41 protein-coding genes, 5 pseudogenes and 1 CRISPR repeat array (1 of these 47 only partly in view) are annotated in these 48,389 nt (G+C 38.3%); of the genes and pseudogenes, 17 read left to right on the top strand and 29 right to left on the bottom strand.

The features are described 5' to 3' along the window. Window positions 1-159: 159 nt before the first annotated feature. The 6 genes and pseudogenes from C0975_RS09940 to C0975_RS09920 all read left to right on the top strand — a co-directional run bounded on the left by C0975_RS09940 (window position 160) and on the right by C0975_RS09920 (window position 5,624). Window positions 160-438, top strand: a complete 279-nt coding sequence (locus C0975_RS09940) for a hypothetical protein (protein WP_101776235.1) — start codon at window positions 160-162, stop codon at window positions 436-438. Between the two features lie 622 nt (window positions 439-1,060). Continuing rightward, window positions 1,061-3,250: pseudogene (locus tag C0975_RS09935) on the top strand (hemagglutinin repeat-containing protein); the annotation flags it as partial. 381 nt (window positions 3,251-3,631) lie between these two features. Then, window positions 3,632-4,450, top strand: coding sequence for an EndoU domain-containing protein (locus C0975_RS11700; RefSeq protein WP_281255525.1), 819 nt, complete (start codon window positions 3,632-3,634; stop codon window positions 4,448-4,450). 14 nt (window positions 4,451-4,464) lie between these two features. Further along, a complete protein-coding gene (locus C0975_RS09930; RefSeq protein WP_101776234.1) occupies window positions 4,465-4,890 on the top strand; it encodes a DUF5376 domain-containing protein in 426 nt (141 codons plus the stop codon). Continuing rightward, window positions 4,887-5,237, top strand: a complete 351-nt coding sequence (locus C0975_RS09925; RefSeq protein ID WP_101776233.1) for an EndoU domain-containing protein — start codon at window positions 4,887-4,889, stop codon at window positions 5,235-5,237. Before C0975_RS09930 ends, C0975_RS09925 begins: the two co-directional genes overlap by 4 nt. A gap of 3 nt (window positions 5,238-5,240) precedes the next feature. Then, the gene (locus C0975_RS09920; RefSeq protein WP_101776232.1) at window positions 5,241-5,624 is read left to right on the top strand and encodes a DUF5376 family protein; all 384 of its coding nucleotides are present in this window, start codon (window positions 5,241-5,243) and stop codon (window positions 5,622-5,624) included. A gap of 223 nt (window positions 5,625-5,847) precedes the next feature. Here the strand turns inward: C0975_RS09920 and C0975_RS09915 are convergent, their stop codons facing one another. The 7 genes from C0975_RS09915 to C0975_RS09885 form a co-directional block, all read right to left on the bottom strand. Further along, window positions 5,848-7,236 (bottom strand): DHA2 family efflux MFS transporter permease subunit, encoded by a 1,389-nt coding sequence (locus C0975_RS09915; RefSeq protein WP_101776231.1) that lies wholly within the window; start codon window positions 7,234-7,236, stop codon window positions 5,848-5,850. A gap of 9 nt (window positions 7,237-7,245) precedes the next feature. Then, window positions 7,246-7,755: a molybdopterin-guanine dinucleotide biosynthesis protein MobB gene (gene mobB, locus C0975_RS09910; protein WP_101776230.1), complete on the bottom strand. Its 510-nt coding sequence runs from the start codon at window positions 7,753-7,755 to the stop codon at window positions 7,246-7,248. 55 nt (window positions 7,756-7,810) lie between these two features. Further along, complete coding sequence (locus C0975_RS09905) at window positions 7,811-8,242, bottom strand: SoxR reducing system RseC family protein (RefSeq protein WP_101776229.1); 432 nt, start codon at window positions 8,240-8,242, stop codon at window positions 7,811-7,813. A gap of 10 nt (window positions 8,243-8,252) precedes the next feature. Next, on the bottom strand, window positions 8,253-9,206 hold the full coding sequence (gene rseB, locus C0975_RS09900) for a sigma-E factor regulatory protein RseB (protein ID WP_101776228.1): 954 nt from the start codon (window positions 9,204-9,206) through the stop codon (window positions 8,253-8,255). Between the two features lie 63 nt (window positions 9,207-9,269). Continuing rightward, window positions 9,270-9,857 (bottom strand): sigma-E factor negative regulatory protein, encoded by a 588-nt coding sequence (locus tag C0975_RS09895; RefSeq protein WP_101776227.1) that lies wholly within the window; start codon window positions 9,855-9,857, stop codon window positions 9,270-9,272. 45 nt (window positions 9,858-9,902) lie between these two features. Next, window positions 9,903-10,478 carry an RNA polymerase sigma factor RpoE gene (gene rpoE, locus C0975_RS09890; RefSeq protein ID WP_101776226.1) on the bottom strand — a complete coding sequence of 192 codons (576 nt, stop codon included), beginning with the start codon at window positions 10,476-10,478 and terminating at the stop codon, window positions 9,903-9,905. A gap of 120 nt (window positions 10,479-10,598) precedes the next feature. Further along, window positions 10,599-10,853: an FAD assembly factor SdhE gene (locus C0975_RS09885; RefSeq protein ID WP_101776225.1), complete on the bottom strand. Its 255-nt coding sequence runs from the start codon at window positions 10,851-10,853 to the stop codon at window positions 10,599-10,601. Window positions 10,854-11,130: 277 nt separating this feature from the next. On the opposite strand from C0975_RS09885, the gene C0975_RS09880 reads away from it, so the two are divergent. After that, complete coding sequence (locus C0975_RS09880; RefSeq protein WP_101776224.1) at window positions 11,131-13,137, top strand: BCCT family transporter; 2,007 nt, start codon at window positions 11,131-11,133, stop codon at window positions 13,135-13,137. A gap of 230 nt (window positions 13,138-13,367) precedes the next feature. Here C0975_RS09880 and C0975_RS11640 read toward each other — a convergent pair. The 8 genes and pseudogenes from C0975_RS11640 to mobA form a co-directional block, all read right to left on the bottom strand. Continuing rightward, window positions 13,368-13,670 (bottom strand): annotated as a pseudogene (locus C0975_RS11640) (PTS fructose transporter subunit IIB); the annotation flags it as partial. Between the two features lie 72 nt (window positions 13,671-13,742). Further along, window positions 13,743-14,060: pseudogene (locus C0975_RS11755) on the bottom strand (fructose PTS transporter subunit IIB); the annotation flags it as partial. A 138-nt stretch (window positions 14,061-14,198) separates the two neighbouring features. Next, window positions 14,199-14,396 (bottom strand): annotated as a pseudogene (locus C0975_RS11750) (PTS fructose transporter subunit IIB); the annotation flags it as partial. A gap of 49 nt (window positions 14,397-14,445) precedes the next feature. Then, window positions 14,446-14,760 carry a hypothetical protein gene (locus C0975_RS11410; protein ID WP_167383058.1) on the bottom strand — a complete coding sequence of 105 codons (315 nt, stop codon included), beginning with the start codon at window positions 14,758-14,760 and terminating at the stop codon, window positions 14,446-14,448. Between the two features lie 10 nt (window positions 14,761-14,770). Beyond that, window positions 14,771-15,703: a 1-phosphofructokinase gene (gene fruK / locus C0975_RS09865; RefSeq protein WP_101776223.1), complete on the bottom strand. Its 933-nt coding sequence runs from the start codon at window positions 15,701-15,703 to the stop codon at window positions 14,771-14,773. Continuing rightward, window positions 15,700-16,851 (bottom strand): fused PTS fructose transporter subunit IIA/HPr protein, encoded by a 1,152-nt coding sequence (gene fruB / locus C0975_RS09860; protein WP_101776222.1) that lies wholly within the window; start codon window positions 16,849-16,851, stop codon window positions 15,700-15,702. Before fruB ends, fruK begins: the two co-directional genes overlap by 4 nt. 102 nt (window positions 16,852-16,953) lie before the next feature. Continuing rightward, window positions 16,954-17,469: a hypothetical protein gene (locus tag C0975_RS09855; protein ID WP_101776221.1), complete on the bottom strand. Its 516-nt coding sequence runs from the start codon at window positions 17,467-17,469 to the stop codon at window positions 16,954-16,956. Window positions 17,470-17,565: 96 nt separating this feature from the next. Further along, entirely contained in the window at window positions 17,566-18,144 is a 579-nt protein-coding gene (mobA, locus tag C0975_RS09850) for a molybdenum cofactor guanylyltransferase MobA (RefSeq protein ID WP_101776220.1), read from the bottom strand. Window positions 18,145-18,209: 65 nt separating this feature from the next. Between mobA and C0975_RS09845 the strand changes: the two genes are divergently transcribed. From C0975_RS09845 to C0975_RS09825, 5 genes are all read left to right on the top strand, one after another. Further along, window positions 18,210-18,476 (top strand): YihD family protein, encoded by a 267-nt coding sequence (locus tag C0975_RS09845; RefSeq protein WP_101776219.1) that lies wholly within the window; start codon window positions 18,210-18,212, stop codon window positions 18,474-18,476. A gap of 13 nt (window positions 18,477-18,489) precedes the next feature. Beyond that, window positions 18,490-19,107: a thiol:disulfide interchange protein DsbA gene (gene dsbA / locus C0975_RS09840; RefSeq protein ID WP_101776218.1), complete on the top strand. Its 618-nt coding sequence runs from the start codon at window positions 18,490-18,492 to the stop codon at window positions 19,105-19,107. Window positions 19,108-19,164: 57 nt separating this feature from the next. Further along, window positions 19,165-19,494 carry a MaoP family protein gene (locus C0975_RS09835; RefSeq protein ID WP_101776217.1) on the top strand — a complete coding sequence of 110 codons (330 nt, stop codon included), beginning with the start codon at window positions 19,165-19,167 and terminating at the stop codon, window positions 19,492-19,494. A gap of 89 nt (window positions 19,495-19,583) precedes the next feature. Then, window positions 19,584-20,681, top strand: a complete 1,098-nt coding sequence (trmA, locus tag C0975_RS09830) for a tRNA (uridine(54)-C5)-methyltransferase TrmA (RefSeq protein WP_101776216.1) — start codon at window positions 19,584-19,586, stop codon at window positions 20,679-20,681. Window positions 20,682-20,684: 3 nt separating this feature from the next. After that, complete coding sequence (locus C0975_RS09825) at window positions 20,685-21,455, top strand: class I SAM-dependent methyltransferase (protein WP_101776215.1); 771 nt, start codon at window positions 20,685-20,687, stop codon at window positions 21,453-21,455. 53 nt (window positions 21,456-21,508) lie between these two features. On the opposite strand, the gene C0975_RS09820 is transcribed toward C0975_RS09825, so the two are convergent. From C0975_RS09820 to rapA, 7 genes are all read right to left on the bottom strand, one after another. Next, window positions 21,509-22,627 (bottom strand): anhydro-N-acetylmuramic acid kinase, encoded by a 1,119-nt coding sequence (locus C0975_RS09820; RefSeq protein WP_101776214.1) that lies wholly within the window; start codon window positions 22,625-22,627, stop codon window positions 21,509-21,511. 141 nt (window positions 22,628-22,768) lie between these two features. Next, entirely contained in the window at window positions 22,769-23,437 is a 669-nt protein-coding gene (locus C0975_RS09815; RefSeq protein ID WP_101776213.1) for an NAD(P)H-dependent oxidoreductase, read from the bottom strand. 241 nt (window positions 23,438-23,678) lie between these two features. Then, the gene (gene hemN / locus C0975_RS09810) at window positions 23,679-25,046 is read right to left on the bottom strand and encodes an oxygen-independent coproporphyrinogen III oxidase (protein WP_101776212.1); all 1,368 of its coding nucleotides are present in this window, start codon (window positions 25,044-25,046) and stop codon (window positions 23,679-23,681) included. Between the two features lie 16 nt (window positions 25,047-25,062). Beyond that, on the bottom strand, window positions 25,063-25,497 hold the full coding sequence (locus C0975_RS09805; protein ID WP_101776211.1) for a DUF2489 domain-containing protein: 435 nt from the start codon (window positions 25,495-25,497) through the stop codon (window positions 25,063-25,065). 5 nt (window positions 25,498-25,502) lie between these two features. After that, complete coding sequence (gene yihI, locus C0975_RS09800; protein WP_101776210.1) at window positions 25,503-26,072, bottom strand: Der GTPase-activating protein YihI; 570 nt, start codon at window positions 26,070-26,072, stop codon at window positions 25,503-25,505. A gap of 62 nt (window positions 26,073-26,134) precedes the next feature. Then, window positions 26,135-26,794 (bottom strand): bifunctional tRNA pseudouridine(32) synthase/23S rRNA pseudouridine(746) synthase RluA, encoded by a 660-nt coding sequence (rluA, locus tag C0975_RS09795; RefSeq protein WP_101776209.1) that lies wholly within the window; start codon window positions 26,792-26,794, stop codon window positions 26,135-26,137. Between the two features lie 240 nt (window positions 26,795-27,034). Next, window positions 27,035-29,938, bottom strand: coding sequence for an RNA polymerase-associated protein RapA (gene rapA, locus C0975_RS09790; RefSeq protein WP_101776208.1), 2,904 nt, complete (start codon window positions 29,936-29,938; stop codon window positions 27,035-27,037). Window positions 29,939-30,236: 298 nt separating this feature from the next. Here rapA and pnuC point away from each other — a divergent pair, with 298 nt between their 5' ends. Beyond that, the gene (pnuC, locus tag C0975_RS09785) at window positions 30,237-30,938 is read left to right on the top strand and encodes a nicotinamide riboside transporter PnuC (RefSeq protein ID WP_245853370.1); all 702 of its coding nucleotides are present in this window, start codon (window positions 30,237-30,239) and stop codon (window positions 30,936-30,938) included. A 26-nt stretch (window positions 30,939-30,964) separates the two neighbouring features. Beyond that, on the top strand, window positions 30,965-31,486 hold the full coding sequence (locus tag C0975_RS09780) for a rhodanese family protein (RefSeq protein ID WP_101776206.1): 522 nt from the start codon (window positions 30,965-30,967) through the stop codon (window positions 31,484-31,486). Window positions 31,487-31,718: 232 nt separating this feature from the next. On the opposite strand, the gene glmU is transcribed toward C0975_RS09780, so the two are convergent. Beyond that, window positions 31,719-33,095 (bottom strand): bifunctional UDP-N-acetylglucosamine diphosphorylase/glucosamine-1-phosphate N-acetyltransferase GlmU, encoded by a 1,377-nt coding sequence (glmU, locus tag C0975_RS09775; RefSeq protein ID WP_101776205.1) that lies wholly within the window; start codon window positions 33,093-33,095, stop codon window positions 31,719-31,721. Between the two features lie 162 nt (window positions 33,096-33,257). Between glmU and C0975_RS09770 the strand changes: the two genes are divergently transcribed. After that, window positions 33,258-33,785 carry a hypothetical protein gene (locus tag C0975_RS09770; protein WP_101776204.1) on the top strand — a complete coding sequence of 176 codons (528 nt, stop codon included), beginning with the start codon at window positions 33,258-33,260 and terminating at the stop codon, window positions 33,783-33,785. A 187-nt stretch (window positions 33,786-33,972) separates the two neighbouring features. Further along, a CRISPR array of direct repeats spans window positions 33,973-34,361; the repeat unit is 29 nt; unit sequence TTTCTAAGCTGCCTATACGGCAGTGACCT. A 146-nt stretch (window positions 34,362-34,507) separates the two neighbouring features. On the opposite strand, the gene srmB is transcribed toward C0975_RS09770, so the two are convergent. Then, window positions 34,508-35,833: an ATP-dependent RNA helicase SrmB gene (gene srmB / locus C0975_RS09765; RefSeq protein ID WP_101776203.1), complete on the bottom strand. Its 1,326-nt coding sequence runs from the start codon at window positions 35,831-35,833 to the stop codon at window positions 34,508-34,510. Between the two features lie 111 nt (window positions 35,834-35,944). Between srmB and C0975_RS09760 the strand changes: the two are divergent. Continuing rightward, window positions 35,945-36,657, top strand: a pseudogene (locus C0975_RS09760) (tRNA1(Val) (adenine(37)-N6)-methyltransferase). Window positions 36,658-36,944: 287 nt separating this feature from the next. On the opposite strand, the gene ppx reads toward C0975_RS09760, so the two are convergent. The 5 genes from ppx to C0975_RS09735 all read right to left on the bottom strand — a co-directional run bounded on the left by ppx (window position 36,945) and on the right by C0975_RS09735 (window position 47,522). After that, window positions 36,945-38,495: an exopolyphosphatase gene (gene ppx, locus C0975_RS09755; RefSeq protein WP_101776202.1), complete on the bottom strand. Its 1,551-nt coding sequence runs from the start codon at window positions 38,493-38,495 to the stop codon at window positions 36,945-36,947. An 8-nt stretch (window positions 38,496-38,503) separates the two neighbouring features. Beyond that, window positions 38,504-42,406, bottom strand: a complete 3,903-nt coding sequence (gene tamB / locus C0975_RS09750) for an autotransporter assembly complex protein TamB (RefSeq protein ID WP_101776201.1) — start codon at window positions 42,404-42,406, stop codon at window positions 38,504-38,506. Between the two features lie 40 nt (window positions 42,407-42,446). After that, window positions 42,447-44,204 carry an autotransporter assembly complex protein TamA gene (tamA, locus tag C0975_RS09745; protein ID WP_101776200.1) on the bottom strand — a complete coding sequence of 586 codons (1,758 nt, stop codon included), beginning with the start codon at window positions 44,202-44,204 and terminating at the stop codon, window positions 42,447-42,449. 153 nt (window positions 44,205-44,357) lie between these two features. Beyond that, window positions 44,358-44,987, bottom strand: coding sequence for a response regulator (locus C0975_RS09740; protein ID WP_101776199.1), 630 nt, complete (start codon window positions 44,985-44,987; stop codon window positions 44,358-44,360). Window positions 44,988-45,005: 18 nt separating this feature from the next. Next, window positions 45,006-47,522 carry a class I adenylate cyclase gene (locus C0975_RS09735; RefSeq protein WP_101776198.1) on the bottom strand — a complete coding sequence of 839 codons (2,517 nt, stop codon included), beginning with the start codon at window positions 47,520-47,522 and terminating at the stop codon, window positions 45,006-45,008. Between the two features lie 152 nt (window positions 47,523-47,674). Here C0975_RS09735 and hemC point away from each other — a divergent pair, with 152 nt between their 5' ends. Next, window positions 47,675-48,389: the 5' portion of a hydroxymethylbilane synthase gene (gene hemC / locus C0975_RS09730; protein WP_101776238.1), read on the top strand. It continues 215 nt past the right edge of the window; 715 of the gene's 930 nt are visible here — the first part of the coding sequence; the start codon lies at window positions 47,675-47,677; its stop codon lies off the right edge, out of view.

The following is a 48,389-nucleotide window of genomic DNA, read 5'->3' as shown; positions in this document are numbered from 1 at the left end:
TGCCTGATAAAACAATGATTGATTCACACGGCAATGTAATTGAAAATCCAGCATATAAAGATTTTGCAGAAAAGTGGGGGGAAGTGGATATCAAAAATCCTGTTAATCCTTCATTACCTAAGTTGGTTAGACCTGCAAATAGTGATGGAGGTGTTTTAAATGACAAAGCTTTTTGAAAAAATTTCCCTGTTGTTTTTTACATTCTTACAATTTGGGTGTAGCGGTTTTCTAAATCCTTCTAATGATTGCTTCTTAGATTGGAATATGAATTGTATAGAGAAAGAAAAACAGACATTATCGAAAGCTGGATATGTATATACCTATCCAGGTAATAGTGAAGATGCAAAAATTATTTTTAATAGATGTATGCTAGAAAATAAAAATAATGCTTCAACTAAAGAGGAATGTCTCTTAAGAAATGGTTTTAAAAAACTTTAATATTTATTTTAATGATGCTTTACTTTAAATCATATTCATGTGCATAAAGCAGATGCTATTGGTAATAAATGGAATTTAGGTTTAATGGGCTTTAATGAAAGCACGGGGCTTGTTGGATTTGTTATTCGTATAGTAGTTATTATGCGGAAGTACCTGATCCAATATTATATAAGAAGTCATATAAAGAGTTTGAGTATATTTGGGGAAAATATGACGGGTATAATCCATTGGCTCCGCGATTAGTGAATCCTATAAATACAAACAAAAAGATCGTTATGATAAAAATGCATTCTAATATAGTCCTGATGATATTAATTTTTCTACTCACAGGTTGTTATCCTTGTAAATTTTTAGATTGTAATTGTGTTACTGAAACAGCATGGTATAAAGCATCTGAAAAATGTGATAATGAGCAAATAAGTGTTGCGAAGGAAAATGTAAAAGAGAAATCCATATTCATATAATCAATCAGTATCTTGATAACGCTAATTATAAATTTAACTTAGATCCTAAATATTCAAACAGTAAATGACTTGCCACATCAGAAACCGAGCGTTTCTTTGGTTATCATCGTGAGCGTCATAATCAAGAAGGGGATACCTTAACGCATCAAGGCAGTCAAGTGGTGAGCTTAAATGACAGTGTGACGATTCAAGCAGGGCAAGATTATCGCCAAGTCAGTAGCACCTTACTTGCCAAAGATACCCTAGATATCACCGCACAAAATCTGTATTTCGATGCTACTCATAATGTGCAACAACATCAACAAAGTCAAAGTGATTTGAAGATTGGGCAGTTTAGCCGAGTGAAATCCCCTATCATTGATATAATTCAAACGGCAGAGCGCTTAGTGAAAAATAAAGATGCCTCAGACCGCCTGAAAGCAGCGAATGCAATGGGCTTAGCTGCGCAGGGATATTCCTTATACGACAACATCAATAAAATGGCGAATCAGCGCTATTCCTCTGCTTATCTATTACGGGTGGAATCCGGAATGGGTGTGGCACATAGCCGTCAAAAACAAGAAGTAGAAACGCGTATTAGCCAAGGTAACTTATTAAATGCAGCACATCTTCGCTTACATGCAGTGAGTGATAAGACGGCATCTAGCCCTTCTGATAGCACGGGCAACATTCGTCTAACGCATACCACACTGACAAGTCGTGATGATAAAGGACAACGTATTGCAGGGAGTACGCTCAACTTAACTGGTCGCCAAATTGATATTCAAGCAGGCGAAAGTCGGACGAAAGAACGTTCTAGAGGACAGAATGTCGGTGTTGAAGTGGGCATGTTTGCACAATTTGGTGCGCAATCTGGTGTGGGCGCCTATGCAACGATAGGTGGTGATAATCAGAAAGCCAATGGTGATAGCCTAAGTTATCATAATAGTCAGCTAGACAGTGAGCATGTCACTCTGCGTAGTAGCCAAGATATGAATTTAGTGGGAACGAGAGTACAAGGTAAACGAGTTGATGTTGAGGCAGGTGGTAATTTGCATATTGAAAGCCGTCAAGATGAAAGCCGTTTTGATAGTCAAAGTACTCAAGCGGGACTGAGTGCTGAAATCAGTTTCGGTAATTCTTGGAGTGTCAATGGTAATTTAAGTGCAGAGCGAGGCAAAAGCAACTATAAACAAGTCCGCGAGTTGTCAGGGATAATAGCGGAGGAAGGTGGTTATCATGTGACGGCAGAGAATGTGCATTTAAGAGGTGCAGTGATAGCCTCGACAAATCCAGCGGAGAGTGAGTTAACGACGAATAGATTCAGTTTTGAAAATATTGAAAATGAATCGAGTTACAGTGCCAGCAGTGCATCGATTTCAGGTGGTTATGGTAAAGGAAGGGATTATTATCGTGATGCGGATACACACCAAGTCGTGCCAGCGGGGAGTGCGAATGCGGAATTTATAGCAGGAGCGAAAGGCGCGAGTTTTAACGCAGGTTTACCGATGCACAATGAGGGCAAAGAGCGCAGTGTCACGAAGGCGACCTTAACGGCAGGGCGAATTGTGCTGAATAAAGATAGCCAACCGACAGAAACGACAGCCGAAGCGTTAGGAATAAATACGGATTTAAGTCAAGCTCAGAGTGAAGTGAGTAAAGCCAAAGATGTCACTCAGCTTTTAGCCGAGCAGAAAGAGATAGCGAAAGCGGTATCTGAGATAAAATCGGCGGTAGGGACTTATACGAGTAATCAGCAAGAAGAGGCGGAGCTTGCGGTTAAGCGGGCGGAAAAGGCGTTAGCACAAGCGAAGCAAACAGGAAATCAGACTGAAATCACACAAAAACAGACCGCACTTTTAGCGGCAGAAAAAGTGCAAGCGAAGTGGAGAGATAGGGGAGAGTATAAACGTACAGCAGAGGTGTTGACGACATTATTTACGGGTATATTGGCTAACCAAGCAGCAACAGGGATAGCAACCCAATTGGCTTCACCAGAAGTGAATCAATGGATTAAACAGGCAACCACCAATGACAAAGGTGAAACTGAGGTTATCACGAATACCCTTGCTCATGCGATTTGGGGAGCGATAGAGGCGGCAGCGAATCAAGGCAACCCGAGTTCAGGTGCGATAGCGGCGGCGAGTGCGGAATTGGCAGCACCGATGTTAGCTAAGGTGTTGTATAACAAAGACAGGGCAGAACAACTGACGGCAGAGGAAAAGGCACAGATAACCGCATTAAGTTCGATTACGGCAGCGGTCGCAGGTGGGCTAACGGCACAAAGCACGAACCAAAGTAACAAGACGGTATCGAGTCTCACTAATGCTTCGCTAGGTGGGGAAATAGGTAAGCGTGCAGTGGAGAATAATTATCTTTTAAATAAACATGCAGAAAAATATTTAAGTCAAGAAGAAAAAGCACTGTTAAAAAAATTAAAAGACAATGGTGTTGAAGATATTGAGAAATATCAAGCCGCATTTATTGAGGCGAAAACAGAGGAGGAAAGAAATCAAGTTATACAGGCATATCGACAGGCTGTTGATGATTCAGGTCAGATTATTGTTCAACTTTACCAGAATGGTCAATTATCAGATGATGATTATTTGAATTTAGTCAGTTCTTTGACAGCAAGTGTGCTTAGAGGAATACAAGATACTCAAAGAGAGAGTAAGAGTAATCCAAATGCGGGCTTTTTTGAGCAAGACCCTCTGCAAAAAAATGCTATTTTCTGGACTCCTGCGGGGATAATGAATAGTGAACATGTTGCACTGTTGAATGAAATTTATTTAGATAGGCAGGTTCAAGCTGGGAAATTAACGTTAGAAGAACGAGAAAATCGTCGAGATAGTAGTCAAATTTTAGCGGGATATTTTTCGGACGTTAATTTTAATTTGAAAGAGGCGATAGAAGGGCTTTCAGCTGGTGATGCAGCAGTAGTGGCGACGGGATTCGTTGGTAAGAAGTTATTGACGAAGAAAGGCAATTCACTTCCAAAAGAGAAAGAGGATAGTTCAGATGTAGAAAAACTTGGAAAAAATAATCCAAGTTGGAACCCGCATCTGAATGAACGGATTTCTCAACGTGAGGCAGGGTTTTATTTAAAAGAGCAAAGATTAAATAAAGAAGCCAGTCAAGTTGCATCTAGCATAAACTTGCCGATAAAAGATAAAGTATGGCTTAAACACATTATTAATGGTGAAGGAAAAGGTAACTTATTTGTAGGTGGACATACTACTTTAGGCAATGTCATTGTGGATAAGGTTATAAAAGAATACCCAAATGGGGTTTATGAAGCGAGGGTGCTAATTCCTAACCCGAAAGCCAAAACTGATCCTATTGCACCGAAATTTTTGGAGAAAAAGGGAAATGAAGGTGTATCCACAATGTTTCCAAGAACATGGACAGCTGATAGATTGAAAGTTGAGTTGGAGCATGCATTTAAAAATGGAGGGAGAGTTGAAAAAGCTGACAATAAGTGGAAGGGGACAACAAAATCAGGCGTTGAAGTAATATGGCATTTTGATAAAAGTGGTAATGTTTCAACAGTTTATCCAGTAATAAAGTGATGGAGATAATAAAAATGAAAGTTCTTTTTAGTTATGGCACATATAATAATTGTCCATATAAAGCTTGCAGTGTTTATGAAAGTAATAATCGGGAAAATGATGGGGTGATTACTGACTACATTGGTACATTGGAACGTTTAAGTTGGATAAGTAAGGTATTAGATATGCTTCGAGATCCAACGATTACTCGGGATTGGATTGATTCACAAGCATTTGAAGCATTGATAGATCATGATCAAGTAAAAGTGGGTTTTTATCTGTTAGATGATATGGAGGAAGAGGATATCCCTGATGATGTTGATGAGCGAGATACCGATGCCCGTTTAATCCCCCGTAAAGAATTGGCATATTTGCTAGAAAAATGGCTCGCTTTTTACCAAAGACCCATTACTGATATGGATTACCAAGAAATTATCGACACGAAGGAAGCATACTTATGACCGTGATTGTCGGTGGGCATTCCACCTTAGGCAATATCCGGGTGAACCGAGTATTACAGACGTATAAAAATGGTGTATATATTGCTCAGATTTCTGTATGGGATAACGACACAAATCAATATATTGCTAAAACCAACAACAATGGCGAAATGCTGATGTTTCCTGCTACGTGGACAGCAGATAGGATATTGGTTGAGATTGATTCAGCCTATTCAAACCAAGTGGATGATTTAGATGTGGTACGTCAAATGGAAGGGATGTGGGCGGGGATATCCAATTCAGGTGTGAGAATTGAAGGATACACTTATCCAGAACTTACTGCTTTTCCAAGTAGCAGACAGGAGTAAGTTATGCAATTAGTGTTTTCCTATATTGAACATAAATCACAAGTGATACCGGTTTGTTTTTGGAAAGAAAACCATCAGCTTCATCCTTTAACAGGCTATTTAAATGACCCGATGGGTGGACCCAATTACTTTGCGTTCTTGGATAGGGTGTTATCGATTTTGAGGGATGATGAGGTACAACAAGGGGATATTTCTTCCAATTCTTGGGGAGTTGAAATTCAGGGTGATAAGGTGTATTTCTGTTTTTTATTTGCCCAAGAAGACACAAGTTTGCATTTTGCTTTAACGAGAGCAGTACTGATAGATGTGCTCGTACTATGGTTAGCCTTTCGTAGTCAGGAGCCTGTTGTTGGTTATCAAGAAGAGTTAAGTTTTGATGAAGTGTAAATATCAAACAGCGTAGCAAGAAAGTGCGGTCAGTTTTGAAAAAGTTTTGAGCTTTGAGAATTGGTCGCATTTTTAACATACATTGATAACGTACGTTAAGGAAGTTTTAGTGAAGGTAGATAAAAGTTTAGAATTAATAGAAAGATGAAGATTAATTTCATTAATAAAATGCTTTATGACAGCTTGAAAATCTGCTTGCTTAGTAGCTTTTAACAGAATAGTGCTATTTTTGTTGTAAACTTGCACCGTCTTTTGCTTTTAAGTAGCTTAAAATCCAAATCAGTAAGATGCCAAACAGTGCAACACTTAAAAAAGTGCAACTAAAAGATTGCTGTAATTGGTTGCCGATTTCACCAATATTGTCACGATATATCCCTAAAATGACCGAACAAACTGCGATACCAATCCCAATTCCCATTTGTTGAGCAACACTGAGAATCGTTGAGCCTGCGCTGGCATTTTGTTCAGAGAGCTCACTGACTGCAAGAGTATTTGTGGCAGTGAAAATCACTGACATACAGCTACCATACCAAGCCAGCGCAGCAATTAATAACCAAGTCGGTGTTTCTACTGTGACAAATGCCATTGATGCAATGGATAAAGTAAGTAGAAATGCGGTAAAAATAAGGGTTTTTTTGTAACCTAACAAGGCAAGGATGCGGCTAATTAAAGGTTTCATTAATACAGAGCTAATGGCGATAGGTGCTAGTAGCCAACCTGATAACTCAGCACTGTAATTAAACACAATTTGTAACATGAGTGGTAATAAGAACGGGATGCCTGAACCACATAAACGGATGAATAAATTGGCTAAAATACCAATACTAAATGTACGGATTTGAAACAAAGATAATGGCAACAACGAATTTTTCGATTTTTTTGCATGGAAATAGTATGCCACTAAGAGTATGACACCACTAGTTAGGATGCTTAATGCATTAACTTTATGACTGGTTTTTTCTGCGATTAAATCTAAACCGAGAGTTAAGCCAACAAGCCCACCTGCAAAAAGGAAAAAACCGATCCAATCAAGTTTATTTACTGGAGATGTGGCATTTGGCATATAGTTTCCTGCGATGATAACGCCAATTGTGCCAATTGGGATATTGATTAAAAAAATCCAATGCCAAGTGGTGTAAGTGACTAGCCAACCGCCTAAAATAGGTCCTAAGATTGGACCTAGTAAGCCTGACATTGCCATTAGATTCCAAACAGATAATAAATGTTGTTTGGGGACTGTTCGGATAATTGCTAAACGTGCGACAGGCATCATTAATGCGCCGCCAACACCTTGTAAAACACGTGAAAGCACGAGAGTATCTAAGGTATTTGATATTGCACAAGTAATTGAGCCAAACACAAAAATACTGACTGCAAGACGAAAGATTTTTAACGTACCATACTTATCAGCAAGCCAACCACTTAGTGGAATAAATAAGGCAACAGTCAATGCATAGCTGATGATAGCAAGCTGCATTTCTAGAGGCGATTCGTTGAGATCGCGTGAGATAGCGGGTAGTGCGGTATTAAGAATCGTTGCATCAAGGGTTTGCATAAAAAGTGCAATGGCAGCAATCCAAGCTAACCCTCGATAACTTTCACGTTCTGTCATAAAATTTTCCTATTTTGAACCGCACTTTTGTTGATACCAATGTAAGATGAATGTGCTGATTTGGTTAATATTATTGATATCTAAAAGTGGTTTTTCCGAGTTTAAATCATAATCTGTTGCTAAAGCGATCACATCATTGTCCTGCGCTGGTAGCGGTTTGCTCATTGTTTGGCGATGTAACAAAATTTTGGCAATAGGTTCTTGTTTGAACCCTTCAACAAGCACTAAATCAGTTAAGTTAGGATCAAATTGTTGTGCTAAATAATGAAGATCAACAGGCTGTTTAGGGGTTTCGGTCATGAGTGCCCAGCGATTGTCACATGCTATGATAACCTGGCTTGCGCCAGCCTCTTTCATGCGCCAACTGTCTTTGCCTTCTTTATCAACTTGTGCATTATGGTGGCTATGTTTAATTACGGCAACTCGTAGTCCTTGTGCCGTAAGCAGGGGAAGAAGTTTTTCTAATAAAGTCGTTTTGCCACTTCCGCTATAACCTGTAATGCCCAACATTAAGTGCATGAGATAGTTATCCTTTTGTCAAAAATTTTATGCATTATAAAGGGATTAGTTCAGATCACAAAACTCTTAATAAGATAGGTTTATAGGCTGCTTTTTGATTGAGCTTTTTGCTGTAATAGCGGATAGCAAGGAAAGCAAGAGCGGTACAAATGAAAATAAACATTGCACTGATTAATTCGTGCGGAAAGAGCTGTTCTGCAAGAAATGTACTGAGCAAGATTGTCAGTAAAGGAACAATATAGAGTAGTAATGCAGAGAGAAGCAGAGAACGTTCGGCTAAACCAATTTCAACAAGTTGACCTACTTTAAGTGGCGTGATGGTTTCAATTGTGAAGATATGTTCACCTTGTTCACCCGTTAATTCAGAAAGTGCTGAAGCGCCACAAGCATTTTGGGCTGCACAGGCATCACAAGCGCTTTGTGATTGGCATTTTACTTTGGCGATGCCTGCTTGGTATTCGATAACGACAGCACTTTCTTTTAGCATTGATTAAAACCTATTTTTTAAATTGGATATCTTGCACGATGCGTTTTGCAGTGGAAATGGGTAATTGGCCAACAAATGTCACTTCTTTGCCATGAATTGTTTCACTGTATATCGTATAAGCTCCTTGTTTCCATGTGTTGTCTAAATTGATTTTTGTAATAGGATCAGCAACATATAAAGTAAAAGAAAAGAGTCCATCGCTGTATAATTGGCTTTCAATTTGATTATCTTCTTCTAATCCAACACTTTCATTGATTTTAACGAAACCCTGTGGTAACCAGCTGACCTGCCAGTTAAAGTGTGGTGTGTTTTCTTCTTTTTTATCAATGAGTAGAGGTGGGAAAACAATATTGTCTAAATACTGAGCTAATCCTTGTAAGCCATCACCAACATATAGATTTACTACACGGAATTGATCAAGTAAATTACCATCACGATCTAGTATATCACTTTGTAATAAAAGATAATTTTCTTCATCAATAAAAGCAACGTATTGATAGCGGAAATCATCTTTCGGCAAAATACGGATAGTTTGTACAATACGATCAGCGACACGATTGCGGCCAATATTGACGAAATCATAATATTTTTCTAAGCGATTAAAATCAGCACGCATGATAGCAGGTAGGCTGTCAATAATGTGTGTACTATGGATAGTGAAAGGTTGGAAATTAGGCTGAAAATAGCTAACTAAGTTATCACGTTGGACAATTTCTTGCTGTACTCCATCAAGAGAAACTAATTGAGCATAGGATTTACCGTCCAGATGAAGGTGACGATAGCGTAAGGAATTCATATTCACCGGCGTTGTTTTTACAAATGCTATTTCATAACTCAATTTTTCGCGTGCTTCTGGCATTTTTAATAATAACTGTTTTGCCGAGAGTTGAGTTTCGGCAAAAGCAGTGAATGGCAAAAGTAAAGCAAAGAGAAGTGCGGTTGATTTTTGAAAAGTTTTTAACATAAGTCATCACCATAAAACAAAATCACCACCAATGAAGGTGGTGAATATTAACTTGCGAAATCATTACTTTTGATTAGTTTGTTGATTTAAGATGAGTGAGTCAGCGTATAAACGACGTTGGATTTCATAATTTTGCAACATTGCACCAATCCGTTTATTTTTTTGTTCTAACTGCTCGGGAGTTACTGCATCTTTAGGTGCATTGTAACTGACTTCTTGTACAACATTATTAAATGGTAATGTTTGTAAAATCGGTGTATCAATACTATTTTGCACTTCATTTTTTGCAGTAAGGAAAGATTGAGTACCAACTACAGCAACTAAGCAAACACTTGCAGCGACTGCAACTTGTGCCAATGGGGCAAATAAGCCTTTAAATTTCTGCATAAATGGTAGTTTAGCAACTTCTTGTGGTAGAGGCTGAGAAGCTGCTGGTTGAGCCACTCGGATTTCCTCTTGCTCAATGAGCATCTCCATTTTTGCTGTGAAATCTGCACCCAACAGCACTTCAGTTTCTTGACGCATGACAGTACGAATTGTATGAAAATTTGCCCAAGATTTTTGTAATTCAGCATCTTGGCATAATTTTTCTGTCAATTCAGCACTGACTTGTTCACCATCAATATAGGCTGAAAGTAACTCTTTTTGCATGTTGATACTCCAACTTTCGTTTGGTTTTCTGTATTTGTTGTGTTTTTAACGTTCTAACATAGGTTGTACTTTACTTTCGATAATTTCGCGTGCACGGAAAATTCGAGAACGTACAGTACCTACTGGGCAATCCATAATTTCAGCAATTTCTTCATAACTTAATCCTTCAATTTCTCGTAACGTGATTGCTGTTCTTAAGTCTTCTTGTAAACCATTGATCGTATCAAACACAATTTTCTTTAATTCGTTAGATAACATTTCATGTTCGGGGGTATCCACATCCCGTAAATTACTTCCTACATCATAGCTTTCCGCTTCTTCCGCTAAAATATCTTCGTTTGGCGGGCGGCGTCCTTGTGCAGTTAAGTAATTTTTTGCCGTATTGACGGCAATTCTGTATAGCCAAGTGTAGAAAGCACTGTCACCACGAAAAGAATCAATTGAACGATATGCTTTAATAAATGATTCTTGTACGACATCGGGGATATCGTTTGGTGACACATAACGAGTCAGCAAACCAGCTACCTTATTTTGATAACGTGAAACCAATAAATTAAAGGCTTTCTTATCTCCTTGCTGTACTCTTTCTACCAAAGCCTGATCTGTTAGCTGTTCAGCCATATAACCTCTTATATCACCTCTAACAAGCCTTAATATTCAAAGACAGCAAGCTCTTGCAATCAGTTAGACGGTGCTAAATTTAAAAAGTTCAATCTTTTTTGTAAAGACCAAATATTGTGATTAATCAGCTAATTTCAAAGTATCTTGAATATAATCAACTAGGTGTTGTAATTCGGGATCACTTGCTTGTCCACGATTAAAAAACCAAGAAAATAGCTGTAAGTCAGAACAAGCAAGCAAGCGAATGAATTGGTCTTTTTGTGTATCTGACAATTGATCAAAATGTTGCTGATAGAATGGCATAATCACGTTATCGAGCTCTAACATGCCGCGCCGACAATCCCATTCAATTCGCAATTTGTTATATTGTGTCATTTTATATCCTTGTAAAATTGAAACGGATTAAATATATCAAGGATCTATTACAAAATAAACAATGTTCACTCCACTTGTTAATATATTAAAAAGGCATAATTTTGCGATTTTGATAATTTTTTGCTATATTAACTGGGATATGATAATCATTAACCAACATATTCTGCGTACTGAAAATTCAATTTAATTGGGTTTTTCCTCATTATTTCCGTGAGCAAGCGGAAGTTCTGTATAACAATTAGGTTATATCAAAATCATCGAAAACTAAGGAGGCGTTTTGACGTTTTTAAAGCAATTACGTGCGAATAGCACGCTAAAAGCACCCATTTTCTTACCCAGTATTCTTTTTATCGCTTTTGTCACAATTTATTGTTCTTTTTTTCCTGTCCACGCTCAAGAGATACTGATCATTGCCAAACAACAAATTTTTACTCATTTTAGTTGGTTCTATGTGTTGGCAGTGTCTATTTTTATCTTATTTTTGATTTTACTTTGTTCAAGTCGGTTAGGCGATATTCGCTTGGGGGCGGATAATGAAGCACCAGAGTATCCATTCCTTTCTTGGATAGCAATGCTATTCGCGGCAGGAATGGGTATTGGTTTAATGTATTTTGGAGTAGCAGAACCCATGTTGCACTATGTAAGTCCGCTGCATCAACAGCTTACGCCTACTGAGCAAGTAAAAGAAGCAATGTTAATGACTTTCTACCACTGGGGAATTCATGCTTGGGCGATTTATGCTGTAATTGGATTGACACTCGCTTATTTTGGATTTCGTTATAAGCTACCTTTGACGATTCGTTCTGGTTTTTATCCGTTATTAAAGCATAAAATTTCGGGATTCTGGGGGCACGTGATAGATATTTGTGCATTGTGTAGTACTATTTTTGGTATTACGACGACATTGGGTTACGGGGCAATGCAATTAGATGCAGGCTTGAGTAGTTTGGGGTGGATTGAATCACGCAGCTTTTCTACGCTTGCAGTATTAATCGTCATTGTGATGTGTTTGGCGACAATTTCAGCGATTACAGGGGTAGCAAAAGGAGTACGCCGATTAAGTGAAGTAAATTTATTTTTGGCGTTAGCATTGATGTTGTTTGTGATTATAGTTGGACCAACATTACTTTTATTCACCAGTTTTACTGAAAATTTAGGTTATTATTTAAGTAACTTAGTTTCTTTAAGTTTTCGTACTTTTGCTTATGAGCCAGAACATCAAGGCTGGTTTAGTGGCTGGACAGTATTGTATTGGGCATGGTGGGTATCTTGGGCGCCATTTGTCGGGTTATTTATCGCTAAGATCTCAAAAGGGCGTACTATTCGTGAATTTATTTTAGGTGTGTTATTTATTCCATCGCTATTTAATGCATTATGGATGACAACTTTTGGTAATACTGCAATTTGGCTAGATGTTGAAACTGCAGGTAATTTGACCGCACTTGCAAACGATACAGAAGCATTATTATTTGGCTTTTTTGAACAATTACCTTTCGGCAATATGGCTTCTTTCATTGCAATCACGATCATTGCTCTGTTTTTTATTACTTCTGCTGATTCGGGAATTTATGTGATTAATAGCATTGCTTCACAGGGCGAAGAAAAAAGTGTGAAATGGCAAAGTGTATTTTGGGCATTATTATTGGCAGTTTTAGCTATCGCATTATTACGTTCTGATGGTTTATCTGCCCTGCAAACTATGACATTAGTTATTGCATTGCCATTTACGATGATTATGCTGTTACTTTGTTTTGGTTTATGGAAAGGATTGATGGTGGATAACCAATATTTTAGCAAAGCATTTTCACAGGGAAGTGATAATTGGAGTGGGAAACATTGGAAAAATCGCTTAGAAAAGATTCTTGTGCAATCTAAGCGTGCAGATGTAAAACACTTTATTCAAGATATTGCTCAACCTGCATTTAATGAATTAGTCACTGAATTTGAAAAGCATGGATTAACTGCACAAACGGATATTATTACGGGTAAAAATCCGAAAATTGAATTTGTCGTCATGAAAGAAAACGTACGTAATTTCTTATATGGTATTGATTGTAAATCTCGTGAGTTATCGACTTTAGTCGTAGAAGATGATGCGTTACCCAATATTGATTCACAGCGTTCTTATGAGCCTATTACTTACTTTATTGATGGACGAGAGGGCTATGATGTGCAATACATGACTAAAGATGAGTTGATTGCGGATGTATTGAAACAATATGAGCGCTACATGAATTTAGCGATGGATAATACTAATGCACTAATGACTTATGACGTAGCTTAATGGTGTATTGTTGCTAAATTTGATAAAAAGTGACCGCACTTTTTAAGTGCGGTCGTTATTATGCATTTTTTAAGTTAAGCCATAAAGTAGACAAACGCAGCGATGATGAGTCCAATCACAATGAATGGCAAGAAATAAGCGCCTTTACATTTAAATTGGCAACATTCACTGGTCGCCGTTGACACTTGCTGTGTACATTTTTCAGTAGTGTGTACATCCGTATGCGTGGTTTGTGCAAAAGCGTTTTCAAATTCTTGTGCGGTATTTTTTAGTGCGGCACTGGTCGAGGTACGATAGAGTGGCTTACCTTTAAATTTAGCCAGATCGATATCAATATCGGTTGCAACAAAAACTAAATCCGCGGCGGCAACTTCTTCTGCACTAATCAGATTATCTGCGCCCATTTGTCCATGCGTTTCCACTTTAACACACCAACCCTGCGCCTTGGCATAATTCATAATTGCTTCAGCAGACATGAACGTTTGGGTAACACCAGTTGGGCAAGCTGTGACTGCTACAATTTTTTTACTGCCTTCACAAGTCGCGAAGTCATTTGCAAAATTACGCAATGGCGGAATGATAATCTCCTCTTTAGGCTGTTCAAGCTTGTAGATAATGGCTTGTTCAAACGCTTTAGTAAATTCTTGTGCCGTATCTTTTAACGCAGCACGTGTTGAGGTACGGTAGATAAGTTTGCCTGCAAATTTAGTTAAATCAACATCAATATCGGCGGCAATAAACACTAAATCCGCATCGGCAACTTCGTCGGCGCTAATGAGATTATCAGACCCCATTTGTCCGTGCGTTTCTACTTTAACGCACCAGTTTTGTGCTTTCGCGTAGTTCATAATTGCTTCAGCCGACATAAAAGTTTGTGTTACGCCAGTTGGACAAGCGGTAACTGCGACGATTTTTTTACTGCCTTCACAATGCTCGAAATCATTAGCATAATTACGTGGTGCGGGTGTAATAGTTGGGACTTCTTCACTTTGTTCAACTTGATAAACAGTTGCTTGTTTAAGTGCCTGACTAAATTCACCCTCCACATTGTTGAGTACTGCACGAGTCGATGTGCGATATAACAACTTACCTACAAATTTTGATAAATCAATATCAATATCACTAGCAACAAAGACGAGATCTGCTGCGGCAATGTCTTCATCGTTCAGAATTTCTTTTGTACCAATTTGACCTTGTGTTTCAACTTTGACTTGCCAGCCCTGTGCCTTTGCATAATTCATAATTGCTTCAGCAGACATAAATGTTTGGGTTACGCCAGTTGGGCAAGCTGTGACTGCAACGATGTAGTTAATTTGAGGTGTGGAAAGATGTGCAAAATCGGCCGCACTTTCTGTTGTTGAAATAAGTGAGCGCATCTGTAATAGCTTGTTGAATCGTCTTTTCAGGTGCATTAAATGCTTGTTCAGCATCAACAACAAAAATCTTTTTACCAGCAAATTCAGGTTGGTTTAGGCACTGATCTGTAAAGGCAATAACAATTTCCGCGTCAGCTAATTCGCTGATTTGATGCCCTTGCTGATTGGCGGCTGTAGTTAAGACTTGATGTAATAAAAACAGCTTTGAATTACCCATGTCGTCTTTTTGTGTGAGAAAAATATTCATGAAATTATCCTTAAATTAATGTGATTTTTACTTTTTCCAAAATCGGATCTAATAATGCAGAATCAGGCACCCCAACATGGGTTTGTGATACCGTAAAAGTGGCAACAGCACTTGCAAAGGCAAGGGTTTGCTGTGTGGAAAAATGATTAACAATACCATAAATAAGTCCTGCAACCATAGCATCTCCCGCCCCGACTGTACTGACCACCCGCTGGCAAATAGGGGGTTCTGCATGAATAATATGCTCCTGTGTCAGCCAAATGGCACCTTTTTCACCTAGTGAGACCACAACATTTGCGATGCCTGTTGCTTGTAATTGCTGCGCGGCGTTGATGATATCTGCTTGTGTAACTAGCGGATGCCCTATCCAAGTTTCTAGTTCGCGGTGATTGGGTTTGACTAACCAAGGCTTGGCTTGAATCCCCATCGTGAGAGCTTGATTGCTGGTATCGAGAACGAGCTTAATATGATGGCGATTGAGTTGTGTTAACCATTGTGCAAATGCCTCAGCACTAATGCCATCTGGTAAACTGCCGCAAACAGCGATTAAATCAAAATCTGGTGCAATTTGCAGTGAGAACTCAACAAAGTGTTGCCAAACTTCAGGTGTGATGACATAGCCTTGGAAATTAAGATCAGTTACTTTTGCTTCAGTTTCCGTAATTTTAACATTGACTCTGGTTGCGCCCGCAACGCGATGGAAGTGATCGGATAGCGCTAAATTAGCAAACATATGTTGATATTCACTTTGATTTTGCTTACCGAGGAAGCCAGTTACTGTGCTATTGATCCCCAGATCATGCAGTACTTTTGCAACGTTAACTCCTTTTCCCGCTGGATATAGACCTAGGCTTTCTATTTTATTGACTTCACCTAAAGCAAGCCGTTTTACCTGCCCAATGAGATCATAAGCACTATTTAGTGTGATTGTGAGTACTTTCATGGCGATTCATCCAAACCTGATTCAATAAGTTCACTAATTTCTTTAAGCGCTTGTTTTGCTTGTGCACCAGTGGCGACAAAACGTAAGCGATGCCCTTTTTGCGCACCTAGTGCGGTGACTTTCATTAAGCTTTTAGCGCTAATTAGCTGGCCGCCATTATCAAGATTTTGTACTGCAATTGAGGCATTATATTTTTTTATGTGGTTTACAAGTAGTGCAGCTGGACGATAATGGAGTCCGTGGGTATGCCGAATGGTAACAATCATTTCTATTGCAGGGACTTGTCCTGCTAAAATTGTTGAATTTTCTACCGCACTTTCATTGCATGGCTGAGAAGTTAACGCGCAGAGAATTTGTTCTATTGAGCCAGTTAATAATGTTTCTTGCACTTGCTGGTCTAATAAGCAAGCTAAACTGTGATTAATTTGGTCATCCACTGCGGCAATCGTGAGGACGACTTGTACGGATTTTCCATTATGAATAAATGCTTGTTTAGCTCGACTCAATGCTATCGCATTATGTTGATTACCCACAGTGGCATCAGTCAGCCAAATCCCTTTACCTAGTGGTAAAGCTGGACTCGCAATGACTTCGCTAATAAAGTGGTTATTGATGGCTTGTTGCTGCTGCAATTTTTCTACATTTAACGCAGTGAGTGTTAATAAGCTCTCGGTTTCTACGGCTAAAGTAATGGATTCAGCATTGATGAGCGAAGATGTCGTTTCGCCCATGATAATAGCTTGAAATTGCCGTACATCTTGCGTTGTTGCCAGCTGTTGTGCCGCTGTTTCATTATCTAAAATACGTGTTAGTTGACGCAGTAACGCTAAATGTGCATCAGAATCTGCTGCAATGCCAATCACGATATAAGCGATGTTGCCTTCACCCCAATCGACGCCTTGTGGAAATTGAAAGAATTGCACGCCAGTTTTATTAACCAGGCTACGTGTAGCGAGTGAACCATGTGGAATAGCAATCCCATTACCTAAATACGTAGTCATTTGTGCTTCTCGCTCAAGCATGCCTTGTAAATAACCGTTTTGCACACAACCTGTGTTCACTAAGGCATCTGCTACAAGGGCAATCGCTTGTTGTTTGTTTGTGGCTTGAACTGCTAAATGGATGTCATTGTCCGATAATTGAAACACGCGTACTCCTCTGGTTTTACTCTGCTATGTTAGCGATATGGCAATTTATTTTAACCGTAAAATAGAAAAAACTGCTGACTTTTACATCAACAGTTTTTCTATTTAACTACCACAAAGTTTTAATAACTGTTCGGAACCTTGCACAATATAAGGGTCATCTTCGGCACGCACTTTATCTTTTTGTAGATCTTTCATTGCATCATAGATGCCTTGTGTGACACTGGCTGAATCAATTTGAGTCCAACAGCCTTGTTTTAAACTATTAAAATTGGTTTGTAACGCAGAGGCAAAAATTACTCCACTATAATACGCATGAATACTTGAATCATGCCCACCTTGATAGAGATCTGTTTTGATTTTTTCAATAGGTAATAGAATTCGATTTAAGTACCAGTCATTAGCACCACTCGTAAAAGAATTAACATCATAATCTTGATTCACACGACCTTTATAAGTTTCAACCGTTGCCTCATAAGCAGTGGCATAAGATTTTTGATCAATTTGCTCTTTATCTAAATTAATCACTGCGTTTTTATCACCAATAAAAGGCACATAGGAAGAAAGTGAGCAGGCAGAAAGCAGAGTGATTAACGCGAGGATAGCGATTTTCTTTAACATAAAAAATTTCCTAGTCAGTCAAGTGAAATCAGGTCTTTGATTATACTGTGAAAGTCTTTATTCGCCAACGGATTCATCCGCTTTCAAAGTAAAAGATCATGATTTTTTATTATTCAAATCAATTAATGTATTCATGTTTGTAAACGCACTTTTGTTTTCAGAGAAATCAACCGCTACAGCATGATGTTGTTGCATGAATTTCAACATACGACGTTCACCACTGGCTAAGTAATCTGCTAGAGCATGTTTCAGTTGGGTGGAGACTAAACAAAATGTGGGATGTTCTTGTTCACCATCATGTGCATAGGCAATTAAAATTTCAGGAAAACAGACCGCACTTTTCAACTTCTCTAATAAATTTGTTGGTAAAAAAGGGCAATCACAAGGCACAAATAACACAAAATCTGTGCTCGCACGTTGTAGTGCTGTCAAGATGCCGCTTAATGGTCCTTGAAACCCAGCGAGTTGATCAGAGAACACCGTCAATCCGCTTTGTGCATAAATATGTTGGTTACGATTGGCATTAATCGCGATTTCATCTATTTGTAGCTGCAAACGTTGGTAGACATGTTGAAACAAAGGTTGCTGTTGAAACAATTGTAATCCTTTATCAACACCACCCATGCGGCGCGCTTGTCCACCAGCTAAAATTACCGCACTAATTGTCATTGCCATATTTTCTTCTGCACCTAATTAAAGTATGATCCGAACAAATTTTTCTCAATCATAAGGAAAACTTTATGAAATGTCATCGACTAAACGAAGTGTTGGAACTTTTACAACCCTATTGGTCTAAAGAACCTGATTTGCATTTATTGCAAATTTTGCAGAAAATTGCAGATGAAGCGGGTTTTGATAAACCTGTTTCAGAATTAACTGATGAAGTGATTATTTATCATTTAAAAATGCATGGCACAGATAAATATGAACCGATTCCGGGAATTAAAAAAGACTATGAAGAAGATTTTAAAACCGCATTGTTAAAAGCGCGCGGTATTATTGAATAATTAAGGATTGCAAATGAAAAAATTGTTTTTAGTTTTAGCTTCATTTCTATGTGTATTTGCTGCACAAGCGCACAATTTAACGGAAGGCAAACAGTATTCAGCATTAAATAACCCACCTTCAGCACAACCCGAAGTCATTGAATTTTTCTCTTTTTATTGCCCACATTGCTATTCATTCGAATATGAATATCAGATCCCAGCAAAAGTAAAAGCTGATTTACCACAAGGTGTCGAATTTAAACAATATCACGTTAATTTCTTAGGACCGCAAGGTGAAAATTTAACGCGAGCATGGTCATTTGCACTAGCAACAGGTGTAGAAGATAAAGTGAAAGAAGCCCTGTTCCAAGCTGCACAAAAAAATGCATTACGTTCTATGGATGATATTCGTCAAATCTTCTTAGACAAAGGTGTTTCGGCAGAGCAATTTGATGGTGGAATCAATAGTTTTGCAGTTACGGCTTTAGTGAATAAACAAGTCAATGCAGCAGAGCAATTTAAAGTGCATGGTGTGCCAGATTTCTATGTAAATGGTCAATATCGTATTAAACCAGAAGGACTGAGTACCACAAGTAATGACGCTTTTATCAAAGATTATGTAGAAACTGTAAAAGGTTTATTGCAAAAATAATGAAAAATTGGTTTAATGCCTCGTTTTTAACGAAAGAGATTATTTTAAGAGGATATTATGGCAGAAAGTTTTAGTGTTACGCGTCGTTTTTTCGATGATAAAAATTATCCAAGAGGCTTTTCACGTCATGGCGATTATACTATCAAAGAATCACAAGCGCTTGAGCAATATGGTCAAGCATTCAAGGCTTTAGATTCAGGCGAGCGTACACCAGTCACTAAAGAAGAAAAAGACTTCGTTGCTTTCTGTCGTGGTGAACGTCAGCCTGAAACTTTTTTAGAGAAAACTTGGCACAAATACCGTTCTCGTATTTCAACCACAAAACGTGTTTATACCTTGTCTGGTGTGGTTGGTACTGATAACTTAGACGATTTCTCAGCAGAATAAGCGTACATTTCATCTGATAAAAGGCTTGGCGGACGAAAAGAAAACCGAGCCTTTTGCTTTTAGCTTCAATAACATATAGAACTTATCCCATGCAAGGTTTGCCCCCAATTGAACAATACGACAGTTTATTGGCTGAAAAACAGCAAAAACTGACCGCACTTTTATCTCCATTTCATGCGCCTGTATTAACTGTGTTTGCTTCGCCAGTACAGCATTATCGTATGCGTGCAGAGTTTCGTATTTGGCATGATAAAAGTGATTTTTATCATATTATGTTCGATCAGCAAACTCGCCAACGTTATCGTGTTGATCAGTTTCCGATAGCCAGTCAATTAATCAATCAAATGATGGGAGCATTATTACCATTATTAAAAGCGGATAATGTGTTACGACATCGATTGTTTCAAGTGGATTATTTAAGTACTTTGAGTAATAAAATTATTGTCAGCTTGCTCTACCACAAAACACTTGATCAGCAATGGATTGATGCAGCAAAACATTTAAAAATGCAGTTACAGGCTCAAGGATTTGATGTACAAATTATTGGTCGTGCCAGTAAGCAAAAAATTTGTCTTGAGCAAGAATTTGTTGACGAAATTTTAACAGTACATGGCAAACCTTATATCTATCGTCAAGTAGAAAATAGCTTTACGCAACCCAATGCGATAGTGAATCAAAAAATGCTGGAGTGGGCGATTGATTGTACAAAAGGTAGTCAAGGTGATTTATTGGAACTTTATTGCGGTAATGGTAACTTTTCTATTGCGTTAGCCCAAAATTTCCGCAAAGTCCTTGCGACTGAAATTGCTAAACCTTCTGTTGCAGCTGCGCAGTTTAATATTACTGCAAATGGTATTGATAATTTACAAATCATTCGTATGTCGGCAGAGGAATTTACCCAAGCGATGAATGGTGTGCGTGAATTTAATCGTTTAAAAGGTATCGATTTAAGTCAATATCAATGCCATACTATTTTTGTTGATCCACCGCGAGCAGGGTTAGATGATGAAACCGTGAAGTTAATACAAAATTATCAGCGTATTTTGTATATTTCCTGCAATCCACAGACCCTATGCGACAACTTACATCAGCTTTGCCAAACACACCGTATCGAAAAAGCCGCCTTGTTTGATCAATTCCCATACACTGATCATATGGAAACAGGTGTATGGTTAATTCGGAAATAAATCATGAAAATCCAGTTAATTTGCGAAAGTGGAAATGCAGAAGAGTTTAGTGCACTTTGCCAAGCACAAGGTTTAGAACAGGATTGGACGAGTGATTTAGCTTTAGTTCAAACTGATGATGAACAAGGACAAACTCGCTTAGTACTCCGTAAATTAGATGAACCTAAACTGGGTGCAGTGTACGTGGATTTTGTTAGTGGTGTAATGGCGCATCGTCGTAAATTTGGTGGCGGACGAGGTGAAGCGATTGCCAAAGCGGTGGGAATTAAAAAAGATTATTTACCAACCGTCATTGATGCTACTGCTGGTTTAGGGCGAGATGCTTTTGTATTAGCTGCTTTAGGCTGTAAAGTGTGCCTTGTTGAACGTCACCCTGTTGTGCGTTTGTTGTTACAAAATGGTTTGCAGCGTGCTTATGCGGATAAAGAAATTGGTGAAATGATGCAACAAAATATGCAATTATTAACTGTACAGCATATTGCGCAATTAAAGCCAGAAACAGATTTTGCCGATGCAATTTATCTCGATCCAATGTATCCACATAAACAAAAAAGTGCCTTAGTTAAAAAAGAAATGCGTGTTTTTCAGCATTTAGTTGGTGCTGATATAGATGCGGATAATTTGCTTGAACCTGCCTTAAAATTAGCGAGAAAACGCGTTGTGGTTAAGCGACCTGATTATGCTGATTTTCTCGCACAAACTCCACCACACTTTAGTCGTGAAACTAAAAATCATCGTTTTGATATTTATATGAAACATGATGAGTCAATTTGAATCTCCCTTACCTCTCGTTAATAGGAGAGATAAGGATGCGATGTATTTTTATTTTACTGTGCAATTTCGCTTTCTTTTGGATAAATTGCACCTAAACTGACCGCACTTTTAGCACCTGTTACACTTGGTAAATTGGCTGGCTGATCATTTAAACGGCGATGGGCAAGCCAAGCAAAAGCAGCAGCTTCGACATCATCACCATTTAAACCATAATCATTCGTTGTTTCAACTTTCCAATCAGGTAAAAGTACAGCTAAGCGAGTCATCAACAGCGTGTTTTTCATGCCACCGCCACAAACGAGCAAATAGCGAGGTAAATCCGTCTGAATTTGATTAAGTTGAGCAACAATACTTTGTGCGGTTAATTCGACTAATGTGGCTTGTACATCTTGTGGCTGAAGTGCGGTGTGCTTTTCCAATTTTTTGTTGAGCCAAGCTAAATTGAATAGTTCTCGCCCAGTGCTTTTGGGTGGAGGTAATGCAAAAAACGGCTCAGCTAATAAATCCTGTAACAGTGCTTGATTGACTGTGCCAGATTTTGCCCATACAGCATCTTTATCATAAGCTTTACCTTGATGTTTTTCGATCCACGCGTCAAGTAGTGTATTACCCGGACCTGTGTCATAACCAATCACTTCTTCATTTGGTAGTAGGCATGAAATGTTACTGATACCACCAATATTTAACACTACAGTGGCTTGATCGGGTTTAGAAAATAAGGCTTGATGAAATGCAGGGACTAATGGCGCGCCTTGCCCACCAAATGCCATATCTTTACGACGAAAATCGGCTACTGTAGTAATGCCAGTTTTAGCCGCGATTAAATTTGCATCGCCAATTTGCATTGTGAATGGATATTGACTCGTGGGTGAATGCCAAATGGTTTGTCCATGACAGCCAATGGCAGTAATTTGCGTTGGTGAAAGGTGGTATTTTTGTAAGAAGTGTTTGATACAGTCTGCATAGAGTAAGCCTAAACGGTGATCCAACTCACCTAAGGCTTGTAATGTAGTTTCACCTGAGTTACATAACGCTGAAATTTGTTGCCTTAACTCGCTTGGCATGGGATAAAAATCTGCATGAATAAGTTGTGGTTGTACCGTAGAAAAATCCATTAATGCGAGATCCACACCATCTAAACTGGTACCAGACATTACACCGATATAGTACATAATTTCTCCTTTTTCTGCTTGTATGGATTTTATTATAGGGGAAAGATCAAAATAGATAAAAGAGGAGTTGAGCTTGTAGGGCAAATAAAAATAGACGTAAAAACGTCTATCTTGATTCTTGTTTGTTTCATGCAGAATGTATTATTTTACCCATTCCACCACATCTTCAAATGCTTGACGCGTTTTCACTTTCGGTTGGTTTAAACGATAACCAAAGGCGATCATGACACTCAGTTTATAGGTTTTACTATCGTAAAGCCCCTGTTTGACAAACAATTGATCCATTTTTTCTAATGGAAATCCTTCTATTGGCGTTGAATCAATACCAATCATGGCTGCGCTAGTGAGCATATTGGCCATCGCAATATAGCTTTGACGGCAAGCCCAGTGATAAAACGCGTTTGAATTACCCGTTAATGCAAAGTCTTGTTCAGTAAAAGTGCGGTAGAAATGTTGACGAATTTTGCGCATATCTTCTGGAATATGATGTACATCTTGCATCATATGTTGTACATATTCACCATCTGCTAGTAGCGTTTCAGGTTGGCGCACCAGTACCACAACAAAATGGCTGCAATCCATGACTTTATCTTTGGCGCCCCATGCTATATCACGGATCAATTCTTTGATTTTTTGATTTTCAATCACTAAAAATTTCCATGGTTCAAAACCAAAAGAACTGGGGGAGAGACGACCTGTTTCAAGAATAAAACGAAAATCTTCATCGCTGATTTTTTTAGTAGGATCATAAGCTTTACAGGCATGGCGATAATGAAAAGCGTTGAGGATATCGGTTTTTGAAATAGTCATATTGATTTCCTTGTAGTTTGTTTATCAAGCCATCGCTGATGGCGATTTACTTTATGCGTATTGCTACTTTTGATAGCATACAACACTTTTTTGACTTTTATGTGGTGTAAAACAAAACAAGCAAAGAAAAGCGAACCAACTAAGTCGCTTTCTCTAACTTTATGCTGATTTTTGCACAGAAAATTAAGCTATTTTTTATTACACGCATGATCAAAAGTGCGGTACTTTTTCAAAGTTTTGTTTAGATGATTCTAGAGAATTGCTGGCGTTTGGCTTGTGCTCTTGAATAAGTATCGAAACATAAACAAATATTACGAATTAATAAACGTCCTTTAGCCGAAACTTGGATGTTATCTGCGCCAATCTCTAATAAACCGTCTTTGGCTAAGGGGTCAAGTAAGGCTAAATCTTCGGCAAAATGCGATTTGAATTGAACATTATATTGCTGTTCAATAGGTTGATAATCTAATTTAAAGTTACAGATAAGCTGTTTAATCACATCACGGCGTAAGCAGTCTTCTTGGCTCATCAAAAAGCCTTTATGTAAAGCAATGCCGGTATTATCTACGGCAGTATAATAATGTTTTAATTCTTTTTGATTTTGTGCGTAAGTATCCCCTAATAAACTAATTGCGGAGACGCCTAAACCTAACAAATCACATTCTTCTTGCGTGGTATAACCTTGGAAATTGCGATGTAATACACCGTGTTGTTGTGCAATTGCCAATTCATCATCAGGTTTTGCAAAGTGATCCATACCGATAAATTTATAACCTGCATGACCTAGCGTTTCGATCATTTTTTGCAAGATAGTTAATTTGGTTTCTGGCGCAGGCAGTTGGTCATTTTTAATTTTGGCTTGACCAGCAAAACGGCTTGGTAAATGCGCATAGTTAAACACACTTAAACGGTCAGGATTCAGTGCAATAACCTTTTGTAGGGTGAACATAAAACTGTCTACGTTTTGTAGGGGTAAACCATAGATTAAGTCAAGATTAGTCGATTGAAAGCCTAATTCCTGTGCACGTTGTAATAATGCTGCAATAAAGTATTCATCCTGTTCACGATTGACCGCTTTTTGTACATCTTTATTAAAATCTTGTACGCCCATACTCATACGGTTAAAGCCAATACGATGTAAATGATCAAGCATTGGTAATTCAATTTCACGTGGATCGATCTCAATACTGATTTCAGCATTAGGCGCAATGGTAAAATGCTGACGTAGCATTGACATTAAGCGTGAAGATTGTACTTCGCTTAAATAAGTGGGCGTGCCACCGCCCCAATGCACTTGAGTTACAATGCGATTTTTGAATAAAGGCGCACGAGTTTCGATTTCTTTTTCTAAAAAATCCAGATAAATATCGGCTTTGTGCTGATGACGCGTGATCACCTTATTACATGCACAGAAATAGCAAAGTTTGTGGCAGAAAGGAATATGAATATAAAGAGAAAGTGGGCGTTCAGGATAACGTTGTGCTGCCTGAATAAAATCCAGATTTGTATAATTTTCATTAAATTCCAGTGCGGTCGGATAAGATGTATAACGTGGACCAGAATAGTTATACTTTTGAATTAATGCCAAGTCCCAAATAATCTCGGACATTGTGTCCCCCTCAAAATTAAATATGTTCCATATCAGCTAATAACTGATGAATCTCCAACAAAATTTGCTTTTCTAACTCTGCTTCAACACTTTCACGTTGTAAATCTAAACGCATTCGTTCATTTTTCTTTAATTCACGACGTTTTTCATGAGTTGGCATGTCCATCACGACTTCATAAAGCTGATGCATGGCTTGATAGCTTTTTAACTTTTTACCTAGTGGTTCTAGTAACATTTTGAGCCGTAGTACTCCTTCAGAATGATTACAGTCGCCATTCTGCATTGCTTTAGCAATGATCACAATACTCTCTTTGAGGCGCAGTGTTCTAGCGTTGCGTGCGTGCTGGATCGCTTTTTTCTGTTTTTGTAACATCAGTAACAAATAGCCTGCATAAGCTGCCATCGCAACGATAATAAGTACAGCAATAATGATTAAAAGGGTTGTCCACATAACTTTTATCTAAATTGGTTGATATCGATTTTTTCGAAAGTGCGATATAAATCTTCTTCTGTCTCTTCTTCGTCACTAATTCCGAGTTCATCCATTAATTGCGCAATACGTGCTAAACATTCATCAACAAATTGTTGGTCTTCTATCGTTAGGGTTTTGCCTGCATCCAGTTCATCCAACAATTGATTCAAACATTCGTTATTTTCCAGTTGTTCTAATTCCAGCATTGGATCATGTTTTTTCACTTTTTCTTCCAATTTAACAGCAGGAATTATCATGCCTTTTTCAGGTTTATTCACAAACTCAACGATTAACGGCACTTTTTTACGGCTGCCAATGCGTGGATCTTTTCTCTCTAAGCTTTGATTATGTGTACTACTATCTACTGCGCTATGGCGTGAACCTGAGGCTAATCCTTTATGTTTACGTTTCTTTTTATCTTCACGTGCTTTAGCATCTAACTCATAACGCGTTAATTTTCTGCCAGGTTTTGCCTTAGGCATTTCGACTTTTTTATCCGTCTTACGTGCAGGCATAATATCCGTCACGCGACGAGTTTTTTTCTTACGAGCCATATTGTTTTCTCTTTCTCAATAGTTGGTTGCAGATTGTACCATTTAAAACCATTTTTACTTAATTAAAACTCGGGTTTTACTTCAAATAACAAGCTTTGTTGATTAATAGGGTGAGTAAATTCTAAGCGTTCGGCATGTAAGCATAAACGTGTCGATAATGCTTTTGCTTGTGGCGGCGCATAGAATTTATCGCCCAGAATAGGGTGTCCTAATCCAAGCATATGCAGACGCAGTTGGTGGGAACGCCCTGTAATTGGAGTTAATCTCACTCTTGTTGTGTTGTTTGGATAACGTACCAAAACTTGGTACAACGTGACCGCTCTTTTACCGCGCTCAAAGCAAATTTTTTGGCGAGGACGATTTTCCCAATCACAGATCAAAGGGAAATTCACTTCTCCTTGTTCTTGCTCAACATGTCCCCAAACCAATGCTTGATACTGTTTTTGGGGTTCACGTTCACGAAATTGACGCTTTAATTCGCGATCGGCTGCTTTACTGAGTGCAAAGAGAATCAATCCGCTAGTTGACATATCTAAACGATGAGCAGGTTCACAGAAACCGTATTTTTCTTTTACACGTGACATCGCACTATCATAATATTGCGGTTGATTACCAGGCACAGAAAGTAAGCCACTCGGTTTATTGATGACAACAAAATGATCATCATAGTGAACGATGTCGAGGTAAGGTTCTGTAGGAGGATTGTAAGTGATTAGTGCCATTTTATTTTCTGTTTCGAGTTTAATTTGTTACTTTGTTTGTGTGTAAAAAAGTAACTAAAGCTAATCCCCGACTAAACTATTTTTGTCTCACACAAGCTTTTGGCGAAAAATAGGTGATTGTGTTTGGATAGTTTATATGGGGATGTTCTTTTACGTTTAATCTTTATTCAATTTCGGCAGAGACAAGCGCTTGTCCTGTGCTACGATTTTCTAACAAGTGTGGTGCTTTTTTTAAAAGTTTTATTCTTTGTTACTCACAATTACACGCAAACTATCTAAGCGCCATGTAGCTTGTTGTAGCTGGGCAAGAGATTGTACACGGGTGTTCTCGAGCGCGTCTATTTCATCTTGGCGAATGTTTTTATTTACCGCTTGTAATGCAGTTAAACGATCTAATTCAGCACTGAGCGTTTGATCCGCAAGCTGCTGTGCATTGTGGATAATTTGTTTCGCTTGCGCAACGACTTTTTGCTCACTTTGCTTAATTAATTGTTCCACATTAGAACGCACCATTTTCACCACTTTGTTTGCCATGTTTTTACCAATCGGCTTTAACTGCTTTTGTAAAGCATTGAAAGAAACTTGCTCTGCTAAATTATTACCTTTTTGATCTAATAACAAACGAATTGGCGTCGGCGGTAAGAAACGCGTTAATTGTAAACCTTTAGGGGCTTGAGCCTCAACCACATAGATCATTTCGAGCAAAAGTGTACCAGCTGGTAGCGCTTTATTAATCAATAAACTGACCGCGCTTTTACCAATATCGCCCGAAGTGATGAGATCAATACCATGACGAATCATTGGATGATCCCAGCTTAAAAACTCGAGATCTTCACGAGCAAGAGAAAGTTGACGATCAAAGGTGACCGTAGTGCCTTCTTCTCTTAAACCCGGGAAATCTGGCACTAGCATTGTGCCTGTTGGTGTAATTACGATCGATTTTTCGCCTAAATCTTCTTGTTCCACGCCAATAATATCAAACAAGTTCAAAGCAAAGTTGACAAGTTCGGTTGAACTATCTTGTTCAGCAATAGCATTCGCGAGTTGTTGAGCGGTTTCGCCACCGTTTGAATTTAATTCTAATAAACGGTCACGTCCTTTTTCTAAGGCTTGTTTAAGAGCAATTTGCTGTTTGCGTGTTTGAGCGATGAAGGTATCGAAGCCATCAAGTGCGGTCGGTTTTTGTAAAATTTGGCGCAATTGTTGTTGATGTTGGTCAAACAATGTCATGCCCATTGGACAAGTTTCTTCAAAGGCATTTAAACCTTCATGATACCAACGAGCGAGTATAGCTTGCGCGCTGTCAGCAAAACAAGGGACATGGATTTGAATATCACGTGTTTGTCCAATGCGATCCAAGCGCCCAATACATTGTTCTAATAAATCAGGATTATCAGGTAAGTTGAATAACACAAGATGACAGGCAAATTGGAAGTTACGTCCTTCTGAACCAATACTTGAACTGAGTAATACTTGCGCTCCTTCTTCTTGTTGTGCAAAATAAGCCGCTGCGCGATCGCGCTCAATAATCGTCATTTTTTCATGGAACACGGCAGCACGAATTGCTTCTTTTTCACGCAATGCCTGTTCTAATTGAATTGCGGTATTTGCGTGGCGGCAAATCACTAATACTTTTTCAGCACGGTGGTTTTTGAGAAATGTGATGAGCCATTCAACACGTGGATCAAACTCCCACCAACGTGCTTCGGGGTTGAGCTTTTGGAACATTTGTTCAGGATAGAAGACATCTTTCTCTGCGATTTCACCTAGCATAGTCAATACATTCGTCGCATTGCTATATTGTTTTGGTAACCCTAGTGTAATTTGGTTATAGGTTCGATGAGGGAACCCTTTAACAGCTTGTCTAGTGTTGCGAAATAACACTCGGCTTGTACCATGACGATCAATTAAATTATTAATTAACTCTTGACGGGCAAGCGTCTTTTGTTCTGAGTTTGCTTGAGAATCAATAACTTTGAACATCGGCTCCACATCTTGTTCTGCTAATAGATCAGCAATATGATTTTTTTCTAGCGTACTTAATAGACTATCAGCCAATAAACTTTGCACCGCATCGGCAACAAGTTGATATTGTCGCTGTTCTTGAACGAAGGAGTTGTAATCATAGAAGCGATTAGGGTCGAGCAGACTTAAACGCGCAAAGTGGCTTTCTTGACCTAATTGTTCTGGGGTAGCTGTGAGTAATAATACGGTTGGAATTTGGCGCGAAAGTTGCTCTACGAGTTGATATTCTAAACTTGGGTTTTCTTCTGACCATGCAAGATGATGTGCTTCATCAACAATCAGCATGTCAAACCCAGCTTCTAGGAGTTGTTCTACTCGTTTTGGTATTGTACGTAACCAATCTAAGGCGCAGATAATTTGTGACTCCGTCGTAAACGGATTGACCCATAATGCTGAGGTCGGATCTTCAAAATCAGCACAACGTTCTTCATCAAACAACGAAAAATGTAAGTTAAAGCGGCGTAGCATTTCAACTAACCATTGATGTTGCAGTGTTTCAGGTACAATAATCAGCACACGTTCCACTTTTTCTGCAAACAATTGCTGTTGTAAAATCATGCCTGCCTCAATGGTTTTGCCTAAACCCACTTCATCTGCTAATAACACACGCGGTGCACTACGTTGTCCCACTTCTTTGGCAATATGTAATTGATGGGGGATAAGCCCTGCGCGAATACCACGTAAACCACGTAATGGCGATTGGAACTGAGCTTGTTGATGTGTTAACGCATTGTAACGTAAGGCAAAGTGTTCATTGCGGTCAATTTGTGCAGTAAATAAACGATCTTGTGGTTTACTGAACGTGATTTGGTGGGCTAAGTCCATCTCATGAATAGTGGTTTCTTCATGAGTATCAAGACGTTTAACTAAATAAAATGCCACCCCTTTGTTTTCTAAAATTTCTAAGATACGAGCTTTCCAACCTTCATGATGGCTGATTTCATCACCAACTTGAAATAAGACGCGGGTTAAAGGTGCTGCATCTAAAGCATAAATGCGCTGTTCTTCTGAAGCTGGGAATAAAATAGTGACGCTACGTATATCAATGCTTACGATAACCCCTAAACCAAGATTATTTTCACTTTCACTGATCCAACGTTGACCTACTGCAAATGCCATATGTAATTACTTTCTCTTATTGTTTTTATAAAAAATAGCCAGCTATTTTAGCGATGTTAAGTTAAAAAATAAAATGAAATGTAGCGTTTAGTTATGCTTAGAAAAAATATGAGAATTTATTCCATATGTCACAAATTTATGTTTTATTTTAATTTGTATTAAGTGGATGTAGCTTGTGATTGACATGCTACAACGAAAGTGTGAGAATTTTGTACATATTTTAACAAGTTAAAAGGCTTTTTGAGTTTTTAACTTAACAAAAAAGTGTATTTTTCGAATTCACAAAGCGAGGCAATTTATGATGAAGCTAAATTTAGAAGTGATTAAAAATGAGTTTTTAGGCGGCTGGAAACCATTTGAACTAGTGTGGCTAGCCATTTTTCTTTCTGTACAAGTCATTGTTTATATTATTGAACCAGATTCGTTACTCGCCATGATTTCTGGTATTGCAGGGATTTTATGTGTGGTTTTTGTCAGTAAGGGAAAAATTAGTAATTATTTCTTTGGCTTAATTTTTGCCTATACTTATTTTTATGTGGCTTGGCAAGCCAATTATATTGGTGAAATGAATACCGTACTTTATGTGTATATTCCTGCACAATTTATCGGTTATTTCTTATGGAAAGATAATTTGCAAAAAGGTGCTTCCCATACTGAAAGTGTCATTAGTAAATCTTTAACTTTAAAAGGTTGGATAATGACATTATCTGCAATTACCGTCGGTACGTTATTATTTGTACAAGCACTAAAATCTGCTGGTGGAAGTGTCGTAGGATTAGATGGTTTAACTACAGTTATTGTGGTAGTGGCGCAATTACTTATGGTGTTACGTTATCGTGAACAGTGGATTTTATGGATTGCACTTAACGTAATTTCTATCGCGCTTTGGATGCAAGCAAAAGAAGGTTCATTATCTATCGTTGCAATGTATTTTGCTTATTTATTAAATTCGCTTTATGGTTATTACAACTGGCGCAAACTCGAGAAAGCAAAAGTATAAATTACATCTGACAAAAGGAGAATTCCATGTCTGTGACAATTATTTCAGCACAAGACGCACAACAACGTTGTCTTGCAGGGGCAGTTTTAGTCGATATTCGTCAGCCTGATGAACATCGCCGCGAACATATTGCAGGGGCAAAATCTATCCCGTTAGATGAATTAAAACAGGGACTTTGTGCACAGTTAAAAGATCAAAAAGTGATTATTTTCCATTGTAAATCGGGTATGCGTACGCAAAATGCACAAGCGATACTTGCGCAATATACTGATTGTGGTGCTGAAGTCTATATTGTTGAGAAGGGGATCGATGGTTGGAAAGCGGCAAATTTACCCGTTGTATTTGATAAAAAACAGCCATTAGAAATGATGCGTCAAGTACAAATTGCCGCAGGTGCATTGGTGTTATTCGGCTCGATTTTAGGTTTAGTTGCAACGCCTTATTTTTTTGTCCTTCCAATCTTTGTTGGCGCAGGTTTGATTTTTGCAGGTGTCACAGGTTTTTGTGGTATGGCGCGATTATTGGCTTTAATGCCGTGGAATAAATAATTCGATATTTTCCCCTCTGATTCAAATTAAGAGGGGATTTTCTAAAGTAATGGGTAATGAATTGAGACTCATTCTTCTGCTCTTGTTAACAAGTCGTGAGACAGGGTAGTTTCGAAATGTCAATCAATCACAGTTAAGGAATTCCGAATAATCAAAAGTTATGTTGAGGAAGAAATTGAGCGTTAAATTAGCTGCTCTAATATTTTTCCTCTATTTTGATTTAAAAGTGCGGTCACTTTTTACTTTGTTTTGTTGGGCGTTGCCAGTCTTGAATATGGCGTTGCCGTACTCGACCGATCACTAATTCGCCGCAATTGACATTTTTTGTTACTGTTGTGCCAGCACCGATCGTTGCATCATTTTCAACGGTTACAGGTGCAATAAGTTGTACATCTGAACCCACAAATACATTATCACCAATCACTGTTTTAAATTTATTTGCACCATCATAATTACAGGTAATCACGCCCGCACCAACATTACAACTTTGCCCAATTTCAGCATCGCCTATGTAACTGAGATGGTTCACTTTAGAGCCTTTACCAATATTAGCTTTTTTAATTTCGACGAAGTTGCCAATATGGGTTTCTGCGGCTAGTGTTGCGCCTGGGCGTAAACGAGAGAAAGGACCAATTTGTGATAAATGACCAACTACCGCATCTTCTAACACAGAATAAGGCTTAATTTCTACATCATCGCCAATTTCACAGTTTTTTAGCACACAACCTGCGCCGATACGCACACGATCACCTAATTTTACATTTCCTTCAATCACTACATTGATATCAATTTCCACATCTTTACCATGTATTAATTCACCACGTAAATCAAAGCGTTCGGGATCAGCTAAAGCGACACCTGCTAATAATAACTGATCTGCTTGTTGACGCTGATAGTAACGTTCTAATCGAGCAAGCTGTTGGCGATTATTTACACCTTCTACTTCCATAAAATCTTCAGCTTGCACAGCGGTAACTTGGCAACCATCTTGATTAGCAAGGCTGATGATATCCGTAATATAGTATTCGCTCTGTGCGTTATTATTTGTCAGCTGACTTAACCATTTTTTCAACTTCTTACCTTCAGCGACTAATACACCCGTATTAATTTCTTGGATTTTTAATTGCTCAGGGCTGGCATCTTTTTGTTCAACAATAGCAACCACATTACCATTTTCACGCACAATCCGCCCATAGCCCATTGGTTCATCTAGCAAGACAGTTAATAACGCAATACCATTTGCTGGTTTTGCAGCAATTAATTTTTGTAACGTTTCTGCACGAATTAATGGACCATCGCCATATAACATTAAAATATTTTCATCATCGGCAAAAAATGGCGCAGCTTGTTGCATAGCATGTCCTGTGCCAAGCTGCTGTGCTTGTAATACCCAGTTAACAGGTTCATCTTTTAAATGTTGCTGCATGACTTCACCGCCATGTCCATAAACTAAATGAATATTTTTAGCCTGAATTGATTTCACTGTATTAATTACATGTTTTACCATCGGTTTACCTGCGATTTTATGCAGTACTTTTGGTAAGTCAGAATACATACGAGTTCCTTTACCCGCAGCTAAAATAACAATACTTAATGGTTTAGTTTCCATAACATTCTCTCGTTGATTGACAAAACGAATCATTGCCCCAAATTATAATCTAACTTTGTTTATAGATAAAACAAAGAAAATTGTCAGATACAGCAAAGCAGTGTATAGTACAAAGCTTAAATTATTTTTAATAATTTGAATTATATTAGTAAGGATAAGAATATGGATAAATTCTCAAAAATCAGCGTAATCACGCTTTTCTCTTTAGGCTTAGTTGCCTGTGATCAATTTATTAACAAGGACGAAAAAACACAGACAAATGCCTCAGTAACTCATATACAAGTTGATCCAAAAGCAGATTTTGCTCTCTTTACTGAATTCCAACTTGCACAAAATGAAAAAATTGCTACGCTCAACCAGCAATTGGTTGATATTTTACAATCTGGTGATACTAAAGCCTTAGAAACCCTGTTAGTCACATTTTCAAAAGAAATCGATGGGATTGTCAAAGAGTTAGATACATTACCAATTTATAGTGCTGAAGTTCTTAACTTAAAAGAAAAAGCAAAAATTTTACTTATTACTTCATCTGAACTAATGGCTGATAACGTAAAATTACAACAGAATCCTTCAGAAGCTGGAGGGAAAGCATTGTTAGTAAAAAGAGATGTTTTGCTCAAAATTACAGATGAATTTACTCAAATGAATAATGAATTAGCTGAAAAATACGGTACTCCAGCTGTACAATAACGTATTGTAAAATGCTATAAAAAGTAACCGCACTTTTACTTATCAATAAAAGTGCGGTTGTTTATTTTATACGACTTAATAAAACTGAAAACCAAACATCCAATGATAAATAAACAGAAAGGCTAAAAAAATCAAAGGAATATAATGTGTTTAGATGATAATAATCATCAATAAACGTATTTTTCTGCTTTTAAGCTGCCTATACGGCAGTGACCGAATGGGAAATGGTAGCGAAGCAAGCGGTGATTTTCTAAGCTGCCTATACGGCAGTGACCTTAAGCAACAAAACGTAAATTGCTTGGGTATTTTTCTAAGCTGCCTATACGGCAGTGACCTATAACTCTTAAACGTTCTCATTATCTCTCTCTTTCTAAGCTGCCTATACGGCAGTGACCTTATTAATGCACGTGACGCAGGAAGTAAACAATTTCTAAGCTGCCTATACGGCAGTGACCTTCAAGTTGTTTTTTATGTTCTTCTCTTGCAGTTTCTAAGCTGCCTATACGGCAGTGACCTCCGATGCGTAGTCAGACACGGCTTTGATGCGTTTCTAAGCTGCCTATACGGCAGTGACCCCTAGTAGTTTAATTCACATACCAGTATTCATCAAGTTTTAGCGCATTTTATACACAAAAACCCTTCTTTTAGATATAAAAATAACCCTTTGATTCTATTAGATAAAAAATCTGTTAAGAAAAAAGGATTATTTTTAGGGTTGTTTATTATGTTTTACTCGTTTGTCCACTCGGTTTACGACGTTTGCCAATATTTTTACTGTCCTTATGTCGTATTTTCACTTTTTTCTGTTGTGCTTGTTTTTGCTTTTCGTCTCGTTTTGCTTTAATCCGTGCTTTTTGCTTTTTGCTTACGGTCTTAATTTCACCATCTTTAGGGGCCTTAGTACGAGGTTCTAAGCCCTCAATAATACGCGCTTTCAATAATTCATCAGTATAACGTTTAACTTTACCTAATAATTTGTAATCATGTGCTTCAATAAAAGAAACCGCAATCCCCTTTTTCCCTGCTCGTGCAGTACGCCCAATACGGTGTAAATAAGTATCTGCGCTGTAAGGCAAATCAAAATTTATCACATGACTTACATCATCAATATCAATACCACGCGCCGCCACATCTGTTGCTACTAACATAGTAACTACACCATTTTTTAATTTATCAATTGCATTGTTACGTTGGGTTTGTGCCATTTCACCTTCTAAGTAAGCCGAACGAATCCCTCGTTTACGCAAAGTTTCTGATAACTCACGTGCTTCTTCACGACGACGTACAAATACAATGCCACGCGATACTTGCTCTTGTTCAATAAAACGTGCCAATAGTTTGACTTTATGTTCATGACTATCCGCATGATAGTACCATTGCTGAATTTTTTTACGCTCACGACGGCTTGGCTCGGCATCTACTTGCACAGGATCAGTTAATAAACGTTGCGCAAAATCGAGCAGCAATTCCCCTTCTAATGTGGCAGAAAAAAGTAATGTTTGTTTACGCCAACGAGTTTCTGCCGCAATCTTTTCTGCATCTTGCCCAAAGCCCATCTGCAACATACGATCTGCTTCATCAAAAATAAGAATTTCGACTGCGCGACAATCAAAATTTTCCTCTTTAATGTATTGTAATAAACGTCCTGGTGTTGCAACAACGATATCTTGATTCTTATTAAACACTTCGCCATGATTTTGATAAGCAACGCCGCCTGTAATAGTCGCAATGCTTAGGTGAGTGAACGTTGCGAATATTTCTGCTTGTTCCGCTACTTGCATGGCTAATTCACGCGTTGGTGTTAAAATCAAAACACGTGGCGCGCCTGGTACACGACGAGGATAATCTAATAAATGCTGAATTGCGGGTAATAGAAATGCCGCAGTCTTACCTGTGCCTGTTGGAGCAGAACCTAATATATCTAGTTGTTCCATTGCGGCAGGAATGGCTTGTTGTTGGATAGCAGTGGGGCGAGTATAGCCTTTTTGCTTCAATGCTTTAAGCAAAGCAGGATCGAGATCAAAATCGTCAAAATGTGCTAATGTCATGGTTTGTTGGTTTCTATTAATGAAAAATTGTGGCAGATTATAGCGTACTTTGTTCTTATCACGAAATGACGGCAAATTATACAGTAAGTGCGGTCTGTTTTAAGGAAATTTATGTCAGCTAAAAATAATGGCTTTACTTTCAAACAATTTCATATTGATCATGATCGCTGCGCCATGAAAGTTGGCACAGATGGCATTTTATTAGGCGCTTGGGTAGAAGTACAACATGCTAAACATGTATTAGATCTTGGTACAGGCACAGGATTAATTGCCTTAATGTTGGCACAACGTAGTTCGGTTGCAAGCCATATTTGGGCGATTGAATTAGATCATGCGGCTTTTTTACAAGCACAAGCTAACATTAAACAATCCAAATGGTCAGCCAAGGTGAGTTTATTTGCTGAAGACGTAGCCGACTTTTGCCTCAATACAAAAAAAAATTTGATTTAATTGTTACTAATCCCCCTTATTTTCCGCAAGGCGTTGCTTGTCGTACAGCACAACGTCATCTTGCGCGTTATACTCAAAAACAAACACACGCAGATTGGCTTAATTTTGCCTCCCAATGCCTTGCTGAACAGGGTAAAATTAGTTTAGTACTTCCTTATGAGGCAGGCAAAACATTGCTAAAACAGACCGCACTTTATTGTACGCAATACTGCGAAGTCATCACTAAACATGGCAAATTGCCACAACGCTTACTGCTTACCTTCTCCCAACAACCTGAAATAACACAGCAAAGTCAAATAATGATTTACGATAAAAACAACCAATATCACCCTGATTTTGTCGCCCTTACTCGAGAATTTTATCTTAAATTTTAAATCATCTAAAAGTGGTGACTCAAAACTTATGGCGTGATACGCAAAGCGAAATTTTCTGAGCCATCTATACGACGTTTAACGTATTAGGTGAACTATTTAAAGGAAATCTAATTTTCTCAGCTACCTATACAGTAGTGACCACATCTTCTAGTATAAAGACTTCAAGCAAGATTTTCTAAGCTGCCTATAAGATAGTAAATATCATAATTGCACATACGAGCAAAGTAACATTAAACGAAAATCAGAATACGAATATAGATTTTCTACACTCTTTTTTATAGTGTATTTTAGCGGAAGCTGATTTCGAGACCAATGTCATTTAGTAAACGTTTTTCTGCTTTCAGTTCGTTATGGACTAATGGTGTATGTGGTAAATAGCCGTTAGCAAAAGTGAGCTGCCAATGAGTTAAAGTGCGGTCAGTTTTTAGCGAAATTTGTTCGGTTTTTTCGGTCGCTTGACGTGATTTATTGAGCATAATTGCTAAGCGGAGTAAGCGTACTAAAGCTAACACATCTTGTTCATGGTAGCGGGCAAATTTCGTTAAATCGCTTAGTTTGAATAAGTTAATTTGGTAACGCACTAAAGTGGTTAATAAACGTTGTTGTTCTTTATCGAAACCAGGAAGTTCGATATTTTGTAAGATGTATGCGGAATGTTTTTGCATACCCTTGTGATTAATCACAATCCCAACTTCATGTAGTCTTGCAGCCCACAGCAAAATTTCGCTCATTTCTTCTGCTAGCTCATGTTTTTGCCAGTTGGTGTATTGTGAGCAAAGTAATTTTGCGCTTTGGTAAACGCGTTCGGCTTGGGCTTGATCAATGGCAAATTGTTCTGCTAAACCAAAAGCAGTACGTTGGCGAATATTGGTGACTTGGAAATTTTTTTCCAGACTATACATAACACCTTCGCGTAGAGCTCCATCAGAATAACGCATTTGTTGAATGCCAAAAGTGTCAAATACTGCACTTAAGATCGCTAAACCGGGAACAAAGACATCAGCGCGTTCCTCAATCAGACCAGATAATTTGAGGACCCTAAAATGATTACTTTGTAACGTACGTTCAATAAGTTGATTAATACGTTGTGGGGTGATGATACCGTTAGGATCAATATTCGCCATAATCACTTGATAAACGGTTTTGATTGTGCCAGAAGAACCTAGCACGACATCCCAGCCTAAATTACGGTATTCAAAAGCTAAGTCTTCAATTTTCATTAATGCTGCTTGGCGAGCGTTGTTAAAGTGCTGTTGGCTAATTACACCATTTGGGAAAAATTGTTTAGCAAAGCTGACACAGCCCATGTGGCGACTTTCTGCCAACAACGGCGTGAAATTTTCACCAATAATCATTTCAGTAGAACCACCACCAATGTCGACTACTAATTTCTTGCCCATTTCAGGTTGAGTGTGTGACACACCAGCATAAATGGTTTTCGCTTCAGTTTTGCCTGTGATGATGTTAATTGGATAAGGAAAAACCGCTTTGGCTTGACGTAGAAATTCTTGATTGTTGACTGCGCGACGTAGGGTATAGGTGCCCACCACATTCACATTTTCAGGGGCAAAGCCGTGTAAGCGTTCGGCAAATAAGGCTAAACAATTGACACCACGTGTGATTGCTGCTTGGCTTAACACGTTGTTTTCATCCAAGCCTTCTGCTAATTGCACTTTTTGCTTTAAGCGTGACAGAATTTGAATAGAGCCATTCATAATACGGGCGACGATCATGTGAAAGCTATTTGAACCAAGATCGATTGCCGCTATTTCTCTGGCTTCAGCGCGCGGCAGAGGAGTCAGTGCGGTCACTTTTGCCATCAGATTTTCGTTATTCATGTTATTCCTTAAAATTCAAATTGATAGAGCAAATCAACGGCTTGTGTTACACCTGAAACCGATTGTAAATACAATTTTGGTAGTAAGCGGTAACGGACTGTAAATTCGGCTAAACCATCAAATAAGCCAACACCATACTTGACTTGTAAGCGTGGTGTAATATTACCACTGACTACCACTTTTGAGCTGTCCCCTACTCCTTGTGTACCTAAATTGAGATCTTGAATACCAAAAGCCTGTCCTAAACCACCTATGGCTTTTCCGCTTTTCGCTAAACCAAGTCCTAATAGCGCAGCACCCATTGAGCCGCCAGAGCCTGCTTCGCCACTATTTTCTAGTGAACGACCTGTGAGTACATAGGAAAGGGCCTGATCCTGTGACATTCCCGGTTCTGAGAACACTTTGATTTCTGGGCTTTCAGCTAAACCGAGAACTTTAATACCTGCGATAATACCAGAGGTATCCATCGATTCTGGGTTGCGGATCGCCTCGATATTTAGCATTGGCTGTGAGGGTTGTCCAGAGAAGCTGATCATGCCTTTGCGGATCAAAAGATCTTGTCCGAAAGAAGCGTAGCGTCCATTGCTTAGATTGACTTGACCAAATAGTCCCAAATTACCTTTTTCTTGTTTGACGCTGAGTAAACCATGCAAATTCGTTTTTAATCCATAGGCATTAAGATAGACATCTCGTCCAATATTAATTTTTAAGTCAGAGAGAATTTCCATACCTGATTTGGTTTTGGCAGGTAAGTTGGCGCTAATTTTAGGTTTGGACTTACCATCTAAAATCACTTCATCCGCACTGACTGACACGACTGTTTCAGGCAAGTTTTCAATTTCGATTCTTGCCCATGGAATATCAATATTACCCGCTAATTCTAAACGTTTTGGGCTTGCTTTTACTTCAATATTTGGGCTGATTTTGAGTTTCGCCATGGCAGGAATATCGACTTTAAACTGATCTGCTTGGGCATGTAAACGTGAATTCCAATTGTCTAAATTTTGCCAGCTTGCTTCGCCATCTAAATTAAGGCGGCTATCTGGTGTTTGTAGATGACCACGCAGAGTAGAGCGGTTGCCAAGAAAATGTAATGCTATTCCACCCCCATTAATATCAAATGGTAGGGATTTCATTTTGGCAGTGAGGTTGTTAATGTTAAATTCGCCATTGAGATTTGGGGCAGTTAACGTGCCTGCAAATTTTAAGTTCGCAGTGATATTGCCATTAAGTTTTTCATTATTTGAAAGTAACTGGTTAATTAAATTTAAGTTGAGTTTATGGATAATTAATGCGCCACCTAATTGGCGTGCTTTAACTAAGTCTTTGATTTCTAAATTAGCGGTGATATTGCCTTGATCTTGTAATAATAAACTAGATTTAACGGCTAAATTATTATTTTGTAAGTCTGCATTTAACGTGAGTTTTGGCATGGCAAGCTTAAAGGTTCGATAATCAATTTTTTGTGCTAAAGATAAGTTATCGCCGTTAAGCTGCATTGTTAATTCAACGGGCTTATCAGTAAACCACGCTACTTTACCCTGGCTTTGTAGTTGTCCACTGAGGAGTTCTTGTTTAATAAATTGATTGACTAACGCCAAGTTGAATTTTTTCAGCTGGAAAGGCACTTCACCTGTTTTACCTACGCTGAAATTTTGTGGGAAACACAGTTCAATATTTGGGCTTTGCCAGCAATGGGCGTTAATATCTGTTTGTGTCATTTTATTGTCATAAGCCAAGGTGATATTTTGATTAGTATTCCACTGACCCACAAGAGATTGAATTACGACTTGGCTTAATGTGCCTTGCCAAACTTGTTCAGCACGATCAAAGCTGCCTTTGAGATTAAATTTCGGTGCAACAGGTGTGCCTTGTGAGTTGATACTCAGTTGGTGATCACTTTCATTACCAGTTAATGCCAATGTGGCATAATTGAGTTTCACGTCACCATAATTAAAGTTATCAACTTGAAAATCAAGCTGCCCTTGGCTTTGGTTTGCCAGATCTGCTTGACCTTTTAAGTGAATTTTATTGAGTTTAAGTTCATCAAATTTAATTTGATTGCCCATCAAATCAATATCAACGATAGGTTGAGTAATATTGCCCGTTAGATTGACCTTACCTTGTAGGCTTGCTGATAAATTAGGGATGAGACCACGTAAATCAGGCGCATTAATCGCTAAGTTAAGATCCGATTTTTTGCCTATTACGCCAGTCGCAGTGACATTATTAGTGCCATAAGTGAGTAATAGGTTAGGTGCTTTTAAAAGTGGGTTGCGAAATCCTGTTTCAGCACCAATACTGATGACACCTTTTAAAGTTAGAGGGCGATTGGATAAGGTTCCATGTAAATCTAATGCTGGAATATCAAACAAGGTCACTTGATCGCTGATGATACCCGTTGAAAATAAGTTACCAGACAGAATCGTCGGTAAGCCTGCGACATAATCACTGAGATTTAATTTATCAAGCTGTAAATCACTATACCATTGTAAGCCATCTTGCCAACCAATTTTACCTTGCATATTGGCAGTGCCTTTGAGTGTATCTACATGCAGTTGCTCAATTTCGATAAATTGTAGTTCGCCTTTTGCTTGTAAATTGAGTGCTGTTTTAGGCACATTCATACCTTGTGCAGTGGTATTAAGTTGTAATTGATAATTAAGTAAGTCACCGCTAATAGTTAAATTAAGTTGTGGTACTTGCAGGGGATCGGATTCAGCCGTGTCAAAAGGATAGCGGAAATCTTGAGCGGCTAATCTTAGCTCAAAAGGGGTCTTTGCTTGATTAAGTGCAACAAGTCCGTTTAGATTAGCATTGACTGCCCCTGTCGTTTCTAGTGAAAGTGCGGTCTGTTTTTTCAAATTTCCCGAAAGAACTAAATTAAGCAGGCTTTCTGGTAAAAGCGTGTTGTCATTTTGTGTTAGATGATGGATATGGCTTTTTAGTACGAATTCAATTGGAAAATTTTGGTTGAGTTGCAGCTCGCCATGTCCTTGTATATCAGCTAAAGAACTTTGGATATTGAGCTGATGTAATTTTACTGTATGGCCTATTGCCTCAGCTTGTAGCTGAACTTGAGGAATATCAATTTGTTGATGTTGATCCTCATTGAGATATTGATATTGCCAATTTTTACCTTGAATCTCTTTTAGTTGAATATTAAAAGGTAGATCCACCTGTTCTAGTTTTGCCAGTAATGGTGGTGTTAAACTTTGTTCGATTTTTGCCCAGTCAATTGGTTGTTTTTCTTGTACTGGTTTACTTATAACGTCTTTTTCTGCTTGTGCAATGATTTTAACGAGAAGTGTATCAATAGTTGTTGGTTCAAGGACGAGTCCAGATTCATTTGTTAAGCTAACCGCAGTTTGAAAGCGCGTTAAATCGATGCTGTTACCATCTAATACCAGACGTAATTGATCGACTAACAAGTTGTCGATTTGCACTGAAACTGGCAAATCAATACGCCGCATTGGAGTAGAGGTCTTGTCTTTTTTGCTTTCAGAGGTCGGCAAAAGCGCAGTGTTTACTTGAATATGCGGTTCATGCAAACTGATATCATTTAGGCAAATATGTAAATTCCATAAACAAGCAAAATCCAATTGTAAGCGTGCTTGAGTGAGCTGTGTTGTTACACCAGCTGATTCAAAACGAACATTATTGAGGACTAACCCCTCTTGTAAGCCCCCTTCAATTTGTGCAATAGACAAACTATCTAGTGATTTATCTGCGAGCTGAATGAGCCAGCGCTGACCAGTACTGGTTGCAAGTAACATCACTAACAGCAAAATGAGCAAAATAATGACCGCACTTACTGTACATAACAGTCGGCGCCAAAGCGGTTTTTTCGCTTTGGAGGCTGCTGGAGTGGTTGCATGATTTGTCTTTTCTGTGTCTATTTGCTCTGTCATTTTGTTGTCCGCTGAATATCCTGAAATCGTTTATTGCTAGTTACAGTTCTGCACCAAGTCCAATATAAAATTGAATATTTTTGCTGTTGTCTTTATCGCGTATTGGGGTAGCAATATCAAATTTGATTGCACCAACAGGTGATGCCCAACGCACTCCCATACCTGCACCATAGCGTAATTCTTTTGCGCTAAACATATTAGCTGCAAGTCCTGTATCGGCAAAAGTGGCTAGCCACCAATCAGGGTAAACTTGATATTGGTATTCAAGACTACCAGTTAAAAGACGTGAACCACCGACTAATTTGTTATTTGCATTTTTAGGCGCAATTTTTTTGTAACCATAACCACGGACACTACGATCACCTCCTGCAAAAAATCGCAGCGCTGGTGGGATACGTTTAATATCTTTAGTATGTAACCAACCTAGCTCAAGGCGAGTGACAACACGATGGTTGTGTAAGTAGGTGCGAACCCATAGACTAGAACCTTGTATTTTGAAGAAATCCACATCAGATAGCCACCAAGTGCGACCTAAATCCACAGTGATATTTTGTGCATCCCCCCAAGTTGGGAATAAACCACCTTGTAGGCGAGTACGTCTGAGTGATGCGGTTGGATAAACTAGGAGAGTTTTATCTTTGACATTGGCTTGAATAAAAGAGTCGTAACGAACGCGTAAACCAAATGAATGTTGCCAACCTGCTGCATGATTCCAATAACGGATTGCAGAAAAAGTTGAAGCAAAGGATTCAGTATCATTTTTATTTTCATTCTCAAAACCCGTTGATAGCTCATAGTAATAATTTAATGGATTTTTAAGTAACGGCATTTTATAAGTTGCCTCTAGGGTTTGTTTCGGTGCTGAAACATATAAATTTGTTCGGAAGCTATGACCTCGATTATTAATCCAAGGTTTAGTCCAACCTAATTGTAAACGTGGTCCCACATCTGATGCCCAGCCAATTCCCACTTCCATACTATTTTTTTTACGTGGTTGGAGTAAAACATCGACATTAACAATTTTATTGTCTTCATCTAAATCAGGCTGTAATAAAACAGAACTAAACCAGTTTGAGGAAGTATAGTTATTAGTTAACGTAGAGAGATCATTAATTAGGTAAGGATCACCTTTTTTAATGTTGATCATATTACGTAGATAATCTTCACGTATTTGAGCATTTTCGAACGTGACTTCACCAAAATGATAACGCTCGCCGCTATCATAGATTAAACGCCACCATGCTTGTAAAGTAGAAGGCATGACTTCGAGGCGAGATAATAAGAAATCACCATCAAAATAACCGCGGCTGATAGCTAACTTTTGTAGGCTATTTTTATAATCATCGTAAGTTTCGTGGTTGAGGATGGTACCTGCTGGAGGTAAATTTTTAGCTAATTTAGCGAATTCGGGATCTTGTTTAGCTTCGCCTTCAATTTTGACATCTGTTGCTGCAATTTTTACAGGTTTACCGATGGTGACATGCGCAATGAGTATCTCTTTTGCTGGTGAGGGAGGTTTGGTGAGTTGAAAATCAATTTGGTTTTGATAATAGCCGTATGCACGTAAGCCTTTATCGATAGCTTCTCGTACTAATTGTTTGTGGCGTTCTGAACCATCGGCTTCTTCTTTGTCAATCATAGCGGTATAAAGGCGCACATTGTCATTTAATTGGGTATTTTTGATGCCTTGTATTTGTAAATCGATTTGTGCAAAGGAAGAAGGTGTGCTTAATATTATCGCACTTAATATGGCTACTTTAGTCGTAAACCATGCCGTTGTATTCCTTAATAATTTCATAAGTTCCCCAAATCAAAAATTACTTTAGTGTACCTGTTAAACAGCGGCTTTGGCAACGCAAAGTGCGGTAGTTTTTTTGAAAATTTTAGCAAATTTTTTTATAAAAAAAGCCAATCATGAAAAATAATTGGCTTTTTCAAATAGAAGGAAGAATTATAACCCTTTATGTTCAAAATAAAGGACTGTTGCAGCTACGCGTGAATGAACATTGAGCTTACGTAATAGATTACGGATATGTACTTTAACGGTTTCTTCAGAGATGAATAATTGACCTGCAATTTGTTTATTCGATAAGCCTGTGGCAATTAAGCGTAGTACATCCATTTCACGATCGGTTAATGAATACATTGGATCTGTTGCAGTTTGACGTTCAAGCAGGGCATCTTTAATCGAATCGCTTAAGATGATCTCGCCTTGAGCAATACGTTTAATTTGGCTTAATAGTGCATCAGGTTCAGTATCTTTTAATAAGTATCCATCAGCACCAGCGTCAATTAACGTGAAAATATCGCTTTTGAGATCTGATACAGTTAAGATTAAAATACGTGCGTCAACACCTTCTGCGCGTAAAGCTTTTAAGGTATCTAAACCAGATAATCCTTTCATATTGAGATCAAGAATGATCAGATCAGGTTGGGTCTGTAATGCTAATGTAATACCTTCACTGCCGCTACCTGCATCAGCGACGACTTCAAAATCATCTTCTAGTTCCATAAGTTGTTTGATTCCTCGACGCATCAATGGATGATCATCGATAATCAAGACTTTTGTTTTTTCTAACATGTAACCCCCAGTGTGTGGTTATGACATTGCTAATCGGCTGTGGAATGGGACAATTTTAATTCCATTTTGTTGTGATAGTAACTGATAAAATTGTGGATAGTTAAAATCGCGCTGCACAATTTTATACGGATTATTATTTTCATCCAAGCCTGAAGACTGATAAATATGATTAATCTCAAGGATTTTTTGTTCTTTCTGTCCATCGCAATTGCGGTAAATTTCAATTCGATTGGCTTCATCTAAAATGTAAACATTAAACGATCCATCTGAATTATCTTCAAAGAAAAATTGCAAAAAGCCTTCACTAGCAAAATGATCGATTTCAGGTGGATAGCTACGCGAATGGTCAGGTAGTGCGATTTCTTTTTCTTCTATTTCAGTTTGTAGTGCGGTATCAAATTCTGTTGTTTCAACAACAGTATTATTATGGATTTCTTGTAAGCTGATTCCTCTTTCTTCAAAGAAAAATTGCCAGTTTTTACCTGCGACACGTAACAAATTATTTTTGGGGGGTAAGCTAGTACCAATTTGAATACTAATACAGCGATTAATTAAGGCGGTCACGATATTCCGCAAGGTTTTGCGATAGCGTTGACTATAACAAAATACTTGTACAAATTTAGGTGAGGATGCGCCCCGATGAATTTTATTCGATAGTACTTTAAGCGCTAATAAAATCGCGTTAGGACCTTCAAAATGTAAGGTGCGTATTTCATTCCATAAATTACGGTAAGTGATATCAATACTTCCCACTAAGCTTTCTTCTTTTGGACCAAAACTAAATAAATCACTTGCTTGAATACGTGTTTTCGCCTGTTTAATTTGTTTAGTTGGGTCAACAGTGAGGTTTACTGCGACAATTAAACTGCGAATTTCACAAGAATGTGCTAGATTTTCGTTAGTAGCAGATGACACTGTTGCAGGAAAAGAAAGACGTAAGTCAGTAACAAAGTTGCGCAAAGTGGTTAAAGACACATTTTGGCTAATAATATGTAAATTAGTATTGGCAGTTAAAATGCGATTAAAATAAGCCCACGCCACGAGTTTATTTAAACTTTTACTGTATTCGGTATAACGTTTTTGAACAAAACCTTTTACATTTGGCGTTTGGTTGATTACATACCATCCATCTTTGAAGGTTTTGTTATTTTTCACTTCAAAAAATAAGAGATTTTTCTCCGATAAATCCATTGAAATTTGCGGATTAAGTAGTGTGATTTTACCCGGTAATTCTTCAAAAGCAGTATAAAGCTTGCGTGTTAAAACACTAATATCTTGCGGCATGATACTTGAGTTCACTTTATGCTTACGCGCAAATGTCACTAAGTTGCGATAACTTAACATTAAGAATTTGATCAGGCTGTTATGTGCTTTTTTAACTTGTTTGATTTTCCAGTGCGCACGTTGATTAAGATCGTTGATTAAAGCATCGGACCAATCCCATTCTTTAACTAATTTTTGTAAATATTGGATACGCCAATTTGTCTTGGTTTCAGGTGCTTGCCAATCAACCCCTTCAGTGGCTTTAAGATAAACACTGCGGCGTACAAAGCCAAGCCGCTTAAGTTCATTATGTGCAGTTAAATAGCGAGTTGCGCGTTGTAACATCGCTAAGTAAGGATCAAAATTGTGACTCGGATTGAGTTTGCCAGTGAGTAATTCTTCTTTAAATTCACGAGCAATTAAATAGGTATTAGGATACTCAGAGGAATAGGTTTCTAATAACAAGATTTTGATAACTGATTTATAGGGCGCATCAATTCCTTTGTAGAGTTGCCATAAACTGGCTCCAAAATATTCGTTGGCAGAAAATTGTCCAAGCCCACCAAAATCAACCCAATCTCGCAAATTAATTTGTTGCGTTTTACTTAAGCGTTCAACTTCGCTTTCATAGCGTTCTTCTCTTTCGACTAATAAATGTTGCCAGAGTAATGGTTTTCCAGCTAAACGAATCGCCGAACGATAAAATTCATCTAATAACAACATGTATTGCGCTGAACCACAGTTTTCGGCTGTGAGTGGTTCTGCATAACGGAAACAACGGAAGCGTTGTTGATCAATTAAATAAAAATTTACTTCAACGCCAAGTTGCATTGCCCATTGTTCGATAAGTGTGGCCTTTTTTTGTAAGGCTTCTTTTTCTGCCAAACTTAGCTCTTCACGATGACACACCCAAGTATCTAGATCTGATGCTTCTGTTTGTGAGATTGAGGCAATACTCCCCATTACATAAACGCCTAAAATAGCATTAAAGCCACGGTATGAAAAAGACGGAATAAGAGGTTGGTTGAGATCCAAATTAGGGACAGTTTGCGTGAGGTATTGTTTTTGATAATGAGAAAGTTCAAAGTCAACAATCCCAGCCGGTGCGTCAGCGACATAACCCGGTACGTTAGGATGATTAATATGTAATAACAACGTAAGTAGTTGAAAGACATGCTGAAATTCATTTGAAGATCCAGATAATGCTCGTTCAATACGTAGATTATCTAAATATTCAACTTTTTTCTTCGCACTAAAGAGATCGTAATTCAAATAATATCCCACTAATTTATGCTGCGATTTACTTTGCCCCGCTACTCTAACATCTGGTCTAAATTAAAGCAAAAAATTTAAATGGAAACTGACATTTAAACGGAACAATGATAGGATAAGAGCAGATTATTATGCCTAAAATGGTTGTGATGATGACAAAAAAACTCTTAAAAATCGCCACTCGTCAAAGCCCACTTGCGTTATGGCAAGCGAATTATGTCAAAGCACGTTTACAACAGATTCATGCTGATTTACAGGTTGAATTAGTGCCAATGGTGACTAAAGGTGATGTGATTTTAGATACGCCGTTAGCAAAAATTGGTGGTAAAGGGCTTTTTGTGAAAGAGCTTGAAACCGCGTTGCTGAATGGTGAAGCGGATATTGCAGTCCATTCAATGAAAGATGTCCCAATGTACTTCCCTGAAGGGCTTGGTTTGAGCGTTATTTGTCAACGTGAAGATCCAAGAGATGCATTTGTATCAAATTCATACCGTACTTTGCTGGAATTACCACAAGGTGCTGTTGTCGGGACTTCTAGTCTACGTCGCCAATGTCAATTAAAACAATTACGTCCTGATTTACAAATTCATTCATTGCGTGGCAATGTTGGTACACGTTTAGCTAAGCTAGATAATGGTGAATATGATGCGATTATTTTAGCTGCGGCAGGTTTGATTCGTCTGGGTTTAGAACAGCGAATGACTTCTTTTATTGAAACAGAACAATGTTTACCCGCCGTAGGGCAGGGGGCAGTAGGAATTGAATGCCGTATGGATGATCATGACGTTCAACAGCTGCTTGCGCCTTTGGCGGATATGGAAACCACTTATTGCGTACTAGCTGAAAGAGCAATGAATATGCATTTGC

Origin of the sequence: Pasteurella oralis (genome assembly GCF_002850605.1) — a bacterium.
Classification (GTDB): domain Bacteria; phylum Pseudomonadota; class Gammaproteobacteria; order Enterobacterales; family Pasteurellaceae; genus Pasteurella; species Pasteurella oralis.
The sequence above is the reverse complement of the archived record's forward strand: the minus strand, read 5'-3'. Positions and strand labels throughout refer to the sequence as shown.

Bases quoted from the DNA above. Each gene is read 5' to 3' on its own strand.
- C0975_RS09855 (WP_101776221.1), bottom strand. From the start codon at position 17,469: ATGTTAAAGAAAATCGCTATCCTCGCGTTAATCACTCTGCTTTCTGCC.
- C0975_RS09815 (WP_101776213.1), bottom strand. From the start codon at position 23,437: ATGACTATTTCAAAAACCGATATCCTCAACGCTTTTCATTATCGCCAT.
- mobA (WP_101776220.1), bottom strand. From the start codon at position 18,144: ATGGCAATGACAATTAGTGCGGTAATTTTAGCTGGTGGACAAGCGCGC.
- C0975_RS09905 (WP_101776229.1), bottom strand. From the start codon at position 8,242: ATGCTAAAAGAAAGTGCTGTCGTTATCGAATACCAAGCAGGCATCGCC.
- pnuC (WP_245853370.1), top strand. From the start codon at position 30,237: ATGATGAAGCTAAATTTAGAAGTGATTAAAAATGAGTTTTTAGGCGGC.
- hemN (WP_101776212.1), bottom strand. From the start codon at position 25,046: ATGTCCGAGATTATTTGGGACTTGGCATTAATTCAAAAGTATAACTAT.
- trmA (WP_101776216.1), top strand. From the start codon at position 19,584: ATGCAAGGTTTGCCCCCAATTGAACAATACGACAGTTTATTGGCTGAA.
- C0975_RS09825 (WP_101776215.1), top strand. From the start codon at position 20,685: ATGAAAATCCAGTTAATTTGCGAAAGTGGAAATGCAGAAGAGTTTAGT.
- C0975_RS09780 (WP_101776206.1), top strand. From the start codon at position 30,965: ATGTCTGTGACAATTATTTCAGCACAAGACGCACAACAACGTTGTCTT.
- C0975_RS09770 (WP_101776204.1), top strand. From the start codon at position 33,258: ATGGATAAATTCTCAAAAATCAGCGTAATCACGCTTTTCTCTTTAGGC.
- srmB (WP_101776203.1), bottom strand. From the start codon at position 35,833: ATGACATTAGCACATTTTGACGATTTTGATCTCGATCCTGCTTTGCTT.
- yihI (WP_101776210.1), bottom strand. From the start codon at position 26,072: ATGGCTCGTAAGAAAAAAACTCGTCGCGTGACGGATATTATGCCTGCA.
- C0975_RS09835 (WP_101776217.1), top strand. From the start codon at position 19,165: ATGGCAGAAAGTTTTAGTGTTACGCGTCGTTTTTTCGATGATAAAAAT.
- rseB (WP_101776228.1), bottom strand. From the start codon at position 9,206: ATGTTAAAAACTTTTCAAAAATCAACCGCACTTCTCTTTGCTTTACTT.
- fruK (WP_101776223.1), bottom strand. From the start codon at position 15,703: ATGAAAGTACTCACAATCACACTAAATAGTGCTTATGATCTCATTGGG.
- mobB (WP_101776230.1), bottom strand. From the start codon at position 7,755: ATGCACTTAATGTTGGGCATTACAGGTTATAGCGGAAGTGGCAAAACG.
- rapA (WP_101776208.1), bottom strand. From the start codon at position 29,938: ATGGCATTTGCAGTAGGTCAACGTTGGATCAGTGAAAGTGAAAATAAT.
- C0975_RS09940 (WP_101776235.1), top strand. From the start codon at position 160: ATGACAAAGCTTTTTGAAAAAATTTCCCTGTTGTTTTTTACATTCTTA.
- C0975_RS09740 (WP_101776199.1), bottom strand. From the start codon at position 44,987: ATGTTAGAAAAAACAAAAGTCTTGATTATCGATGATCATCCATTGATG.
- C0975_RS11700 (WP_281255525.1), top strand. From the start codon at position 3,632: ATGAATAGTGAACATGTTGCACTGTTGAATGAAATTTATTTAGATAGG.
- C0975_RS09920 (WP_101776232.1), top strand. From the start codon at position 5,241: ATGCAATTAGTGTTTTCCTATATTGAACATAAATCACAAGTGATACCG.
- dsbA (WP_101776218.1), top strand. From the start codon at position 18,490: ATGAAAAAATTGTTTTTAGTTTTAGCTTCATTTCTATGTGTATTTGCT.
- glmU (WP_101776205.1), bottom strand. From the start codon at position 33,095: ATGGAAACTAAACCATTAAGTATTGTTATTTTAGCTGCGGGTAAAGGA.
- tamB (WP_101776201.1), bottom strand. From the start codon at position 42,406: ATGACAGAGCAAATAGACACAGAAAAGACAAATCATGCAACCACTCCA.
- C0975_RS09845 (WP_101776219.1), top strand. From the start codon at position 18,210: ATGAAATGTCATCGACTAAACGAAGTGTTGGAACTTTTACAACCCTAT.
- C0975_RS09805 (WP_101776211.1), bottom strand. From the start codon at position 25,497: ATGTGGACAACCCTTTTAATCATTATTGCTGTACTTATTATCGTTGCG.
- C0975_RS09820 (WP_101776214.1), bottom strand. From the start codon at position 22,627: ATGTACTATATCGGTGTAATGTCTGGTACCAGTTTAGATGGTGTGGAT.
- C0975_RS09930 (WP_101776234.1), top strand. From the start codon at position 4,465: ATGAAAGTTCTTTTTAGTTATGGCACATATAATAATTGTCCATATAAA.
- rpoE (WP_101776226.1), bottom strand. From the start codon at position 10,478: ATGGCTGAACAGCTAACAGATCAGGCTTTGGTAGAAAGAGTACAGCAA.
- rluA (WP_101776209.1), bottom strand. From the start codon at position 26,794: ATGGCACTAATCACTTACAATCCTCCTACAGAACCTTACCTCGACATC.
- C0975_RS09895 (WP_101776227.1), bottom strand. From the start codon at position 9,857: ATGCAAAAAGAGTTACTTTCAGCCTATATTGATGGTGAACAAGTCAGT.
- ppx (WP_101776202.1), bottom strand. From the start codon at position 38,495: ATGAATAACGAAAATCTGATGGCAAAAGTGACCGCACTGACTCCTCTG.
- C0975_RS09915 (WP_101776231.1), bottom strand. From the start codon at position 7,236: ATGACAGAACGTGAAAGTTATCGAGGGTTAGCTTGGATTGCTGCCATT.
- C0975_RS09885 (WP_101776225.1), bottom strand. From the start codon at position 10,853: ATGACACAATATAACAAATTGCGAATTGAATGGGATTGTCGGCGCGGC.
- tamA (WP_101776200.1), bottom strand. From the start codon at position 44,204: ATGAAATTATTAAGGAATACAACGGCATGGTTTACGACTAAAGTAGCC.
- C0975_RS09925 (WP_101776233.1), top strand. From the start codon at position 4,887: ATGACCGTGATTGTCGGTGGGCATTCCACCTTAGGCAATATCCGGGTG.
- C0975_RS11410 (WP_167383058.1), bottom strand. From the start codon at position 14,760: ATGAATATTTTTCTCACACAAAAAGACGACATGGGTAATTCAAAGCTG.